Origin of the sequence: Tardiphaga sp. 619_E2_N8_4 (genome assembly GCF_051810905.1) — a bacterium.
GTDB lineage: Bacteria > Pseudomonadota > Alphaproteobacteria > Rhizobiales > Xanthobacteraceae > Tardiphaga > Tardiphaga robiniae.
Genome location: NZ_JBPWQJ010000001.1, coordinates 4322627 through 4379011, shown reverse-complemented (window position 1 = coordinate 4379011; position 56385 = coordinate 4322627). Strand labels below are relative to the sequence as shown.

The 56385-nt window shown below is 62.7% G+C and carries 54 protein-coding genes (2 of these 54 only partly in view); 33 read left to right on the top strand and 21 right to left on the bottom strand.

Annotated elements, in window-relative coordinates:
* Positions 1–86, top strand: the 3' end of a protein-coding gene (locus AB8A23_RS21070; protein WP_374725664.1) for a DUF502 domain-containing protein. It extends 688 nt beyond the left edge of the window; only the last 86 of its 774 coding nucleotides appear in the window; the start codon falls outside the window, past its left edge; it ends in the stop codon at positions 84–86.
* A 1005-nt stretch (positions 87–1091) separates the two neighbouring features.
* Here AB8A23_RS21070 and recG read toward each other — a convergent pair.
* A complete protein-coding gene (gene recG, locus AB8A23_RS21065; protein ID WP_439058331.1) occupies positions 1092–3197 on the bottom strand; it encodes an ATP-dependent DNA helicase RecG in 2106 nt (701 codons plus the stop codon).
* A 178-nt stretch (positions 3198–3375) separates the two neighbouring features.
* On the opposite strand from recG, the gene AB8A23_RS21060 reads away from it, so the two are divergent.
* Together AB8A23_RS21060 and mfd are read left to right on the top strand one after the other, a co-directional pair.
* On the top strand, positions 3376–3666 hold the full coding sequence (locus tag AB8A23_RS21060) for a succinate dehydrogenase assembly factor 2 (RefSeq protein ID WP_439060483.1): 291 nt from the start codon (positions 3376–3378) through the stop codon (positions 3664–3666).
* On the top strand, positions 3663–7181 hold the full coding sequence (mfd, locus tag AB8A23_RS21055) for a transcription-repair coupling factor (protein WP_439058332.1): 3519 nt from the start codon (positions 3663–3665) through the stop codon (positions 7179–7181). The genes AB8A23_RS21060 and mfd overlap by 4 nt, the downstream gene beginning before the upstream one ends.
* 158 nt (positions 7182–7339) lie before the next feature.
* Here the strand turns inward: mfd and AB8A23_RS21050 are convergent, their stop codons facing one another.
* From AB8A23_RS21050 to AB8A23_RS21035, 4 genes are all read right to left on the bottom strand, one after another.
* Entirely contained in the window at positions 7340–7732 is a 393-nt protein-coding gene (locus AB8A23_RS21050) for a PRC-barrel domain-containing protein (protein ID WP_093758623.1), read from the bottom strand.
* A 73-nt stretch (positions 7733–7805) separates the two neighbouring features.
* Complete coding sequence (locus tag AB8A23_RS21045) at positions 7806–9041, bottom strand: GGDEF domain-containing protein (protein ID WP_439058333.1); 1236 nt, start codon at positions 9039–9041, stop codon at positions 7806–7808.
* A gap of 105 nt (positions 9042–9146) precedes the next feature.
* Complete coding sequence (locus AB8A23_RS21040; RefSeq protein ID WP_439058334.1) at positions 9147–10655, bottom strand: AMP-binding protein; 1509 nt, start codon at positions 10653–10655, stop codon at positions 9147–9149.
* A 4-nt stretch (positions 10656–10659) separates the two neighbouring features.
* Entirely contained in the window at positions 10660–12387 is a 1728-nt protein-coding gene (locus AB8A23_RS21035; protein ID WP_439060484.1) for an extracellular solute-binding protein, read from the bottom strand.
* 366 nt (positions 12388–12753) lie between these two features.
* Here AB8A23_RS21035 and AB8A23_RS21030 point away from each other — a divergent pair, with 366 nt between their 5' ends.
* Positions 12754–13578 (top strand): invasion associated locus B family protein, encoded by an 825-nt coding sequence (locus AB8A23_RS21030; RefSeq protein WP_439058335.1) that lies wholly within the window; start codon positions 12754–12756, stop codon positions 13576–13578.
* Between the two features lie 185 nt (positions 13579–13763).
* Here the strand turns inward: AB8A23_RS21030 and hspQ are convergent, their stop codons facing one another.
* A complete protein-coding gene (hspQ, locus tag AB8A23_RS21025; protein WP_089264388.1) occupies positions 13764–14096 on the bottom strand; it encodes a heat shock protein HspQ in 333 nt (110 codons plus the stop codon).
* A gap of 121 nt (positions 14097–14217) precedes the next feature.
* Here hspQ and AB8A23_RS21020 point away from each other — a divergent pair, with 121 nt between their 5' ends.
* The gene (locus AB8A23_RS21020; protein WP_439058336.1) at positions 14218–15171 is read left to right on the top strand and encodes an AEC family transporter; all 954 of its coding nucleotides are present in this window, start codon (positions 14218–14220) and stop codon (positions 15169–15171) included.
* A 14-nt stretch (positions 15172–15185) separates the two neighbouring features.
* On the opposite strand, the gene AB8A23_RS21015 is transcribed toward AB8A23_RS21020, so the two are convergent.
* Positions 15186–16388 (bottom strand): UbiH/UbiF family hydroxylase, encoded by a 1203-nt coding sequence (locus AB8A23_RS21015; RefSeq protein ID WP_439058337.1) that lies wholly within the window; start codon positions 16386–16388, stop codon positions 15186–15188.
* A gap of 136 nt (positions 16389–16524) precedes the next feature.
* Between AB8A23_RS21015 and pcsA the strand changes: the two genes are divergently transcribed.
* The 3 genes from pcsA to AB8A23_RS21000 are packed head-to-tail and all read left to right on the top strand — an operon-like array spanning position 16525 to position 19024.
* Positions 16525–17259, top strand: coding sequence for a phosphatidylcholine synthase (gene pcsA / locus AB8A23_RS21010; RefSeq protein ID WP_439058338.1), 735 nt, complete (start codon positions 16525–16527; stop codon positions 17257–17259).
* The gene (locus tag AB8A23_RS21005) at positions 17256–17993 is read left to right on the top strand and encodes a TerC family protein (protein ID WP_089264384.1); all 738 of its coding nucleotides are present in this window, start codon (positions 17256–17258) and stop codon (positions 17991–17993) included. The genes pcsA and AB8A23_RS21005 overlap by 4 nt, the downstream gene beginning before the upstream one ends.
* A gap of 56 nt (positions 17994–18049) precedes the next feature.
* Positions 18050–19024: a quinone oxidoreductase family protein gene (locus tag AB8A23_RS21000; RefSeq protein ID WP_068731670.1), complete on the top strand. Its 975-nt coding sequence runs from the start codon at positions 18050–18052 to the stop codon at positions 19022–19024.
* Positions 19025–19131: 107 nt separating this feature from the next.
* Here the strand turns inward: AB8A23_RS21000 and rimO are convergent, their stop codons facing one another.
* On the bottom strand, positions 19132–20460 hold the full coding sequence (gene rimO, locus AB8A23_RS20995) for a 30S ribosomal protein S12 methylthiotransferase RimO (protein ID WP_439058339.1): 1329 nt from the start codon (positions 20458–20460) through the stop codon (positions 19132–19134).
* 111 nt (positions 20461–20571) lie between these two features.
* Here rimO and AB8A23_RS20990 point away from each other — a divergent pair, with 111 nt between their 5' ends.
* Positions 20572–21162, top strand: coding sequence for an ANTAR domain-containing response regulator (locus AB8A23_RS20990; protein ID WP_089264382.1), 591 nt, complete (start codon positions 20572–20574; stop codon positions 21160–21162).
* A complete protein-coding gene (locus AB8A23_RS20985; RefSeq protein ID WP_175369143.1) occupies positions 21162–22331 on the top strand; it encodes an ABC transporter substrate-binding protein in 1170 nt (389 codons plus the stop codon). The genes AB8A23_RS20990 and AB8A23_RS20985 overlap by 1 nt, the downstream gene beginning before the upstream one ends.
* 8 nt (positions 22332–22339) lie before the next feature.
* On the opposite strand, the gene AB8A23_RS20980 is transcribed toward AB8A23_RS20985, so the two are convergent.
* Positions 22340–23041, bottom strand: coding sequence for a phosphoadenylyl-sulfate reductase (locus AB8A23_RS20980; protein WP_439058340.1), 702 nt, complete (start codon positions 23039–23041; stop codon positions 22340–22342).
* 216 nt (positions 23042–23257) lie between these two features.
* Between AB8A23_RS20980 and cysD the strand changes: the two genes are divergently transcribed.
* From cysD to AB8A23_RS20910, 14 genes are all read left to right on the top strand, one after another.
* Entirely contained in the window at positions 23258–24097 is an 840-nt protein-coding gene (gene cysD, locus AB8A23_RS20975; RefSeq protein WP_068731681.1) for a sulfate adenylyltransferase subunit CysD, read from the top strand.
* Between the two features lie 10 nt (positions 24098–24107).
* Positions 24108–26030, top strand: coding sequence for an adenylyl-sulfate kinase (cysC, locus tag AB8A23_RS20970; RefSeq protein ID WP_439058341.1), 1923 nt, complete (start codon positions 24108–24110; stop codon positions 26028–26030).
* A 475-nt stretch (positions 26031–26505) separates the two neighbouring features.
* Positions 26506–28293: a NirA family protein gene (locus AB8A23_RS20965; RefSeq protein WP_439058342.1), complete on the top strand. Its 1788-nt coding sequence runs from the start codon at positions 26506–26508 to the stop codon at positions 28291–28293.
* The gene (locus AB8A23_RS20960; protein WP_439058343.1) at positions 28290–29894 is read left to right on the top strand and encodes a sulfite reductase subunit alpha; all 1605 of its coding nucleotides are present in this window, start codon (positions 28290–28292) and stop codon (positions 29892–29894) included. The genes AB8A23_RS20965 and AB8A23_RS20960 overlap by 4 nt, the downstream gene beginning before the upstream one ends.
* A gap of 438 nt (positions 29895–30332) precedes the next feature.
* A complete protein-coding gene (locus AB8A23_RS20955) occupies positions 30333–31430 on the top strand; it encodes an ABC transporter substrate-binding protein (protein ID WP_068731688.1) in 1098 nt (365 codons plus the stop codon).
* A complete protein-coding gene (locus AB8A23_RS20950) occupies positions 31408–32448 on the top strand; it encodes an ABC transporter permease (protein ID WP_439058344.1) in 1041 nt (346 codons plus the stop codon). Before AB8A23_RS20955 ends, AB8A23_RS20950 begins: the two co-directional genes overlap by 23 nt.
* Complete coding sequence (locus AB8A23_RS20945) at positions 32442–33233, top strand: ABC transporter ATP-binding protein (protein ID WP_439058345.1); 792 nt, start codon at positions 32442–32444, stop codon at positions 33231–33233. The genes AB8A23_RS20950 and AB8A23_RS20945 overlap by 7 nt, the downstream gene beginning before the upstream one ends.
* Before the next feature lie 116 nt (positions 33234–33349).
* Entirely contained in the window at positions 33350–34306 is a 957-nt protein-coding gene (locus tag AB8A23_RS20940) for an ABC transporter substrate-binding protein (protein ID WP_439058346.1), read from the top strand.
* A 25-nt stretch (positions 34307–34331) separates the two neighbouring features.
* Positions 34332–35198, top strand: a complete 867-nt coding sequence (locus AB8A23_RS20935) for an ABC transporter permease (protein WP_439058347.1) — start codon at positions 34332–34334, stop codon at positions 35196–35198.
* Positions 35191–35997 (top strand): ABC transporter ATP-binding protein, encoded by an 807-nt coding sequence (locus AB8A23_RS20930; protein WP_439058348.1) that lies wholly within the window; start codon positions 35191–35193, stop codon positions 35995–35997. The genes AB8A23_RS20935 and AB8A23_RS20930 overlap by 8 nt, the downstream gene beginning before the upstream one ends.
* Before the next feature lie 168 nt (positions 35998–36165).
* On the top strand, positions 36166–37308 hold the full coding sequence (locus AB8A23_RS20925) for an acyl-CoA dehydrogenase family protein (RefSeq protein ID WP_439058349.1): 1143 nt from the start codon (positions 36166–36168) through the stop codon (positions 37306–37308).
* 25 nt (positions 37309–37333) lie between these two features.
* On the top strand, positions 37334–38428 hold the full coding sequence (locus AB8A23_RS20920; protein ID WP_439058350.1) for an LLM class flavin-dependent oxidoreductase: 1095 nt from the start codon (positions 37334–37336) through the stop codon (positions 38426–38428).
* Complete coding sequence (locus AB8A23_RS20915; protein ID WP_439058351.1) at positions 38425–39369, top strand: ABC transporter substrate-binding protein; 945 nt, start codon at positions 38425–38427, stop codon at positions 39367–39369. The genes AB8A23_RS20920 and AB8A23_RS20915 overlap by 4 nt, the downstream gene beginning before the upstream one ends.
* 235 nt (positions 39370–39604) lie before the next feature.
* Positions 39605–40645 carry an aliphatic amidase gene (locus AB8A23_RS20910; protein ID WP_439058352.1) on the top strand — a complete coding sequence of 347 codons (1041 nt, stop codon included), beginning with the start codon at positions 39605–39607 and terminating at the stop codon, positions 40643–40645.
* A 164-nt stretch (positions 40646–40809) separates the two neighbouring features.
* Here the strand turns inward: AB8A23_RS20910 and AB8A23_RS20905 are convergent, their stop codons facing one another.
* From AB8A23_RS20905 to pxpB, 3 genes are read right to left on the bottom strand one after another with little or no spacing between them, the layout of a single operon-like run.
* Positions 40810–41580 carry a LamB/YcsF family protein gene (locus AB8A23_RS20905; RefSeq protein WP_439058353.1) on the bottom strand — a complete coding sequence of 257 codons (771 nt, stop codon included), beginning with the start codon at positions 41578–41580 and terminating at the stop codon, positions 40810–40812.
* 31 nt (positions 41581–41611) lie between these two features.
* Positions 41612–42658 carry a biotin-dependent carboxyltransferase family protein gene (locus AB8A23_RS20900; RefSeq protein WP_439058354.1) on the bottom strand — a complete coding sequence of 349 codons (1047 nt, stop codon included), beginning with the start codon at positions 42656–42658 and terminating at the stop codon, positions 41612–41614.
* Positions 42655–43386, bottom strand: a complete 732-nt coding sequence (gene pxpB, locus AB8A23_RS20895; RefSeq protein WP_439058355.1) for a 5-oxoprolinase subunit PxpB — start codon at positions 43384–43386, stop codon at positions 42655–42657. The genes AB8A23_RS20900 and pxpB overlap by 4 nt, the downstream gene beginning before the upstream one ends.
* Before the next feature lie 252 nt (positions 43387–43638).
* On the opposite strand from pxpB, the gene AB8A23_RS20890 reads away from it, so the two are divergent.
* Together AB8A23_RS20890 and AB8A23_RS20885 are read left to right on the top strand one after the other, a co-directional pair.
* The gene (locus AB8A23_RS20890) at positions 43639–44337 is read left to right on the top strand and encodes a ribonuclease activity regulator RraA (protein WP_089264363.1); all 699 of its coding nucleotides are present in this window, start codon (positions 43639–43641) and stop codon (positions 44335–44337) included.
* A 138-nt stretch (positions 44338–44475) separates the two neighbouring features.
* The gene (locus tag AB8A23_RS20885) at positions 44476–44880 is read left to right on the top strand and encodes a (R)-mandelonitrile lyase (protein WP_175369088.1); all 405 of its coding nucleotides are present in this window, start codon (positions 44476–44478) and stop codon (positions 44878–44880) included.
* A gap of 40 nt (positions 44881–44920) precedes the next feature.
* On the opposite strand, the gene AB8A23_RS20880 is transcribed toward AB8A23_RS20885, so the two are convergent.
* Entirely contained in the window at positions 44921–45385 is a 465-nt protein-coding gene (locus AB8A23_RS20880; RefSeq protein WP_089264361.1) for an Lrp/AsnC family transcriptional regulator, read from the bottom strand.
* 156 nt (positions 45386–45541) lie between these two features.
* Between AB8A23_RS20880 and AB8A23_RS20875 the strand changes: the two genes are divergently transcribed.
* The gene (locus AB8A23_RS20875; protein WP_439058356.1) at positions 45542–46555 is read left to right on the top strand and encodes a 1-aminocyclopropane-1-carboxylate deaminase; all 1014 of its coding nucleotides are present in this window, start codon (positions 45542–45544) and stop codon (positions 46553–46555) included.
* 54 nt (positions 46556–46609) lie between these two features.
* On the opposite strand, the gene AB8A23_RS20870 is transcribed toward AB8A23_RS20875, so the two are convergent.
* From AB8A23_RS20870 to AB8A23_RS20850, 5 genes are all read right to left on the bottom strand, one after another.
* On the bottom strand, positions 46610–47404 hold the full coding sequence (locus AB8A23_RS20870) for a transporter substrate-binding domain-containing protein (protein WP_439058357.1): 795 nt from the start codon (positions 47402–47404) through the stop codon (positions 46610–46612).
* A 109-nt stretch (positions 47405–47513) separates the two neighbouring features.
* A complete protein-coding gene (locus AB8A23_RS20865) occupies positions 47514–48272 on the bottom strand; it encodes a DUF2147 domain-containing protein (RefSeq protein WP_439058358.1) in 759 nt (252 codons plus the stop codon).
* A gap of 219 nt (positions 48273–48491) precedes the next feature.
* Positions 48492–48977, bottom strand: coding sequence for a hypothetical protein (locus AB8A23_RS20860; protein WP_089264357.1), 486 nt, complete (start codon positions 48975–48977; stop codon positions 48492–48494).
* Positions 48978–49067: 90 nt separating this feature from the next.
* On the bottom strand, positions 49068–50492 hold the full coding sequence (locus tag AB8A23_RS20855; protein ID WP_439058359.1) for an amidase: 1425 nt from the start codon (positions 50490–50492) through the stop codon (positions 49068–49070).
* A 70-nt stretch (positions 50493–50562) separates the two neighbouring features.
* Positions 50563–51552 carry a hydroxyacid dehydrogenase gene (locus tag AB8A23_RS20850; protein ID WP_439058360.1) on the bottom strand — a complete coding sequence of 330 codons (990 nt, stop codon included), beginning with the start codon at positions 51550–51552 and terminating at the stop codon, positions 50563–50565.
* 203 nt (positions 51553–51755) lie between these two features.
* Between AB8A23_RS20850 and AB8A23_RS20845 the strand changes: the two genes are divergently transcribed.
* From AB8A23_RS20845 to AB8A23_RS20830, 4 genes are all read left to right on the top strand, one after another.
* Positions 51756–52439, top strand: a complete 684-nt coding sequence (locus AB8A23_RS20845; protein ID WP_086937017.1) for a Spy/CpxP family protein refolding chaperone — start codon at positions 51756–51758, stop codon at positions 52437–52439.
* Between the two features lie 65 nt (positions 52440–52504).
* Positions 52505–52726, top strand: a complete 222-nt coding sequence (locus AB8A23_RS20840; RefSeq protein WP_439058361.1) for a hypothetical protein — start codon at positions 52505–52507, stop codon at positions 52724–52726.
* A gap of 83 nt (positions 52727–52809) precedes the next feature.
* Entirely contained in the window at positions 52810–53067 is a 258-nt protein-coding gene (locus AB8A23_RS20835; protein ID WP_089264353.1) for a hypothetical protein, read from the top strand.
* Between the two features lie 203 nt (positions 53068–53270).
* The gene (locus AB8A23_RS20830; RefSeq protein WP_439058362.1) at positions 53271–53579 is read left to right on the top strand and encodes a DUF930 domain-containing protein; all 309 of its coding nucleotides are present in this window, start codon (positions 53271–53273) and stop codon (positions 53577–53579) included.
* Positions 53580–53760: 181 nt separating this feature from the next.
* Here AB8A23_RS20830 and AB8A23_RS20825 read toward each other — a convergent pair whose 3' ends face one another.
* Positions 53761–54444, bottom strand: a complete 684-nt coding sequence (locus tag AB8A23_RS20825; RefSeq protein WP_439058363.1) for a LysR family transcriptional regulator — start codon at positions 54442–54444, stop codon at positions 53761–53763.
* Between the two features lie 341 nt (positions 54445–54785).
* On the opposite strand from AB8A23_RS20825, the gene AB8A23_RS20820 reads away from it, so the two are divergent.
* Positions 54786–55016 carry a hypothetical protein gene (locus AB8A23_RS20820; protein ID WP_093758589.1) on the top strand — a complete coding sequence of 77 codons (231 nt, stop codon included), beginning with the start codon at positions 54786–54788 and terminating at the stop codon, positions 55014–55016.
* An 8-nt stretch (positions 55017–55024) separates the two neighbouring features.
* On the opposite strand, the gene AB8A23_RS20815 is transcribed toward AB8A23_RS20820, so the two are convergent.
* Positions 55025–55213 (bottom strand): hypothetical protein, encoded by a 189-nt coding sequence (locus AB8A23_RS20815; RefSeq protein ID WP_089264349.1) that lies wholly within the window; start codon positions 55211–55213, stop codon positions 55025–55027.
* 201 nt (positions 55214–55414) lie between these two features.
* Between AB8A23_RS20815 and AB8A23_RS20810 the strand changes: the two genes are divergently transcribed.
* Positions 55415–55639, top strand: a complete 225-nt coding sequence (locus AB8A23_RS20810) for a hypothetical protein (RefSeq protein ID WP_068731744.1) — start codon at positions 55415–55417, stop codon at positions 55637–55639.
* Between the two features lie 70 nt (positions 55640–55709).
* Here AB8A23_RS20810 and AB8A23_RS20805 read toward each other — a convergent pair whose 3' ends face one another.
* On the bottom strand, positions 55710–56385 hold the 3' portion of the coding sequence (locus tag AB8A23_RS20805; protein WP_439058364.1) for an outer membrane protein. It continues 128 nt past the right edge of the window; the window shows 676 of its 804 coding nt (coding positions 129–804); its start codon lies off the right edge, out of view — the gene reads right to left on this strand; the stop codon is at positions 55710–55712.

Here is a 56385-nt window from a genome sequence, read left to right as displayed (position 1 = left end):
AGAAGATCGCGGCATTGGCGCAGATGGCAACGGCAGCGGGTATCGCGAATGCTCCGCCAGCGAAGCAGCCAGCACAGGTGGATTGAGGCGCCACGGCTTTGTTGATGGGATGAGCGTCTTCGCGAAACCTATCAATCGATGCCTCGTAACGCTCTCGGTCGTCATGGCCGGACTTGTTCCGGCCGTCCACGCCTTGCTGTGGACGTCGCCAAGGCGTGGATACCCGGCATGCGCCGGGCATGACGGCGTCTGGTTTGAGCGTGCGCGCGTCACGTTATTTCAGATTCAACTGTCAAACAGCCACTGCTCTTCAGACATGCGTCATCACCCCCATTATTTGCGGCGCGGGGGCGCCGTCGTGGTTTGCATTCCCGCCCTCTGTTGAGAGGGCGTGCGGAACGCCGGGTGCCCGTTGCACCCTTGGGCCTGATGCGATGCGGTCTTCCGCAATTGAGAGTGCATCAGGACTTTCGGAGGCGCCGAGCAAGTGCCCGACGTTCCGCCTGCGGTGTTTTTTCGGTTGCCTGCACATCTGCCATGGCGAACGGTCCCATCACCAAAATTAATGTCCCAGGGCGGAGGGACAGGGTAGCCGCAAAGCACTTGGCCGAACGCGTTTCGATTTGGTCGTCCGTCACACTGTCCAGGGCTCTGTCCATCTCAAGGTCGGCCGTGTCCTTGCCAGTGGCAGTGCTGGCGCAGATCCGTCCTGCCCGAAGACAGACGTCCCCCATGAACCGCGTGACGCCGCATCTCCGGCGTCCACCGCATCCCACCCCGCGAACGTGACGATCGCGATCGCCCCTCTCGATGGGGCAGGACGAAGGGGAATATAAACCTGATGGGGATGTTGTCAACGGGAGATAGGAAAAAATGTTTCGGTGCTGTCTTGCCGCCCCACACTGTCATTCCCCGGCAAACCAATTGGTTTGCCTGAGGGCGGCTGCGCGCCTTCGCGCAGGCGAACCCGGAATCCCAGCATGGGAGTCTCTAGTCAGCGCCAAACACTCTGAGATTCCGGGTTCGCACTACGCGGCTGCGCCGCTTCGTGCGCCCCGGAATGACGATGGACACTTTGGGATTTCCGGCGGCTATCCGGCACCGATCAGCGGGATCGCCTCGTCGCGTTCATAGAGATACAGCAAGCACCGCAGCGCCTCGCCGCGCTCGCCTGTCAGTTTCGGATTGTCCTGCAAAATCCGCAGCGCTTCGTCGCGCGCCTGCGTGATCAGCTGTGCATGAACCTCCGACCGCGCGATGCGGAAGCCGGGCATGCCGCTCTGACGCGTTCCTAATACGTCGCCTTCGCCGCGCAGCTTGAGGTCTTCCTCGGCAATGCGAAAACCGTCAGTGGAGTCCTTGATCACCTTGAGGCGCTTGGTGGCGATCTCGCCGAGCGGTTCGCGATAGAGCAGGAGGCATGTGGACGCCTCCGAGCCGCGGCCGATGCGGCCGCGGAGCTGATGGAGTTGCGCGAGGCCGAAACGCTCGGCATTCTCGATCACCATGATGGTGGCGGCGGGTACGTCGACGCCGACTTCGACCACCGTGGTGGCGACAAGGATCTGTGTCTCGCCGGCAGCGAAGCGCGCCATCGCCGCGTCCTTCTCCGCCCCCTTCATCCGGCCATGCACGATGCCAACCTTGTCGCCGAACCGCTGCTGCAGGCTCTCGAAGCGCTCTTCCGCATTGGTGAGTTTCGGCCCGTCCATCTCGGACTCTTCGACCAGCGGCACGATCCAGTAGATCAGCTTGCCGTTGTCCACCGCGCGGCCGATGCCGTCGATGACGTCCTGCAGCCGGCTCGCCGACATGGTGCGGGTCTCGATCGGCTGGCGGCCCGCAGGCTTTTCGCGAAGTTCTGAGATGTCCATGTCGCCAAAGTAAGTCAGCACCAGCGTGCGCGGGATCGGCGTCGCCGACAGCACCAACACATCGACCGCGCTGCCCTTGTTGGTCAGCGTGAGGCGCTCGCGGACACCGAAACGGTGCTGCTCGTCGACGACAGCCAATGCGAGCGCTTTGAATGCGACGTCGTCCTGGATCAGTGCGTGGGTGCCGACGATGAAGTCGATCTCGCCCGCGGCAAGCTGCGCGAGGATATCCTTGCGCTCCCGGCCTTTCTCGCGGCCGGTGAGGATGGCAACGCGCAGGCCCGCGCGTTCGGCCAGCGGCGTGATGGTCTTGATGTGCTGGCGCGCGAGAATTTCCGTCGGCGCCATCAAGGCTGTCTGCTTGCCGACCTCGGCGGCGGCCGCAGCGGCCAGCAGCGCCACGACGGTTTTGCCCGAGCCGACGTCACCCTGCAGCAACCGGAGCATGCGCAGCGGCTTGGTGAGATCATCGGCAATGGCCGCGGTCGCCTGCTGCTGCGATTGCGTCAGCGCATAGGGCAGGGCGTCGATGATCTTGCGGCGGATGTGACCATCGCCGGCATTGCGATCGCCGGCGGGACGACGGAGTTGCGCACGCACCAGCGCCAGCGCCAGTTGGCCGGCGAGCAGTTCATCGAAAGCGAGGCGCGACCAGAACGGCCCTTCCGGAAGGACGTCGGTGATCTCGACCGGCACATGGACGCGCTGCAACGCCTCCGCCAGCGATGGGAACTTGCAGCGCCGGATCACTTCGGGGCTGATCCATTCAGGCAGTGCCGGCAGTTTGGTCAGCGCCTGCGCGATGGCCTTGCGCAGCGAGGTGATCGCAAGGCCCTGCGTCAGCGGATAGACCGCGTCGATGCCCGTGAGCTTGGCGAAGCCTTCCTCGTCGACCACGCGGTCGGGATGGGTGATCTGCAGCATGCCGTCGAACAGCTGCGTCGTGCCGGACACATAACGTTTCTCGCCAACCGGCAGCAGCTTTTCGATCTGTCCGGGATAGGTGCGGAAATAGGTCAGGATCACGGTGCCCGTGTCGTCGTGGGCATAGACCAGATGCGGCGCGCGGGAGCGGCCGGGCGGCGGTTCGCGATGGCGATCGACGGTGACTTCGAGGGTCACCATGGCGCCGATCTCGGCCTCGTTGATCTTCGGCCTGTCGCGGCGGTCGATCACGCTGACCGGCAGATGCAGCAAGAGATCGACGATGCGCGGCGTCTCGACGCGGTCCAGCAGGAAGCGCAGCAGCTTGTCCTGCTTCGGCCCGATGCCGGACATGCTGGTGACCGGGACGAACAGGGGATTGAGCACTTCAGGGCGCATCAGGACGACTCAGGTGGCCAGCACGGCGAGAGAGCTACGGTATTTGCGAGAGTTGGATGCATTTCAAGGCGAAAGCAATGCGTTATGAGGTGCTGACAGGGGCGGAAGCGGAGGCTATATGAGCCTGCCCGGCACGTCCGGGCTTTCTGCGTTTGCGGGCTTTGGGCGGGATGGACAGATGACGGGAACGACACGATCGAGCAACGGCCTGGATGACCGCCGCAAGCGGCTGCTGTTCCGCTGCTGGCACCGCGGCACGCGCGAGATGGATCTCATTCTGGGCCGCTTTGCGGATGCCGAGATCGGCATTCTGGCGGACCTCGAACTCAAGCAGCTTGAAGACCTGATCGGCCTCGAAGACCCCGAGCTTTATCCGGCCTTTGTCGGTGATACCCAATTGGACGAAGAGTACCGCACGCCGCTGTTCGAGCGCATCAAGTTGTTCCGGAATCTGGACAAGCCTCTATGAAATCCCCCGTTGCCTCGCCGGCCGCGCAGCTTGCGCCCGGCCGTGCGCTGACCTTTGCCAATGTCGCCGAGGGTGCCGAAGGCCTGATCGTTGCCGATCTGGCACGCGCGGTTGCGGCCAAGCCGAAGCCGCCGGCGGTGAGCCTCACCGTGATCTGCCGTGACGGGCCGCGGATGCAGCAGCTCGCGCGCTCGCTGGAATTCTTCGCGCCAGATCTACCGGTGCTGCAATTCCCGGCCTGGGACTGCCAGCCCTACGACCGCGTCTCGCCTCATGGCGGCATTCTCGCGCATCGCATGACCACGCTGGCGCGGCTGTCGCGCCTCACCGGCAGCGACAAGCCGATGATCGTGCTGACGACGGTCAACGCCGTCGTCCAGCGCGTGCCGGCCCGCGAGATCGTCGCGGCGCAGGCGCTGTCGGTCGCGCCCGGCCATGTGGTGCCGATGGACTCCATTGTCGCCTGGCTCGAACACAACGGCTACACCCGCTCTGGTACGGTGCGCGAGCCCGGCGAATATGCCGTGCGCGGCGGCATCCTCGATCTGTTTCCGGCGGGCCTGGACCAGCCCGTGCGGTTCGACTTCTTCGGCGACAGTCTGGAATCGATCCGGGCCTTCGATGCCGAGACGCAACGCACGCTGATGGATATGCGCGCGCTGGATCTGGTGCCGGTGTCGGAATTCCAGCTCATCACCGAAACCATCCGCCGCTTCCGCATGGGCTATGTCGCGCAATTCGGCGCGCCGGAGCGCGACGACCAACTCTATGAAGCGGTCAGCGAAGGCCGCCGTCATCCCGGCATGGAGCACTGGCTGCCGCTGTTCCAGGACCGGATGGACACGCTGTTCGATTATCTGCCGGGCACGCCGGTCGCCATCGAGCCGCAGGGCGAAGATGCAGCGACCGAACGCTTCAAGCAGATCGGCGATTATTACGAGGCGCGCCGCGAGGTGATGGGCACGCCGGGCAGCGGCGCGATCTACAAGCCGCTGCCGCCGGACCGGCTCTATCTGACCGACAGCGAGTGGCACAAACGGCTGGATGATCTCGCAATGGCGCGGTTGTCGCCGTTCGCCGTGCCGGACGGCACGCCGGGCGTGGTCGACGCGGGCGCACGGGCAGGCCGCAATTTCGCGCCGGAGCGCGCCGACGCCAATGTGAATGTGTTCGAGCGCGTGGTAGCTCATATCCAGGCGCTGCAGGCGGAGCGCAAGAAGGTCGTTGTCGCGCTGTGGAGCGAAGGCTCGCGCGACCGCATGGCGAGCATGTTGAAGGATCACAAGCTGCTGAACCAGCAGATGGTGAATTCCTGGCGCGCGGTGCAGGCGACGCCGCGCAACGAAACCATGCTGGCCGTGGTCGGCATGGAATCCGGTTTCGAGACCGACCAGATCGCCGTCATCAGCGAACAGGACATCCTCGGCGACCGTCTGGTGCGGCCGCGCAAGGCGAGCCGCAAGCTCGACAACTTCATCTCGGAAGTCACGAGTCTCGCTGCCGGCGACATCGTCGTCCATGTGGAACACGGCATCGGCCGTTTCGTCGGGCTGCAGACGTTGCAGGTCGGCGGCGCGCCGCATGATTGTCTCGAATTGCGCTATGCCAACGAGACCAAGCTGTTTCTCCCCGTCGAGAATATCGAACTGCTGTCGCGCTACGGCTCCGACGCGGCCAATGTCGAACTCGACAAGCTCGGCGGTTCCGGCTGGCAGGCACGCAAGGCCAAGCTCAAGAACCGCATTCAGGAAATTGCCGGCGAGCTCATCAAGATCGCGGCTGAGCGGCATCTGCGCGAGACCGAGCGGATCGTCGTCCCGCGCGAGCAGTATGACGAGTTCTGCGCGCGCTTTCCCTATGAGGAAACCGAGGACCAGCAGACCGCGATCAACGCCGCGCTACACGATCTCGAACATGGCAAGCCCATGGATCGCCTGATCTGCGGCGATGTCGGCTTCGGCAAAACGGAAGTGGCCATGCGCGCCACCTTCGCCGTCGCCATGGAAGGCAAGCAGGTCGCCATCGTGGTGCCGACCACGCTGCTGGCGCGCCAGCACGCCAAGAACTTCACGGAGCGCTTCAAGGGCTTTCCGGTGAATGTCGCGCAGGCCTCAAGGCTGGTCGCGCCGAAAGAACTGACGGCGACCAAGAAGGGCCTTGCGGATGGCTCCATCGACATCGTCGTCGGCACCCATGCGCTGCTCGGCAAGTCGATCAAGTTCAAGGACCTCGGCCTCGTCGTGGTTGACGAGGAGCAGCACTTCGGCGTGACGCATAAGGAACGGCTGAAGCAGCTCCGCGCCAATGTCCATGTGCTGACGCTGTCGGCCACGCCGATCCCGCGCACGCTGCAGCTCGCTCTCACTGGCGTGCGCGATCTATCGATCATCGCCTCGGCGCCGGTCGATCGTCTCGCCGTGCGGACCTTCGTGGCGCCGCATGATCCCTTGATGATCCGCGAAGCGCTGCTGCGCGAGCGTTATCGCGGCGGTCAGGCGTTCTATGTCGTGCCGCGGATCGACGACCTCGCCGAGGTGAAGGACTTCCTCGACAAGCATGTGCCTGAGATGAAGGTCGCTGTGGCCCATGGCCAGATGGCGCCGACGGTTATCGAGGACATCATGTCGGCGTTCTATGACGGCAAATACGACATCCTGCTGTCCACCACGATCGTGGAGTCAGGGCTGGATATTCCCAACGCCAACACGCTGATCATCCACCGCGCCGACATGTTCGGCCTGGCGCAGCTCTATCAGCTGCGTGGCCGTGTCGGCCGCTCCAAGCTGCGCGCTTATGCGCTGTTCACGCTGCCGTCGACGCACAAGATCACCGGCCAGGCGGAACGCCGTTTGAAAGTGCTGCAGTCGCTGGAGAACCTCGGCGCCGGCTTCCAGCTCGCCTCGCACGATCTGGATATCCGCGGCGCCGGCAATCTGCTCGGCGAAGAACAGTCCGGCCACATCAAGGAAGTCGGTTTCGAGCTGTATCAGTCGATGCTGGAAGAGGCGATCCTGGCGCTCAAGTCGGGTATTTCCGAGCCGGTTGCCGACAGGTGGTCGCCGACCATCACGCTCGGCATGCCGGTGATGATCCCCGACGACTTCGTCGCCGATCTTGCGGTGCGGCTGTCGCTGTATCGCCGGCTTGCCGATCTCGAAACCGATGACGAGATCGCTGCCTTCGCCGCCGAACTGCGCGACCGTTTCGGCGTGCTGCCGGATGAGGTGCGCTATCTGTTCAAGATCGCGGCCATCAAGGCCTATTGCCGCCGCGCCAATGTCGAGAAGGTCGATGCCGGTCCGAAGGGCGTTGTCATCTCGTTCCGCGACAACTCGTTCGCGCAGCCGGACAGGCTGGTATTCTTCATCAAGCAGTATGGCCAGGCCGCGAAGGTGCGCCCGGATATGAAGGTGGTGTTCCTGCAGGATTGGGGAACGCCGGAAGAACGTCTCGAAGGCGCAACAGAGATCCTGCGCGCGCTGGCGGGGCTCGCGGAGAGCAAGAAGGCGGCTTAGGCGCTTTCGCTCCGTCCTCATCCTGAGGAGCAGCGCCGAACACGCATCCTTCGAGACGCCGCCAAAGTGCGGCTCCTCAGGATGAGGACAGAGCATGCCGCAAAACAAGACAGCCGCCGGCATTGCTGCCGACGGCCGTTCGTTGAACTACGCGATGCTTACTTCGGGTACTTGAATTCCGGAGCGGCCTTCAAGGCCTCCTTGGTGGTGTTCATCGACGCCACCCACTTGTTGTCCTTGTTCAGGCTCACCTTCACCGACGCGGGCGAGACTGCGACGTAGTGTTCGCCCATGCCGAGGAAGCCACCGACTGACAGGATCAGCGCGTCGACCTGGTTGTTCTTGATTGCGAGATCGCTGATCTCGCCGATCGTCTCATCCTTCTGGTTGGTGATGTTCAGGCCCTTGAGCTTGGACGAGAACATCTCCTCCTTGGAGACGGTCGAGAACTTTGCCTCGGCGGGCGCAGCCCCCGTCGTGACTGTCGACTGCGCGAGAACCGGCGTGGCGAGAAGGGCGAGGGAAGCGGTGATCAGTGCAAGCTTTTTCATTATCGTTGTCTCCATTGCAGATGCACCTACAATGCGACGTTCGATACTTCGTTCCTGATTTTATTTCTGGAACTTATGACGCTGCGCGTTGCGCGTCCTCGCCATGCAAGCGCGCCAGCAGCGACTTCGCGGTATCCGTTGGCTCCATCGTGATCACGGTGACATGGGGATCGTTGCGCGCATCGCGCTTGGGTCCGTGCATGGTGTGCTTCATCACGCTGGAGAGCCGCCTGGCGATCATATGGGCGTTGCGCTGGTCGGTTTCGGCGAAGGCGACCACGATCGAGCCGTCACTCTGCAGCGTGCCGAAGTCCATCCGCCGCATCAGCCGGCTGATGATCCGCGCAGCGTCGCGCTGCGCACGCAGCGGGATATTGTCGAATGAGAACCGGGCCATCGACAATCCGCCGCCGCGGGTTTGCGTGTGATAGACGGCGGTCGCGATGTCGCGTTCGAAGGCTGCTGTCGTCAGCAGGCCGGTGGCGGGATCGAGCAGCCCGTCGGATTCGATCGATTTCAAGGTGCGGCCGAGACGCGCCTCGAAGGCGTGTTGGCGCAGCAGCGGCAGCGCCGTGGCCGCGACGGTGTCGGCGTCTCCGACGACCATTTCGAGATTGGCGAGATCGTAGCTTGGCGTCAGGCCGGGCACGGTGACGACAACGGGCAGATTGCGGAAGCGTGCGTCCTCGGTGAGGACAGTGAGAAACGCGTCAACGACGCGTGTGCTGAAGCCTTCGCCGATGACGATACCATCGAGGTCGCGCGCATTGAGGTGCTTGGCGGCAGCCTCGATGCTGAGCGCGCCGACCACGCCGACGCGTTCGCCGAGCGCAACCGACAGCGCGGCATAACCACCGCCGCGGCCGATCAGCATCACCGTCGCATCGTCCAGCGGGTCCGACTGCAGGGACATGCGATGCAGGTTTTCGGCGGTCAGGCGTCGCATGACCGTGGCGTGCAGCGTGCGCACACGCAGCGCGTTGCGCAGTCGCGCGCTGAGTCGATCGAAATTGCCGTCGGTCTGCGTGAGCGGGATCGCATGGCCGGGCAAGTCCGTGGCGGGATCGATCGCGATCAGCGGCACATAAGGTTGCTTGGCGCCAAGGCGCTTCGCCAGCGCCTGGAAGGTCGGCATGTCGTCAGCGGAAGCCGACACCACGACGGCGGCCGGCTGTACCCGCGCCACCGCATCCAGTGCCTCGGCCCATGTCGCATCGACAACCGGGAAGATGTTGCTCTCCGCCAGGGCTGTCGCAAACGCGGCCGGCTGCTGGTTGGAGACGGCGACGATCGTGGCCTGGTCGGACATGCTTGAGCTGAACCTCTACGCGAAACTGATCGCGGCAGGCTAGCCCGACGTCCTTAATGCAGAGTCAATGAGATCGCTCGCATTTTCAGGATCGCTTTCGCTCGCTCAGTCGGCTGCGGCACGGTCGCGGAAGGCTTCGACCATCAGCGGATTGAGGCCGAGTTCCGTCAGAGCGTCGCGGGCGCGGCCGTTATTGCTGGCGCGGCCGGCGAGGCGGTAGCCGCTGAGCCGATCGGGGAGCGCGGTAAGCATCGCGTTCTCGCCGAGCCGCTTGGCCCATTCGTTGAGGTCCTGCGCCAGAAAGCGATAGCCGCCGACGGCCATGATGCCCGAGGGCGGAGCGGTGATATTGATCGCGCCCGTCGCGCGGTCGAGCCGGGCCATATAGCCGGTATCGACATAATCGAGCGGCTGGGCGGGGATCAGCGCGTTGCTGGCGTCGGCCTGGGCCGTATAGGCCAGCACCGGTACCATCGGGCCGCGGAGGCCCAGCGTGCCCCTGGGCGTCAGCATGATGTCGCCGGCAATGGAGGAGCCTTGCTGGGCGCGCGGCGCGCCGTGCGGGCCCGGCATGATGGCGACGGGCAAGCCGTCGTCGCCGCGGACGGCGCCGAACAGGCCAGCTTCGCCGAACAGATAGACGTCGGTGAACGAGGCCTGCGAGCCGGGCCACGCCGGCGAAGCCGCGACCTGTTCAGGCGCGCGCCAGAGGCCGAGCACGTAGCGCAGCACGGGCGAACGATCCAGCAATCCGCCTTCGGCGAGACGCTGCGCCAGCGGCGCGGGCGCCACCAGCACGTCGCAGGCATTGGCAGCGATGCTACGTTCCAGCACCGCATTGTCGAACGGATGATGCAAAGCGAGCACGCCACCGGACAGCAGCCAGGTCACCAGCGACGAGGCGATACTGGCGAAAGACGACGGCACCATCGCCGACATGATCGTGGCGCCCTGTGGCATGCCGCTTTCCAGGAAGACGGCGAGGCCACCGGAGATCAGGTTGAGATGCGTGCGCGGCACTGCGCGGAAGCCATCGGAGGTGACATCGAAGGAGACGATAGCCGCGCGGCGGGCGTCCTGCGTCACCGGCGTGGGCTCGGCGAATTCGCCGGTCAATACGGCGTCGAGCGGGGTCATGCCTTCCGGCAGATCGCTGCCGAAGCCGCCGACATAGCGGATCGAGAAGGCCTCGGCCGCAGCGTTCATGATCAGGTCGGCATGGCTGACGCCATCGATCTTGCTCGACGTCACCAGCGCCCGCGCGCTGCAGCGATTCAGGGCCATGGTCAGGTCGGCCTGGCGCCAGAGCTGCGGCAGCAGCGCGACGACGAGGCCGGCGCGGTGCGCAGCCAGCACGGTCAGCACGAATTCGACGGTGTTCGGCAGCTGGACGGCGATGACCGAATTGGCGGGGAGGCCGGCCTCCATGAAATGCGCCGTCAGCGCCGAGATCGCGCGATCGGCATCCGCAAAGGTCAGCCGCTGCGGTTCCGTTGCGGTGACGCGCAGCTTGTCGGCGGGATCGACCAGCGCCAGCGCCTGCGGCTGCCGGCTGAGGATGCGGCGAAACAGACCGTCGAGGGTGGGCGAGGCGTTCGGTGTGGGTGTGGTCACGGTGTCACTTCCGGTTCGGCGGCGAAGCTGGCAGCGTTCTGGCCCACCAGGTCTCCGGCAAATAGCCTGAGAGTGCGATGGTCGAAGGTCGTTCTATCCGATTCCATCGCGCAATCCATTGCTCGCCGACATAGTAGAGCGGGATAGCGTAGAAACCGGCGATCAGCGCACGGTCCATGGCGCGGACGGCATCGACGAAGGGACCGTGGTCGCGGGCCTCCAGCATGGTGTAGATCATGGCATCGACGGCGGGGTTCTTCGCGCCCATATAGTTGCGGGTGCCGGGATTGTCGGCGGCTTCCGAGCCCCAGTAGAACGACTGCTCGTTGCCCGGCGACAGCGACTGGTCCCAGCGATTCTGGATCATGTCGAATTCGAAATTGATGCGGCGCTGGTCGAACTGCACGGCATCGATGGAGCGGATATTGGCAATGATGCCGGCGCGCTTGAGATCGCGTGCATAGGCCAGCGCGATGCGTTCCTGATCGCGGGTGGTGACGAGGATCTCGAAGGCGAGGGGCGTTTTGTCCGACTGCCGCCGCAGCACGTTGTTATCGAGCACGTAGCCGGCATCCTTCAGCAGTGCCAGCGCAGTTCGCAGCGCGGGACGGTCACGGCCCGAACCATCGCTGACCGGCAGGCGGTAGCTGCCATCCAGAATGTTGGCCGCGATGCTTGCGCCATAGGGCTGCAGCAGCGTTCGTTCGCGATCATCCGCTGAGCGCATGTAGGCCGAGAGGTCTGAGCCCGCGAAGAAGCCTGCCGAACGGGCATAGAGGCCGAAGAAGTAGGTGCGGTTGATCCACTCGAAATCGAACAGCAGCGTCAGCGCCTGACGTACGCGAATATCTGCGAACATCGGTCGCCGCGTGTTGAACACCAGAAATTCCGACGGCTTCGGCAGGCCGGTCTTGATGCTGTCGCGGATCACTTCGCCGGACGTGGCGGCGGGGAATGTGTAGCCGTCGTGCCAGCGCAGCGGTTCGTTCTCGACGCGGAAGTCGTAGAGGCCGCGCTTGAAGGCTTCGAAATGGGTGTTGGCCTCGCGATAGTAGTCGAGGCGGATCTCGTCGAAATTCCACAGCCCGCGATTGATCGGCAGATCGCGGCCCCAATAAGCGGGATTGCGGGTGAGGGTCACCGCCGCGCCGGGTTTCACGGCCGTCACCGTATATGGCCCGGAGCCCAGCGGCGGCGCCATCGAGGTTTCCTCGAACGTGTCGGGATTGACGGCGTGTTTCGGCAGCACCGGCATCAGGCCGAGGATCAGCGGCAATTCGCGATCCGCCTGGCCGCCGAAGTCGAAGCGCACCGTGCGCTCATCCAGCGCCTCGGCCTTGGCGACTTTCGAATAATACTGCCGGTGATTGGGCCGGCCCTTGTCGCGCAGTAACTGCCAGGAGAACAGCACGTCTGCAGCCAGAACGGGCTTGCCATCGGAGAATTTGGCCTGGGGATTGATCCGGAAGGTGACGAAGCTTCTAGCGTCATCAGTCTCGACGCTCTCGGCGAGCAGGCCGTAAAGCGTGAAGGCCTCATCCTGGCCGCGGGCCATCAGGCTTTCGATCACATAGCCGCGCATCTGCGGCACCGCGATGCCCCGGACGATGAAGGGATTGAGGCTGTCGAAGGTGCCGAGAACGCCCTGGACCATGCGGCCGCCTTTCGGCGCGTCGGGATTGGCATAGGGCATCTGCCTGAAATCGGGTGGCAGGGCCGGGGCGCCGTGCATGGCGATCGCGTGGCTGGGATCGGCCTGTGCGGAATCCACCACTGGGCCAGCCAGAGCCGTCCAGCAGGCCAGCGCCGCGATCACCTTGGACAGGGTCGAGAGACCCTGTGCATGTGTGCGATTTGATTCGGTTGATTTCACAGAGGAACTTTACCATGGCTGCCCGCCCCGAACCTGTGCCGTGCATCAAATAGGGCTGGCGCCATTGATCTTTTCGTCGGCCGCTGTATTGAAAGCGGACAATTGACGAGGACGGCGCGGCCTGTCACGTAACGGCCTTAATTGGCACCGAGACACCCGCCAACGGGTGACTGTCAGCGCCGCCTCCGGGATATGAGCGCCTCCGTTCAGAAAGGGTTTTCCGAAATGAATTTCCGTCTCTTGGCTGCGTCGGTTCTGCCGCGCGGGCGGGGCTTCGCGCTTCTGGCGGCGACGGCCTTGACCGCCACGATGATCGCTCCGGTTGCGTATGCGCAGGTTCCTGCGCCTGCTGCGCCGCCGGCCGCGGCGCCGAAGGCTGCTGCGCCTGCGCCCAAGGCCGCGCCGAAAGCTGCACCGAAGGCTGCTGCTCCGGCTGCTCCCGCCGCCCAGGCGCCGGCCGCAGGCGCGCCGCCGGCCGATCAGCAGGTTCAGCTGATCTACGCGCCCTGGACCAAGTTCTGCCTCAAGGGCCAGGACGCCAACGCGAAGCAGGTCTGCTTCACCGGCAAGGACGGCCGCATCGAGTCGGGCCAGCCCGTCATCGCCGCCGTCATCATCGAGCCGGAAGGCGAACCGAAGAAGATCCTGCGCGTGACGCTGCCGCTCGGCATGCAGCTCGTGCACGGCACCCGCGTGATCGTGGACAGCAATGCCCCGGCGCAGAGCCCCTATGTGATCTGCTTCGCCAATGGCTGTATGTCGGATTACGAAGTCACTCCGGAGCTCCTGGCCAATCTGAAGAAGGGCCAGAACCTGATCGTGCAGGCGATCAACTCCAACGGCGCACCGCTGACGCTGCCGCTGCCGCTGGCCGAATTCGCCAAGGCCTATGACGGTCCGCCGACCGATCCGAAGGTGTTCGAAGAAACCCAGAAGAAGCTGCAGGAAGAGCTGCAGAAGCGCGCAGCGGAAGCCCGCGCCAAGCTCGAAGCCCAGCAGCCGGCAGCTGGTGCAGCACCGGCGGCCCCGGCCAATCCGGCCGCGAAGTAAGCTGGTTCAACAGACAAACGAAAAGGCGCTCAGAAATGAGCGCCTTTTTTGTTGGGTTGAGGTGTTGACCCATCCACGTCATTGCGAGCGCAGCGAAGCAATTCAGCAAGCCAAAAGCTGGATTGCTTCGTCGCAAGTGCTCCTCGCAATAACGGACGAGGGAGAGGCGTGAAACGTTAAGCGGGCTAATTCAGCGACGGATTGCGTGGCCGGTAGCTGCCGGACTTGTCCTTGATGAAGATCTCGGCGACCTGGGAGTGCCGGATCGGCTCGCCGGATTCATCGGGAAGCAGGTTCTGCTCGGAGACATAAGCGACGTATTCCGACTCAGAATTCTCGGCCAGCAGGTGGTAAAATGGCTGGTCCTTGTTCGGACGAACGTCTTCGGGGATCGACAGCCACCATTCTTCGGTGTTGTTGAATTCCGGATCGATGTCGAACACCACCCCCCGGAACGAAAAGATCCGGTGGCGGACGATCTGTCCAATCTGGAATTTGGCGGTCCGCGCTTTAATCATTCTGGTCGAATAGACCAGGATTGTGGCCGATGCTAGAGGCAAACGACGGAATTAAGACAGCCGGAAGCCGCTCCCCGCTATCCCGCCCGCCGGGCCAAGAACCAAGAAAAACACGCATCAAATGATGGACGTCCTCAATCTCGCACTGCCGTATTTCGGGCTGATCTTCATCGGCTTCGCCTGCGGCAAGGTGAAGAACCTGCCCGAATCCGGCCTCGCCTGGATGAATTTCTTCCTCCTCTATGTGTCGCTGCCGGCGCTGTTCTTCCGCATCATGGCGAAGACGCCGTTCGAGGAACTCAACAATCTGCCCTTTGTGATCGGGACCACGCTGGCGACTGCGACGGCGTTCTTCCTGTCGGTCGGCACCGGTAAATTCCTGGGCCGGCTGACCATGCGCGAGGCCGGGATGGCGGGGCTCGCCGGCGGCTACGGCAATATCGGCTATATGGGACCGGGGCTCGCGCTGGCGGTGCTCGGCCCCAAGGCGGCGGTGCCGACCGCACTGGTGTTCTGTTTCGACAGCATCTTCCTGTTCTCGATCGCGCCGCTGATGATGGCGCTGACCTCAGGCGACAAGCGTCCACTGCTGCCGACCATCGGCATTGTCATCAAGCACATCGTGCTGCATCCGCTGATCGTCGCAGCCTATCTCGGCGCTTTCGTTGCGGCGTTTCACATCCAGCTGCCGGTCGCCATCGACGGCATGCTGCTGTTCTTGCAGAATTCGGCCGCGCCCGTTGCGCTATTCGCGCTCGGTGTGACGGTTGCCTTGCGGCCGCTGGGGCGCGTGCCGTGGGAGGTACCTGGCCTGATCTTCATCAAGCTGCTCATCCATCCGCTAATCGTGTTCGGCCTGATGTTGCTGCTCGGGCCGTTCCCGCCGGTATGGGCCGCGACGGCCGTGCTGCTCGCTTCCTTGCCGCCGGCGCTGAACGTGTTCGTGATCGCGCGGCAGTACGATAGCTGGATCGAACCGGCTTCTGTCGCGGTGCTGCTCGGCACTTTCGTGTCCGTTCTGACACTGACCTCGGTGATGTATTTCCTGAAGACCGGCCAGATTGCGTTTCCTTAGGACGCGCGAGATCTCTAGGAAGCACTCTTGCGCCACGACGGCGACAGGCCCTCGCGCATCGCAAGCCGGCGCAACGGGCCTATGGACCCCATCGCTTGCATGCCGGCCGCGCGGATCACCTGCATCGGTAGGAGATCGCTCAGCAGCGAGCGGTTGGCCATATCGATAGCGAAGGTACGCGAGGAGATATCGCTGCGGCGTATCTGCTCGAAACGCGCCAACACCGGCGCTGCCCCGATATCCGCGCCATTCATGCCGGCATCGCGAACGACGTCAGCGATATCGCCGGCGTCGCGCAGGCCAAGATTGAGACCCTGCGCACCGATCGGCGGCACCACATGCGCGGCTTCGCCGACCAGTACGATGCGGTTCTTTGCTAGCTGTGCGGGCTGCTCGATTGCCAGCGGGAACGTGTGTCGACCCGGCTCAACCTGAACCCGGCCGAGGATCGAATGCGATTGTTTCTCGGCGGCGTCCGACAATGCCTCGTCGCTCAATGCCATCAGGCGCTCGGCATCCCGGGGCTTGTTGACCCAGACGACGCTGGAGCGATTGCCGGGCAGGGGCACGAACACGCAGGGACCGGCGGGGGTGTGAAACTCCGTCGACATGTTCTTGTGCGGCCGGCTATGCGCGATGTTGAAGGTCAGCGCGGTCTGGTCAAGCGCGCGTCGCTTGACTGAAATGCCCGCTGCCTCGCGGCACAGGGACTGGCGGCCATCGGCGCCGACGATCAGCCGTGCCACCAGGACCTGGCCTTGCCGCGTGCGGACCTGAACCTGCATCTCGTCCGGCGAGACCGTATCGGCTTCATCATCGATGCGAATGAGATTGGTCAATTCCGCAGCGCGCGCTTCGAGCGCGATCATCAATTCGCGGTTCTCGATATTGTAGCCGAAGGTCTCGAGGCCGATCTCGCTGCAGACGAATTTGACTTCGGGCGCACGGATCAGCCGGCCCGTGTCGTCCACCAGCCGCATGGTCGTCAGCGCGGCCGCCTTGTCGGCGCAGCGGCGCCAGACGTCGAGGCTTTCCAGAAACGCGACGGAGCCGCCCAGCAGCGCGGTGGTGCGGTTGTCGCCATAGGGGACGCGGCGGGCGACGAGGGCGGTACGGGCGCCGGTCTCGGCCAGCGCGAGGGCTGCAGCAAGGCCGGCAGGACCGCCGCCGACAACGGCGACATCATAGATGGAGGTGGAAACAGGGGTCTCGGTCATGGCCGGACCATCGGCCTTTGGCCCGGTATTTTCAAGCCGTTACGTGCCGCGGAATCGTTCCCGCGTGATCGGGCGGCCGAGTGCCGCATCGGTGCCTGTGCAAATCGGGCGGATTCCTGCTAGCAATTCCCGGCATATGACCGCTTCGAGTCCGGACCAACTCCCGTCGTCGTCACGATCCGCGCGCGCGGCGGCGTTCTCGGTTCACATCTTTACTGCGCTCGGTGCCGGCGTGGCACTCATTGCCATGATGAGCGCCGTGCGCGGCGAATGGGCTGTGATGTTCGGCTGGCTCGGTTTGGCGCTGATCATTGACGGGCTCGATGGCCCGATCGCCCGACACTTCGACGTCGGCCGCGTGTTGCCGGATTGGTCGGGCGATGCGCTCGATTTCGTGGTCGACTTCCTCACTTACGTGTTCGTGCCGGCCTATGCGATCGCTGCCTCCGGTCTGTTGGTGCCGTGGACGGCGGTGTTGCTCGGTGCCGGGATCGTCATCACCAGCGCACTATATTTTGCCGACAAGCGCATGAAGACCGACGACAACCACTTTCGCGGTTTTCCGGCGCTGTGGAACGGGGCGGCGTTCTATCTGTTCCTGCTGCAACCATCACCCGTCATGGCGAGCCTTGCGATGCTGGCGCTGATCGTCCTGACCTTTGTGCCGGTGCATGTGCTGCATCCCGTTCGCGTGACGCGTCTGCGCCGGTTGAACCTGTCACTGATGGCGATCTGGGCTGTGCTGGCCGTCATCACGCTGATACAGAACTTCGCTGTTGCTTTGCCTATTACGGTCGCTCTCTGCGCGATCGCTTTTTACATTGTCTGCGGTGACGCCGTCATCCGCCTCATGAGGCCCTCCAAATCATGATCGAACTGTTTTCCAGCCCCGAAGCCTGGGCCGCGCTCTTGACGCTGACCGCGCTCGAAATCGTACTTGGTATCGACAATGTGATTTTCCTGTCGGTTCTGGTGTCGCGGCTGCCGGAGCCGCAGGCCACCCGCGCACGCCAGATCGGTCTCGCGCTGGCGCTGGTGTTCCGCATCATCCTGTTGAGCGTCCTCGTCTGGCTGATCGGCCTGACCGAACCCGTCATCACGGTGAGAGGCCTCGCATTCTCCTGGCGCGATCTGATCCTGATCGGTGGCGGTCTATTCCTGATCGCCAAGGCAACGCACGAGATTCATGCCGAGGTCGAGGCGCGCGAGGGACCCGGCAACGAGAAGCCGGCACCGAACGCCTTTGCCTGGGTGATCCTGCAGGTTATCGTCGTTGATCTCGTGTTCTCGCTCGACTCCATCATCACGGCGATCGGCATGGCGCAGGATATCGAGATCATGGTTGCCGCCGTCATCATCGCCTGTGCGGTGATGTATGTATCGTCCGGACCCGTGGCGCGCTTCGTAGCGCAATATCCGACCACCAAGATGCTGGCGCTGGCCTTCCTGGTGTTGATCGGCGTCTCGCTGATGGCGGATGGATTCAAATTCCATATTCCGCGCGGTTACATCTATTTCGCCATCCTGTTCTCGGCGGCGGTGGAGTTGTTCAACGTGCTGGCGAAGCGCAATCGCCGCAAGCGGGCCCAGCCGGGCACAGGTTGACATCAGGCGGGTGTTGGTTATCGCTTGAGACCAAAGTCATTCAGGGAGATTGAACGATGACCAAAGCCGTCCGCGTCCATGAGATCGGTGGACCCGAAGTCCTCACTTATGAAGACGTGCAGGTCCCGGCACCGGCTGCGGGTGAGGTGCGCATCCGCCAGCATGCCATTGGTGTCAATTTTATCGATACGTACTTCCGCAGCGGCCTCTACAAGGCACCGCAGCTGCCGTTCATCGCCGGTAATGAAGCCTCCGGCGAAGTCATCGAGGTCGGTCCGGGCGTCACCGGCTTTCATCCCGGCGACCGCGTCGCCTATTATTCGGCCCTCGGCAGCTATGCCACCGAGCGCGTGTTTGCCGCCGACCGGCTGGTGAAACTGCCCGATCGCATTACCCACGAGCAGGGCGCCGTGCTGATGCTGAAGGGCCTCACGGTCTGGTATCTGCTGCACAAGACCTTCAAGGTCGAGCCGCATCATCGCGTACTGATCCACGCCGCAGCTGGCGGCATCGGTCTGCTCGCCTGCCAGTGGGCCAAAGCCATGGGCGCGCATGTGATCGGCACCGTCGGCTCGAAAGAGAAGGGCGAGTTGGCGCTGGCCAATGGCTGCGATCACGTCATTTATTACAACGAAGAGAACTTCGTCGATCGCGTGAAGCAGATCAGCCGTAACGAACTCTGCGACGTGGTCTATGACGGCGTTGGCAAGACCACCTATCCGGGGTCGCTTTCATGCCTGAAGCCACGCGGCATGTGGGTGTCGTTCGGCAACGCGTCGGGTCCTGTGCCGCCATTCGCCATCGCCGAACTCAACAATCACGGCTCGCTGTTCGCGACGCGTCCGAAGCTGAATGACTATGTTGCCAAGCGCTCGGAATTGCTGGAGGGCGCCGATACGCTGTTCTCGGCTGTGATCGACGGCAAGCTGCATGTGCCGATCAATCACGCTTATGCGCTGAAGGATGCGGCCAAGGCGCATGTGGACCTGGAAGCACGCAAGACCACAGGCGCGGTGATTTTGAAGGTGTAAACGATCGTCGTCATTGCGAGCGCAGCGAAGCAATCCAGTGCGACGAGAAAGTGCTGGATTGCTTCGTCGCAAGTGCTCCTCGCAATGACGGCTGAGACAGTATCGCTTTAGAATCCCGCCACGGTCCCGTGCAGATCGTAATTGTCCGCGCGTTCGATCTTCGCCGTGACGATCTCGCCGACCTTCAGCGGCCGGCGTGCGGTGATATAGACCGAACCGTCGATATCGGGAGCGTCCGCCTTCGAGCGGCCCTTCGACACGGTCGGGCCGACCTCGTCGATGATGATCTGCTGGCGCGTTCCGACTTTACGCTTCAAGCGGCGCGCCGAGATTTTCTGCTGACGCTCCATCAACGCATTCCAGCGCTGCTGCTTGATTTCTTCAGGCACCGCATTGGCGATGGCGTTGGAGGTCGCGCCGGCCACGGACTCGTATTTGAATGCGCCGACGCGGTCGATCTGCGCTTCCTCCAGCCAGTCGAGCAGATACTGGAAATCGCTTTCGGTCTCGCCGGGGAAGCCGACGATGAAGGTCGAGCGCAACGTCAGGTCCGGACATTCCTCGCGCCACTTCTTAATCCGTGCCAGCGTCTTGTCCTGCGCCGCCGGGCGCTTCATCGCCTTGAGCACGTCCGGAGCGGCATGCTGGAACGGGATATCGAGATAGGGCAGCACATTCTTGTTGGCATTCATCAAGCCGATGACTTCGTCGACATGCGGATACGGGTAAACATATTGCAGCCGCACCCAGGCGCCGAGTTCGCCGAGCTCCTTGGCGAGATCGTAGAACTTGGCGCGGACCTCACGGTCCTTCCATGGACTGGTAGCGTATTTGATGTCGACGCCGTAAGCCGAGGTGTCCTGTGACACGACCAGCAATTCCTTGACGCCGGCTTTCACCAGCTTCTCGGCTTCGAGCAGGACTTCGTTGGCCGGGCGTGAGACGAGATCGCCGCGCAGCTTCGGAATGATGCAGAAGGTGCAGCGGTTGTTGCAGCCTTCGGAAATTTTCAGATAGGCGTAGTGCCGCGGCGTCAGCTTGATGCCCTGCGGGGGTACCAGATCGATGTGCGGATTGTGCACCGGCGGCAGCGCACGATGCACGGCGTCGAGCACGCTTTCATATTGCTGCGGCCCGGTGATCGACAGCAGGTTGGGATAGGCGGCTTCGATCTGCTCGGGCTCGGCGCCCATGCAGCCGGTGACAATGACCTTGCCATTCTGCGCCATGGCTTCGCCGATGGCGCCCAGCGACTCCGCCTTGGCGCTGTCGAGAAAGCCGCAGGTGTTGACGATGACGATGTCGGCGCCGTCGTGCTTGCGGGCGAGTTCGTAACCTTCGGCCCGCAGGCGCGTGATGATGCGCTCGGAATCCACCAGGGCCTTCGGGCATCCCAGTGACACAAAGGAGATTTTCGGCGCGGCGGCCTGTTGCATGTTCGATCTGCCTGATTGAGAGGCAGCAGGTAGTCCCATTTGCCCATAATTACAAGGCTTTAAGCCGTGCGCGGGCGTGCTATGGGTATGCTGCATCCATGTGAGTGCCCGATGCCTGCCGACCAGTCGCCCAAAATCGTTATCGTCGACGAAAGCCCGATCCGGGCCGCGATCCTTGAGGAGGGGCTGCGGGAGGCTGGCTATGTGGACGTCCAGCATATCCGGGAGATGCATAACCTGCTGGCCCGGATCTACGCCCTGGACCCTGACGTCATCGTCATCGACCTCGAAAACCCCAGCCGCGACGTGCTGGAACAAATGTTCCAGGTGTCCCGCGCGGTGCGCCGGCCGGTCGCCATGTTCGTCGATCAGAGCGACGCCGAGTCGGCGCGGGCGTCGGTCGAGGCGGGGGTATCGTCATACATCGTGGACGGGCTGAAGAAGGAGCGGATCAAGCCGATCCTCGATCTCTGCATCTCCCGTTTCAACGCCTTCTCCAAACTGCAGGACGAGCTCGAGCGCACCAAGTCGGCGCTGGAGGAGCGCAAGATCATCGACCGCGCCAAGGGCATCGTGATGAAGCTCAAGGGCCTCAATGAAGAAGAGGCTTACGTATTGCTGCGATCCACGGCGATGCGTGAAAAGAAGAAAATCGGCGAGATCGCGCAGTCGATCATCACCGCAGCGGAGTTGCTGAAATGATCGACCACCCGCTTCGCATCGGCTTCATCCCGCTGGCCGACGCTGCCGCCCTGATTGTCGCGGTCGACAAGGGGTTCACGAAGGCCGAGGGGCTGAACGTCGAATTGGTCCGGGAAGTGTCGTGGTCGAATGTCCGCGACAAGCTGAATATCGGCTTGTTCGAAGCGGCGCATCTGCTGGCGCCCGTTGCCATCGCGTCCAGCCTCGGGCTCGGGCATGTGAAAGTGCCGATCGTGGCGTCGTTCAATCTCGGCATCAACGGCAATGCCATTACCGTCTCGCCGGCGCTGCATGCAGCGCTGATGTCGGAACTCGACGGTGACCCGACCGATCCCATGGCCACCGCGCAGGCGCTGCGCCGCGTGGTCGTCGCCCGTGCCCGTGCCGGCGCCGATCCCCTGACCTTCGGCATGACGTTTCCGTTCTCGACGCACAATTACCAGCTCCGTTTCTGGATGGCGGCTGGCGGCGTCGATCCTGACGAGGACGTCCGCCTCGTGGTGTTGCCGCCGCCTTACATGGTCGACAGCCTCGCCAACGGTCACGTCGATGCGTTCTGTGTCGGCGCGCCCTGGAATTCTGTCGCGGTCGATCTCGGCGTCGGCCATATCCTGCATTTCGTCTCCGACATCCTGCTGCGCGCTGCCGAAAAGGTGCTGGCGATGAGGCAGAGCTGGGCGGAGAAGAACCCGGACACCGTGGCGGCGCTCACGCGGGCGCATGTGAGCGCGGCTGCCTTCATCGAGGCCCCGGAGAACCGCAATGAGATTGCCGCGATTCTCGCCAAGCCCCAATATATCGGCGTCTCGCCGGAGGTCCTGCTGCGGACGCTGGATGGCCGGCTGAAGATTTCACCGGATGGCACCATGCGCGAGAGCGGGCGCTATCTGCTGGTCGGCCGCGAAGGAGCCGGGCGTCCCGATCCGGTTCAGGCCGCCTGGCTCTATGCCCAGATGGTGCGCTGGGGACAGGCCGCGATCAGCCCCGAGGCGCTGAAGATCGCACAGGGTGTGTTCCGCCCCGACCTCTACGATGCCGCGCTCGGTATCACCGGGAGCGCTCTGACTGATGTGCCCGACGCGGTTGGCGCCTTCGCTGGACCGCCATTCGATCCGAGCAACATCGCTGCCCATCTCGCTGCGTTCGAGATCGCGCATATGAAGTCGTAGCGGCGGCGTCAGTTCGCCGATGTGTGGATGCCGCATTCCGTTTTGGCGCGGCCGCGCCAGCGGCCGGCGCGGGGGTCCTCGCCAGGCGCGGTGCGGGACGTGCAGGGCATGCAGCCGACCGACGCAAAGCCTGAGGCTATGAGCGGATGCGGCGGCAGCTTCGCCGACGCATAGATCAGCCCGATCTCGTCCGGCGTGACGTTGGCGAATGGATTGAATTTCAATTTTGAACCATCATCCTCGACGACGGGAATGACGGCGCGCGATGCGCCCTGAAATCGTTTGCGGCCGTTGATCCAGGCGCTGAACGGCGTCAGCGCCTGCGCCAGCGGCTCGACCTTCCGGATCCGGCAGCAGGTGTCGGGATCGGACGACCACAAATCCCCATCGCTGTCGTGAGCGGCAAGCGCATCTACTGCGGGGCGGATCGTTCGCACGTCGCGCAGGCCCAGCGTCAGGATCAATTGGTCGCGATAGGCGAGTGTCTCCTCGAACATCCAGCCGGTGTCGAGAAACAGCACGGGGATGGCGGGATCGACATCGGCCATCACCTTCAGCAACGCCGCAGACTCCGTGCCAAACGACGATACCAGCGCGAGTCTATCGCGGCCGACGACATCAAGTGCCGCAGCAATCACCTCGGCGGGCGAGGCGGATTGCAGCGCTTGATCGTATTGGACAGCACTTACGACGGCTCCGGGCGACAACATCTCGAACTCCTCAACACATCCAGCTTGACTGGAATAAGATTCTATATATCAGTTGTTTGTCGCCACTTAATAGAAAAATATTCTTTCTATTTGAGAAGCGCAGTTTAGATTTTTTGACCCCATAAATCGAGTTCCAGAGATGCACTTTCTCCGAGCGTATCCGCTTCGTGAGCAACGGCGAATCTCACGGCGGTTTTGAGGACCTGGAGAAGGCGTATGACGTCGACCAATCTCGAACGCGTCCGATCGGACGTGGTATCGATGGACCACCTCGATCAACTGGAAGCGCAGAGCATCTACATCCTGCGCGAGGGCTTCGCCCGGCTGAAGAAGCTGGCCTTGCTGTGGTCGCTCGGCAAGGACTCCAACGTCATGATCTGGCTGGCGCGCAAGGCGTTCTTCGGCCACGTGCCGTTCCCCGCGCTGCATGTCGATACCGGCAAGAAGTTTCCGGAGATGTACGCCTTTCGCGATCATTATTCGAAGGAGTGGGGACTCGACCTCACCGTCGAATATTGCCCGTCGATCGATAGTGTCGATCCGACACTGCCGCCAGCGGCGCGCTCCGCAGCGCGCAAGACCGAAGGCCTCAAACTCGCGTTGGCGAAGCACGGCTTCGACGGATTGATCGCTGGTATTCGGCGGGACGAAGAGGCGACCCGCGCCAAGGAGCGGGTGTTCTCGCCGCGCGGTGTCGAGGGCGGATGGGACGTGCGCGACCAGCCACCGGAATTCTGGGACCAGTTCAACGCCTCGCCGCCGCCCGGTGCGCATCTGCGCATTCATCCGATCCTGCATTGGACCGAAGCCGACATCTGGGCCTACACGGCGCGCGAAAACATCCCGATCATCCCGCTCTATCTGGCCAAAGACGGCAAGCGCTACCGCTCGCTGGGCGATGCCGACATCACCAATCCCGTCGCATCCACCGCCAGCACGATTGCCGAAATCCTGGTCGAGCTCGACGGCACCACGATTCCCGAGCGCGCCGGCCGCGCACTCGATCATGAGACCGAAGACGCCTTCGAGCGACTGCGCGTCGCCGGCTATCTGTAGAGGTGATGCCATGACCAAACCCGTCAATCCGACTTCGCTCGGAATGCCCAACGGCACCACGCGCCCGCAACTGCGCATTGTCATCGTCGGCCATGTGGATCATGGCAAGTCGACGCTGGTCGGTCGCCTGCTGCACGAGACCGGCGGCCTGCCGGATGGCAAGCTGGAGATGCTGAAAGCGGTGAGCGCCCGGCGCGGCATGCCGTTCGAATGGTCATTCCTGCTCGATGCGCTGCAGACCGAGCGTGACCAGGGCATCACCATCGATACCACGCAGATTCGCTTCCGCACCAAATTGCGTGACGTCATTCTGATCGATGCGCCCGGCCACGCCGAGTTTCTGCGTAACATGATCACCGGTGCATCGCAGGCCGATGGCGCCGTGCTGATCGTCGATGCGCTGGAAGGCGTTCGCGATCAGACCCGGCGCCATGCCTATCTGCTGCATCTCCTGGGCGTGAAGCAGGTTGCCGTTGTCGTCAACAAGATGGACCGCGTCGATTTCAGCGCCGAGCGCTTTCAGGCGATCAGCGACGAAATTTCGGCGCATCTCATCGAACTCGGCGTCACGCCTGCTGCGGTGATTCCGATTTCGGCGCGGGATGGCGATGGCGTCGCCACCCATACCGACCGTATCGGCTGGTATCGCGGGCCGACCGTCGTGGGGGCGCTCGATGCGCTGAAGCCGGCACTCGCGCTTGATGAATTGCCGCTGCGGCTGCCGGTACAGGCGATCTACAAATTCGACGACCGGCGCATCGTGGCCGGGCGTATCGAGGCCGGGCATCTGGCTGTCGGCGACGACGTGGTGATCATGCCCGCCGGCAAACGAGCAAAGATCAAGAGCGTGGAGCGCTGGTCGGCGACGCCGCTGGAAGGCGAGCACGGGGCAGGGCGATCCGTCGGTATCACGCTCGACCGCGAACTGTTCGTCGAGCGCGGCGACGTGATCGCGCATGTGGGCGCGGTGCCATCGGATACACGACGACTGCGGGCGCGGATCTTCTGGCTGCACGATCAGCCGCTGACAGCGGGATCGTCGATCCTGGTGCGGCTCGGCGTGCGCGAAGTGCGCGGCCGTGTGGTCGCGATCGAAAAGGCGATTGATCCCGGCGAACTGGCCAGTGTCGAGACCAAACAGATCGCCCGCAATCACGTCGGTGAAATCGAGATCGCACTGTCGCAACCGGTCGCCGCCGATCGCTATGTCGACAATCCGCGCACCGGACGTCTCGTGATCGAGGTCGGTGGCCGGATCGCCGGTGGCGGTCTCGTGCTCTCCTTTGATGCTGCCCAACGCGCGGCGTCGTCGGACATCGTGCCGGTGCAGTCGGCACTGCGGCCTGAGGAACGTTCAGCGCGCTATCGCCATCAAGGCGCAGTTGTGTGGTTCACGGGATTGCCGGGATCCGGCAAGTCGACGCTGGCGCGGGCGCTGGAGCACCGGCTGTTCGCCAAAGGCGGCTCGCCGATCCTGCTCGACGGCGACACGCTGCGCGCCGGACTCAACCGCGACCTCGGCTTCTCCGCCGCCGATCGCAGCGAGAATGTCCGGCGACTGGCGGAGATGGCCGGCCATCTCGCCCGCAACGGTCATATCGCCATCGTCGCGGCTGTGTCGCCCTCGCGCGGCGACCGCGCCGAGGCCCGCAGCGCGGTCGATACCGCATTTCGCGAGATCTATGTCGCGACTCCGGCAGAGATCTGCGAGCAGCGCGATCCCAAGGGGCATTACGCCAAGGCCCGCGCCGGCGACCTGCCGGGCTTCACCGGTATCGCCAACGACTATCAGGCGCCGGAGACGGTCGAGCTGCGGATCGACACGTCGACGGTCGATGTGGGGCGCGCGATAGATGGCATCGAGGACATGCTGCGGCAGACGCAAGTGCTGGACGACGGAGCCGCTGATCTGGCGGTGTTCGAGGCGGTCTAACGGCTTAGGCCCGCGCTCACTCTTGCATCTCATGATGAGGTCAAGGAAAGCTGGTTCGCCAGCTTTCCTCTTGGCGAGGCGGCAATCCGAATGGCCACGAGCCCAGGCTGGATCGCTTCGTCGCGCGGGGCCTTCGCAACGATAACTGCCATTGACGTTCCCACCGTCTAATTATTGAGCGTGCGGTGCACAAACGCTGGCACCGAACGGCCGGGTTCGGCCCGATCTCGACCTCAATCCCCTGATTTCTTGACGTTTTTCCTCCGAGGACGATCTGGCACGAGACTTGAATGTCTCTAGTCAACCGGCGTTCGCTGATGCCCGCCGGCCAGTTCAGATGGATTTCCGCAGCAACGAGGCTGATCGGATCGCTTCCAGAATTCAAGCCGGCGCGACGCGCTGACCTGAGCCTGTGCGGTCCGCAATCCTTATCCCCGTTGAAGCCACGCTGTGGCCCGCAGGAGCTTCGTCCCGCATGAAAATTGAAACGCTCTCCATCGACTTTACTGACGAACAGAAGCGCTACCTTGAAGGCTTTTCGACCGGGCTGCAGATCAGCCGCGTCGGCAAGGGCCTCGGCGGCGGCGCGTCAGCCAAGGCCAATGCGGAGCCGACCGGACCAGATGCGCCGCATATCAGGGCGCAGGATCGCACGATTGCGTCAGGCAAGAAGCTGGTCGAGCAGGAGAAATGGAAGCGCGAGGAACATCCCTTCGACGCCTATCCGCGGCTACGCGATCAGGCCGCCATCGATGCGCGGCCATCGCCGGCCGACAATTTCCGCTGGCGCTATTACGGCATCTTCTATGTCGGTCCAACGCAGGACTCCTATATGTGCCGGCTTCGGATCCCGAACGGCATCATGAAGCACTGGCAGCTTGCGGGTCTTGCCGATCTCAGTGATGAGTTGTGCGGTCCGTTCTCGCATGTGACCACGCGCGCCAATCTGCAGGTGCGCGAGATTCCGCCGAAAAATGCGGTGAAACTGATCGAGGGTATCCAGGATCTCGGTCTGTGCTCACGCGGCTCCGGGGCCGACAACATCCGCAACGTCACGGGCACGCCGACCGCGGGCATCGATCCGCAGGAACTGCTGGACACGCGCCCCTATGCGCGCGAGTGGCACTATCACATCCTCAATGACCGCACGCTCACCGGCCTGCCGCGCAAGTTCAACGTTGCCTTCGACGGCGCCGGCAAGATCGCCGTGCTTGAGGACACCAACGACATCGCCTTCCAGGCAGTCGAAGTGAAGGATGGTTTCGGCGCCGCGCCCGGCGTCTGGTTCAAGCTCGGCATCGGCGGCATCACCGGCCACAAGGATTTCGCCACCGATACCGGCATCATCGTGCGACCGGAGGACGCCACCAAGGTCTCCGACGCCATCGTGCGCGTCTTCATCGATCTCGGCGACCGCACCAACCGGCTTAAAGCGCGGTTGAAGTATGTGATCGACGGCATGGGCATGGAGAAGTTCCTGACCCTCGTTGAAGAGAAGCTCGGCCAGCCATTCACGCGCATTTCTGCAGAGGCGCTGATGCCGCGGCCGGAATTCGACCGCACGGCGCATATCGGAGTGCACAGACAGAAGCAGGACGGGTTGAACTGGATCGGCGTCGTGTTGCCGCTGGGCAAGGTGACGACCGATCAGATGCGGGGGCTTTCGAAGATTGCGGCCGATCTCGGCGACGGCGATATCCGCCTCACGGTGTGGCAGAACCTGCTCATTCCTGGTGTGAAAGACGCGAATGTCGCGCTGGCGACTGCGGCCATCGAAGCCCTTGGCCTTGCCATCAAGACCACCGAGATCCGCGCCGGCCTGATCGCCTGTACCGGTCGCGCCGGTTGCAAGTTCGGCAATGCGGATACCAAACGCACGGCAACGAACATCGCCGAATGGTGCGATACGCGCGTCGAGGTCGATACGCCGATCAACATCCATCTCACCGGCTGCCATCATTCCTGCGCGCAGCATTACATCAGCGACATCGGCATGATCGGCGCGCGCGTGGCGCTGGACGATAGCGACGACACCGTGGATGGCTTCCATATCTTCACCGGCGGCGGCTTCGGCCCGCAGGCCGATGTCGGGCAGGAGGTCTATCAGAACGTGAAGTCTGAGGACGCGCCTGTCGTCGTCGAGCGGCTGCTGAAAGCCTATCTCGCCCACCGCGCGTCGCCGGACGAGACGTTCCTCACTTTCTCGCGCCGTCACGACGCGGCTTCGTTGCGTAAGCTCGCTGATGAACAGGTGTCCGCATGAACCAGATGACGCCGCCGCCCAAACTCGAGATCATTCCTGCGTCTGCGCCGTTCTCGGAAGCGCAACGCTCCTGGCTGAACGGCTTCTTCGCCGGCCTGCTGTCCGATGCGCCGGCGACGCCGCTCTCTGCCGAGCAGGGCGCCGCGATCATGGAGGAAGACGACGGCGCGCCGTGGCATGACCAGACCATGCCGATCGCCGATCGCATGAAGCTCGCCGAAGGCAAGCCGGTTCGTCGCAAGATGATGGCGGCGATGGCGCAGCAGGACTGCGGCCAGTGCGGCTATAACTGCAACGACTATTCCGACGCGATTGCCTCGAAAGCCGAGGCGCGGCTGAACCTGTGCGTGCCGGGCGGCAAGGAAACCGCGCGGATGCTGAAGTCGCTCTATGAAGAGCTCGACAAGGCACCGGCCGGTGCTGCGCCCGCGGCAGCAGCGACGACTGCTGCGGAGCCGGCCGAAGTTGCTGTGCCGGATCCGTCGACGCTCGGCCGCTCGCGCGACAATCCCGCACCCGCCGTGTTTCTTGGCCGCCGCCTGCTCAATGGCAAAGGCTCCGAGAAAGAGACCTGGCATATCGATTTCGATCTATCGGGCTGTGGCCTCGATTACGTCGTCGGCGACAGTTTCGGCATCTTTGCGTCGAACGATCTCGGTCACGTCGACCAGATCATCGCTCTGCTCGGAGCGTCGCATACGACGGAGGTGCGTGGCAAGACGCTGCGTGAAGTGCTGCAATACGACGTCTCGCTGGCCCCGGCACCGGACTCGCTGTTCGAGCTGATGTCCTATCTCACCGGCGGAGCGCAGCGCGCCAAGGCACGCGCACTGGCCCAGGGCGAGGACCCCGATGGTGATGCCGCGACGCTCGACGTGATGGCTGCGCTGCAGAAATTCTCCGGCGTGCGTCCGCATCCGGAAGCTTTCATCGAAGCGCTGGAACCGCTGCAGCCGCGGCTCTACTCAATCTCGTCGTCGCACAATGCGACGCCGGGCCGGCTGTCGCTCACCGTCGATATCGTTCGTTACATGGTCGGCAAGCGTAAGCGCCATGGTCTGGCCTCGAGCTTCCTCGCCGATCGCATTCAGCCCGGCGACGAGCTCAAGGTCTATGTCCAGAAGGCGCACGGTTTCGCGCTGCCGGAAAATCCGGAGACCCCGATCATCATGGTGGGGCCGGGCACCGGAATCGCGCCGTTCAGGGCGTTCCTGCACGATCGCAAGGCCACGAAGGCGCCGGGCAAGAACTGGCTGTTCTTCGGTCACCAGCGCAGCGCTTCGGATTTCTTCTATGCTGACGAACTCAATGGCATGAAGACCGAAGGCTTCCTCACACGGTTGTCGCTGGCCTGGTCGCGCGACGCGGGCGAGAAGTTCTACGTGCAGGATCGCATGCGCGAGGTCGGCCGCGACGTCTGGACCTGGCTCGCCGAAGGCGCCCATGTCTATGTCTGCGGCGATGCCAAGCGCATGGCCAAGGATGTGGAGCGGGCACTGGTCGATATCGCCGCCCAGCATGGCGCGCGTTCGACCGACGAGGCAGTAATGTTTGTCAGCGATCTGAAGAAGAAGGGGCGGTTTCAGCTCGACGTATATTGATATCTCAAGCCCTCATCCTGAGGAGCCCGCCGTTAGCGGGCGTCTCGAAGGATGGCCGCAGACTCGGAGCGCCGGCATCTCATGGTTCGAGACGGCGCTTCGCGCCTCCTCACCATGAGGGGAGCGCGCGTTTGCGAGAGAACTGTTTTGCTTCAACTGCGTCATCAGTAGAACGCTTCCTCAGCGATAAATTGCGTTCTCTCCCGGCGCTGCTCTCATTGGAGATAATCTCTCCATCCTGCGCGACATTCAAAATTCCATTTTATTGACCGAAGCCGCCGCGCTGCGCATCCTCGTACCATTGAAATCACAGGGGCGGGAGTCGGCGGACTCTCACGGCTGAGCTTCCACTCAACACATTGACCATCGCATCAGCGCGAGCCGCAACACCATGAGTTGCGGCCATGGGCAGCGCTGTGCCGATCGCAAGGAGACCAGATGTCGAACGATGATCACAACCGCAAGCCGCTGATGGATCGCCGGTCGCTGTTGCGCGGCGGCGCAGCAGCTGCATTGGCCGCGCCACTCGGCGTATGGGGCGCGCAGGCGTTCCCGTTCCGGCAGGCGTCACCCATCGATTTTTCCGAATTTCCAATCTGTAGGACCGCATCGGAGGCGCCCGCGCTCACCGGTGCACCGCGTAAATTGAAGCTCTCCTGGAATGCCGGCGCGGTCTGCCTTGCGCCGCTGCCGGTCGCCATCGATCATGGCTTCTTCCAGAAGCAGAACCTTGACGTTGAGCTGGTCAATTACAGCGGTTCGACGGATCAATTGCTCGAAGCCATTGCCACTGGAAAATCCGATGCGGGCCTGGGTATGGCGCTGCGCTGGCTGAAGCCGCTGGAGCAGGGCTTCGACGTCAAGATCGTCGCCGGCACCCATGGCGGCTGCCTGCGCGCGCTGGCGCCGGCGAAGTCGGAAGTGAAGAGCGTTGCGGATTTCAAGGGCAAGACCATCGCTGTCGGCGATATGGCCGGCCCCGACAAGAACTTCTTCTCGATCCAGCTCGCGAAAGCCGGACTTAATCCGGACAAGGACGTCGAGTGGCGGCAATATCCCGGCAACCTGGTGCGGCTCGCCGTGGAGAAGGGCGAAGCACAGATCGGGCTCGCCTCCGATCCGCTGGCCTATCTCTGGCTCAAGGACGGCGAGCTGAAGGAAGTCGGCTCCAATCTCGATGGCCCCTACAAGGATATCAGTTGCTGCATCGTCGGCGTGCGTGGCAGCCTGCTGCGTGATGATCCTCTGGTCGCACGCGGCCTGACGCAGGCGCTGCTCGATGCTGCGATGTTCGCATCGCAGAATCCGGAGAAGGCTGCGAAGTCGTTCCAGCCCTATGCGCCGAAGAACGCGACCATCGAGGATCTGCTGGGCATGGTGAAGTATCACACCCATCATCATCACCCCGTGGGCGATGCGCTGAAGCGCGAGCTGAAATCCTACGCCGACGATCTCAAGACGGTTTCCGTGTTCAAGCCGTCGACCGACACCACCAAATTCGCGGAGCGCATCTATGCCGACGTATTCCGCGTCTGAGATCGCACCGCTTGGCGGTGACCGCGAGACCGCTCTCATTGCTGGCGATGGCGGACTTCAGTTCGTCAGCAAGCTTCGTTTCAGCATCACGGGGATCGGGGCAGGGCTTGCGTGGCTGGCTTTCGGCCTGTCGTGCCTGCGATGGCCAGATATCGGCGACTGGCCACGCACCGAGGCTGTAGCCTATACGGCATTCGCGATTGCTGGCGGCATCGCGATTGCGACCACGGCGCAGGCAGCGCTCGGCAAATTCGGCGATGGCGTGCAGCGGCGCGCGCCCTGGCTGTTTGCCTTGGGAGCGTTCCTGACGCTGTGGGAGCTTGCAACGGCGAAATTCGGCTGGCTGCCGCTACCATTCTTTCCGCCGCCGCAGTCGATCGTCGAGGTCTATACCGACGACCTGCCGAAACTGCTGGACAGCGCCTTCGCCTCGGTGAAGCTGCAGCTTGGCGGCTACTTCATCGGCGCGGTCGTAGGCTTCCTCACCGGGGTCTCCATCGGCTGGTCACGGCTCGCGGGCTACTGGGTGCATCCAATCCTGCGCTTCATTGGACCGTTGCCGGCGACGGCCTGGCTGCCGATTGCGTTCTTCACGTTCCCGTCGGCCTGGAGCGCCAGCACGTTTCTGATCGCGCTTGCCACAGCCTTTCCGGTGACGGTGCTGACCTGGTCGGGCGTGGCCAGCGTCAGCACCGCCTATTACGATGTCGCGCGAACGCTTGGCGCAAAACCGTCTTTCCTGGTGACCAAGGTCGCAATCCCCGCAGCATTGCCGCATGTGTTCGTCGGCCTGTTCATGGGGCTCGGCGCATCCTTCGCCGTGCTCGTGGTCGCCGAGATGATCGGCGTGAAGGCGGGCCTCGGCTTCTATCTGCAATGGGCGCAGGGCTGGGCGTCCTACAACAACATGTATGCGGCACTGATCGTGATGTCGCTGCTCTGCTCGGGTGCGATCACGCTGTTGTTCAAGGTGCGCGACCGGCTGCTGGTTTGGCAGAAGGGTGTCGTCAAATGGTAGCGCTGGCAAAACCGTTTCAGCCCGCAGTGACCGGCGCGTCGCTTGACATCAAGGGCGTCAGCCACGCCTTCGATATCGATGGCAGCGTGTTGCCGGTGCTCGACGACGTCAGCATATCCGTCGCGCCCGGCGAGTTTGTCGCGCTACTCGGCCCGTCCGGCTGCGGCAAGTCCACGCTGCTGCGATTGGTGGCGGGTCTCGAGCCGCCGCGTGCCGGCACGCTGGAAGAGGATGGCGTCGCCATCAGCGGCCCGTATCCATCCCGCGTTGTCGTGTTTCAGGACCCGACGCTGTTTCCTTGGCGAACGGTGTGGGACAATATCGCGCTCGGGCTGGAAGCGCAGGGCGTACTCAAGACGCAGCGTGACCGCGTCGATGCAGCCATCGATCTCGTCGGTCTCGGCGCATTCAAGAAGGCCTATCCGCATCAGCTCTCGGGCGGCATGGCACAGCGTGTCGCGCTGGCGCGCGCGCTGGTCAATGATCCGCGCATCCTCGTACTGGATGAGCCGCTCGGCAAACTGGATTCGCTGACACGCATCACCATGCAGGCCGAACTGGTGTCGCTGTGGCAGCGCAACGGCTTCACAGCGCTGCTGGTGACCCATGACGTGGAGGAGGCATTGTTTCTCGCCAATCGCGTCATCGTGTTTAGTGATCGCCCCGCGCGGGTAACGGCGGATATCACGGTCGACCGGCCCTATCCGCGCCATCGCGGCGATCCGCATCTGGCCGAGCTGCGACGGCAGATCCTGGAACTGCTCGGGCTGGACGCGACGTGGTGAGCTCGTCCCGAATATGGTCCGTTGCGGGCGAGGGCACGCTCCACCGATAGCTGTATACGAGGCATGGTTATTGCATTCCTTTTGGGCTGGCACACGGTTCAGCCCAAGGGAACGACATGTACAGCACCAACCGACGTGATTTCATCCGCCTGACGGCCATTGCCGCGGCGCTGTCCACGACCAGCATCAAGGCGTTTGCCGCCGACCGCGTGGTCAAGATCGGAACGCTGAAGCTCATTCACGGCGTCACGCCGTATTTCTACGACAAATTTGCGCCTGATGGCGTCAAGTTCGAGGTGATCCCGTTCGAAACCCCGACCGACGGCAAGAACGCCGTCGTGACGGGCACTGTCGATTTTGGCATCTTCGGTTTTGCCGCGGCGACGCTCGGCGGCGCCAATGGCGAGCCGATCGTGGTGATCGCGTCTGCCTGCAATCGTGGCATGGCGGTCGTCGCCAAGAAGGATTCCGGGATCAATACGATCAAGGACCTGAAGGGCAAGAAAGTCGCCATCCTGCCGGGCTCGACCCAGGAAGTCGTGATCCTCGATCGTCTCTCCGCCGAAGGCATGACGGTGAAGGACGTCGAGTCCGTCCGTCTGTCGTTCAGTGACATGGCGCCGGCGCTCGCCCGCGGCGACATCGACGCCTATGTGGGCGCCGAGCCCGGGCCTGGCATCAGCCTCGCCAATGGCGTCGGTCAGATCGTCGAATATCCCTATACGACGCCGACCGGTTCGCTGAACATGGTGCTGGCCACGCGCCGCGAACTGATCGAGAAAGATCCGGAACTGATCAAGGCGCTGCTCAAGACCCACCGCCTGGCCAGCGAATATGCCATGAAAGACCGCGAGGCCTTTATCGCCATCGCCATGCAGAAGCTCGGCCAGCAGAAGCCGTCGATCGAGAAGGCCGCGCCGAATGTAGAGCTAACCTGGAATATCGACGACCAGTTCATGAAGCAGGCGGAATATTACGGCGGCCAGATGCTGTCCAAGAAGCAGATCCGGCAGTTGCCGGACTATAAAACCTTCATCGATGCGAGCTTCGTGAAGGCGCTAGCGGCCACGTGAGCGCGTTGTGAGTCTGCAAAGCACGATGGACGATACGTCCAACAGCGTACAGCTTGCGCCGGCAGCGGAGACCCCGCCGGTGCCTGCGGCCGGGAAGCGCGGACAGGGCGTGCAGCGGGCGCGCGCAGTTGCGCTCGCGCTGATCGTGCCGGTTTGCCTGATGGTGGTCTGGGACGTCATGGTGCGCTGGACCGGCACGCGACTGGTGCCGTCGCCCTATGGCGTCGCCGTGATGATGTGGGATTTCGCTTTCGGCGGAATCTATGACGACGCTTACAGCGCCAGCCTGCCGATCCATTTCTGGAAGAGCGTGCAGCGCGTCTATGGCGGCTTTCTCTGTGCGGCGGCGGTCGGCATTCCGCTCGGCCTGATGATCGGGCGGATGCCGCTGCTGCGCAAGCTGCTCGATCCCACGCTGTCGCTGCTGCGGCCGATCCCGGTCACGGCATGGCTGCCGCTGTCGATGATCTTCTTCGGGCTAGGTCCGCGCGCGGCGATCTTCCTGGTGTTCCTCGGCGCGTTCTTCCCGATCCTGCTCAACACCGTGTTCGGGGTGCGATCCGTCGATATCAGGCTGTTCGAGGCTGCGGAAATGCTCGGCTGCAGCGGCGCGCAGCAGTTCCGCTCCGTCGTCTTACCGGCAGCGTTGCCGAGCATCTTCAACGGCCTTCGTCTCGGTGCCGGTTTCGCTTGGATACTGATCGTGGTCGGCGAGATGACCGGCGTGCCCGAAGGGCTCGGCGCTGTCATCATGGATGGCCGCACACTGTCGCGCACCGATCTCGTGATCACCGGCATGATCATCATCGGCATCACCGGCTTCGTGTCGGATCGCATCCTGCTGATGCTCAGCAACTACTTCCTCCGGTGGAGCCCGCAGCATCATGCTTGATCGACCAACCACAATTGCGCCTGATATCCTCGAGGTCAGCGACGTCGGGAAAGTCTATCAGGCCTCCAACGGTCCGGTCGAGGCGTTGCGCGGTGTCAATCTCACCATCCGCAAAGGCGAGTTCGTTTGCCTGCTCGGCGCGTCCGGTTGCGGCAAATCCACATTGCTGCGCATCGTCGCCGGTTTCGAGAAAGCTTCTCAGGGCTCGGTGACCATGTACGGCTTTTCGGTCGACAAGCCGGGCCCGGATCGCGGCATGGTGTTCCAGGACTATGCATTGTTTCCATGGCTCACGGTGCGCGACAATATCGGCTTCGGTCCCAAACATCGCCGTGTCGCGAGCAAGGTCGTGGACGAACTCACCGACAAGTTCATGGCCATGGTCGGATTGACCGCCTTCGCCGATCGCTATCCGCACCAGCTCTCCGGCGGCATGAAACAGCGCGTTGCTATCGCGCGGGTGCTGAGCAACGACACCGACGTGCTGCTGATGGATGAGCCGTTCGGCGCGCTGGATGCGTTGACCCGCAGCAAGCTGCAAGAGGAACTCGTCGAGATCTGGCGCACCACCGGCCTCACGGTGATTTTCGTGACCCATTCGGTCGAGGAATCCGTGATGCTGGCGGATCGCGTCATCGTGATGTCGGCGGGGCCGGGCCGGATCGATTGCGAGATCGAGGTCGACCTTCCGCGCCCGCGTGACGTCGCATCGCCGGAGTTCAACGCGTTGCGGCGCGAGGTGACGCAGAAGCTCACGAGCCATATCGCCGGCAGTCGGGCCAAGGCGGCAGATTCCTGAATCGGGCTTCAAAATCGCGCGAATAAAATTCTCGCCTGAGGTCATCGGGGAGAATTTTCACCTGTGGGTCTGAGGCCCATCAGTCCCGCTGTCGTTATTTCCGGGTACCGCTTGTAACGCCTGCCGAACGGCATTCTCTAGGGTTAGAGAAGCCGAAAGCACTACGATATGGACGCGGTTCCCAGCATTATCGACAGAGTTAATTTGCTCGTTCCGGGCTTTGCGGAACGTGCGCCATCGCATGATCGTGCGGCAAGTTTTCCATTCGAGAATTTTCAGGAACTGTCCGAGGCGAGCCTTCTGGCGCTGCCGGTGCCAAAGGCCCTGGGCGGCGCGGGCGCCGGGGTGCGCGAGGCCGCGCGCGTCGTAAACGCGGTTGGCAAGGCCGATGCCGCGACCGCGCTTGTATTGGCGATGCACTATATCCACCATCTGGTCATCACGCGGAATGGCAACTGGCCTGCGCATCTGGCGCAGCGGGTGTCGCGGGACGCCGTGAATGGTCTGGGGCTGATCAACGCGTTGCGCGTCGAGCCCGACCAGGGATCGCCATCGCGGGGCGGTCTGCCTCAAACCACCGCGAAGCGCACGGCCGAAGGCTGGCGCATGACCGGCCGCAAGATCTATTCGACCGGTGCGCCGATCCTCAAATGGTACACTGTATGGGCGAAGACAGACGAGCCGGATGTGCGCGTTGGCATCTTCCTTGTGCCGGCTGGGCTGCCAGGCACAGAGATCGTCGAGACCTGGGATCATCTCGGTCTGCGCGCCAGCGGCAGCCATGACGTCGTGTTCGACGACGTGCTCATTCCGCTCGACCATGAAGTGGATCTGCGCCGTCCCAGTGATTGGGGTGCGCCGGATGTGTCGCAGGCGACCATCCAGGCTGTGCTGGTGGGCGCCGTCTATGACGGCGTTGCACGCGCTGCTCGCGACTGGCTGATCGACTTTCTCAAGACCCGCACGCCATCGAGCCTCGGCGCGCCGCTGGCGACGCTGCCGCGAGCGCAGGAGATTGCCGGCGGTATCGAGGTGAAGCTCGCGGTTAATGCGCGCCTGCTCGACACTTTCGCACGGGACATCGATGACGGTGTTACGCTGACGCCGGTCGAGGCGAATATCCTCAAACTGACCGTCACCAACAATGCCGTCGCCGTCGTCGAGGATGCGCTGTCGCTGACCAGCAATCACGGACTGACCCGCGCCAATCCGCTGGAGCGGCATTATCGCGACGTGCTGTGTGGCCGCGTGCACACGCCGCAGGACGACAGCACCAAGATTTCCGCCGGACGCATCGCGCTCGGCATCTGAACAACAGCAGGAAGTGGAGAGACCCATGTCCGTCGAATTCATCGGCTTCATCACCAACAACGACGCATCCGAGACCCGCGTGCGCTCCGGCCCGGTGCTCGATCCCAGCTATATCGAGACCGTCGCGAAGGCGCATGAGCTCGCCGGCTTCGACCGCGCGCTGCTCGCCTTCCATTCGACCTCGCCGGACGGCCTGCAGGTCGCCCAGCATGCGCTCGGCGTCACCAAGAAGCTGAAGGTGATGATCGCGCAGCGTCCGGGCTTCACCGCACCGACGGTACTGGCGCGTCAACTTGCCACCATCGAGAATTTCCACCATGGCCGCGTCTCGCTGCATGTCATCACCGGCGGCAATGCCAAGGAGCTACGGCAGGACGGCAATGCGCTCGACGACAAGGACGAGCGCTACGCGCGCACCAGCGAATGGCTCGATATCATCAAGCAGGAATGGACGAGCGAGAAACCATTCGACTATGCCGGCAAATACTATCAGGTTGAGGGTGGTTTCTCGCAGGTGAAGCCGACCGTGCCGATCCACGTGTTCGTCGGCGGCGCGTCGGATGCGGCCATCGACGTGTCGGGCAAGCATGCCGACACCTTCGCGCTGTGGGGTGAATCCTATGCGCAGGTGCGCGACGTCACCGGCCGCGTGCGTGCCGCTGCGGCGAAGTATGGCCGCCCGGCACCGCGCTTCAGCCTGTCGGTGCGCCCGATCATTGCCGACACCGAGGAGAAAGCCTGGGCCAAGGCCGATGACATTCTCGCCCGCGCCACCGCGCTGCAGGACAAGACCGGCTATCGCAAGCCGGCCGATGGCCACGCTACCGCGGGCGCGAAGCGCCTGCTGGCGCTGGCCGAGCAGGGTACCCGCATCGACAAGCGGCTGTGGACCGAGATGGCGGCGCTCACCGGCGCCAACAGCAACACCACTGCGCTGGTCGGCACGCCCGAGCAGGTCGCCGAGGTGTTCGCCGACTATTACGATCTCGGCGTCAGCCATTTCCTGATCCGCGGCTTCGATCCCCTGATCGACGCCATCGATTACGGCCGCGAACTGATCCCGCGCACCCGCGAACTGATTGCGGCGCGTGACGCCGCCAAAGGAGTTGTCGCAGCATGAAACGGCTTGTCCTCGCCGCCGGCCTGATCCTCGCGGCTTTCACAGCCTCGGCACGTGCCGAGACCACGCTGATCGTTGGCGACCAGAAGGGCAATGCGCGCGCCGTGATGGAAGCATCCGGCGTGCTCAAGGATGTGCCCTACAAGATCGAGTGGAAGGAATTTGCCGCGGCAGCGCCGCTGCTGGAGGCGCTCGGCGCCGGTGCACTCGATAGCGGGCTGGTCGGCGATGCGCCCTTCACCTTTGCCGCAGCGGCCAATGTGCCGGTCAAGGCAATCGGTGCGATCCGGCAGACCGGCGATGGTCTCGCCGTGCTGGTGCCGAAGGACTCGACGATCAAGAGCTTCGACGATCTGAAGGGCAAGAAGATCGCCACCGGCCGCGGCTCGATCGGGCATCAGCTCATTCTCGCCGCGCTGGAGAAGAAGGGCTGGACGGCGAGCGATGTGCAGATCGTGTTCCTCGCTCCGTCGGACGCCAAGGTCGCTTATACCCGCGGCTCAGTCGATGCGTGGTCGACCTGGGAGCCTTATGTGAGCCAGGAAGAGGTGCTGTTCCAGTCGCGCGTCCTGCTGAATGCCGAGGGCCTGACATCGGGGCTGAGCTTTGTCGTGGCGACGCCGAATGCGATCCGCGACAAGCATGCCGAGCTCGAGGACTATCTCCGCCGCCTCACCGCAGCCCGCGCCTGGGCGCTGAAGAACGCGGATGCTTACGCGCAGACCTGGGGCAAGCTGATGAACGTGGCGCCGTCGGTGCCGCTGAACTGGCTGACACGCGCAAAAATCCGCATCGCACCGATCGACGATCGCGTCGCCGCGGATGAGCAGAAGACCATCGATCTCTATCTGCGCAGCGGACTGATCAAGCAGAAGCTCGATGCCAATGCGATTGTGGATCGGTCGTTCAACGATGCCATCGGGAAGGGTGCGGGGTTGTAGCATCCCTCTGCACTCTCGACCGTCGTCCCCGCGAAGGCGGGGACCCATAGCCTCCGAGTCCGTAGCTTAAGCTGGCATTCTCCGCAGTGTTCCGATCGCGGCAGTGGTGTCTATGGGTCCCCGCCTTCGCGGGGACGACAGGCGGAGATTGCCGCACCACCCACATCCGTAAATCCACGTATTCCCGGTCTCCCTCCGTCGGCCCACCATCGCCCGGCAACGGAGACCAGCGCAGATGCATCACGGCGATATTTCATCCAGCAAGGACGCGGTCGGCGTCGCCGTCGTGAATTACAAGATGCCGCGGCTTCACACGAAGGCCGAGGTGTTGGCCAATGCGCAGAAGATCGCCGACATGATCGTCGGCATGAAGGTCGGTCTGCCCGGCATGGATCTGGTGGTGTTCCCGGAATATTCGACCCAGGGCATCATGTACGACTCCAAGGAAATGTACGAGACCGCCTCGATCGTACCCGGCGAGGAAACCGAGATTTTCGCGGAGGCCTGCCGCAAGGCCAAGGTCTGGGGCGTGTTCTCGCTGACCGGCGAGCGGCACGAGCAGCATCCGCACAAGGCGCCATACAACACGCTGATCCTGATGAACGACAAGGGCGAGATCGTTCAGAAATATCGCAAGATCATGCCATGGGTGCCCATCGAAGGCTGGTATCCCGGCAATTGCACTTATGTCTCCGAGGGGCCGAAGGGCCTGAAGATTTCGCTGATCATCTGCGATGACGGCAACTATCCCGAAATCTGGCGCGACTGCGCCATGAAGGGCGCCGAACTGATCGTGCGCTGCCAGGGCTACATGTATCCCGCCAAGGATCAGCAGGTGCTGATGGCCAAGGCGATGGCCTGGGCCAACAACACCTATGTCGCCGTTGCCAACGCCTCAGGCTTCGACGGCGTTTATTCGTATTTCGGCCACTCCGCCATCATCGGTTTCGATGGCCGCACCCTCGGCGAATGCGGCGAAGAGGATTACGGCATTCAATATGCGGCACTGTCGAAATCATTGATCCGCGACGCGCGCCGCACCGGGCAGTCGGAGAACCATCTCTTCAAGCTGCTGCATCGCGGCTACACCGGCACGATCAACTCCGGCGAAAGCAACAAGGGCGTCGCGGCGTGTCCGTTCGATTTCTATGCAAACTGGGTCAACAATCCCGACAAGGCGCGCGAGAATGTCGAGGCCTTCACGCGGCCGACGGTCGGTGTCGAGGAATGCCCGATCGAGGGACTGCCACATGAGGGGATGTTGAACGATCGGTGATGAATTCACTGTCATTCCGGGGCGCGTGCGCATCTTTGCGCATGCGAACCCGGAATCTCAAGATGAGTCCCCACTGTTCGGCCCCGTAATTTTAGAGGTGATGAACATTTCGGGATTCCGGGTTCGCGTGCGAAGACGCACGCGCCCCGGAATGACAGTTAGTTTCAAAGCGCCGTCTTGAACGGCGCCACATCGATCCCCGCCGCCTTCAGCCCATCTCGTACATGGCGTCCAAGTTCGACGGCTCCCGGCGTGTCGCCGTGAATGCACACGGTGTCCATCTTCATCTTGATCACCTTGCCAGTGATCGAGATGACTTCCCCGGTCTGTGCCATCTTCACCACACGATCAGCAACCATCACCGGATCATGTAACACCGCGCCGGGCTTCTTGCGCGAGACGAGATTGCCGTTGTCCTCATAGGCGCGGTCGGCGAACACTTCATGTGCCAACGGGAGTCCGGCGGCTTCGCCTGCGGTCACGAGCTTGGAATTCGCCAGCACCACGAAGGTCAGATTGCTGTCGACGGCTTTGATGCCGGCGGCGATGGCGCGGGCGGTCATGTCGTCCTCGCAGGCGACGTTGGAGATCGCGCCATGGGCTTTCACATGGGTGACCTTGTAGCCTTCCATGGCGGCGATCGCCTGCAAGGCGCCGATCTGGTACGCGATCAGGTTCTCGATCTCCAGCGCGGTGAGACCGACGATAGGTCGGCGGCCGAAACCGTGCAGGTCGCGATAGCCCGGATGGGCGCCGATCTTGACGTTGCGCGCCTTCGCGAGCTGTACCGTCTTGCGCATCACGTCGGCGTCGCCCGCGTGATAACCGCAGGCGATGTTCACCGAGGACGCGAGGTCGATCATGGCGGCGTCGTTGCCCATCTCCCACATGCCGAAGCTTTCGCCGAGGTCGCAGTTCAGATCGATGGTCGCCATGGTCGTGCTCTTTCGTAAATAGGGTTCGAAATCAGTCTTGCGCGTCTGCCGGCTGCGGCGCCTGCCACGTCTCGACGTCGATCGCGCTGACTGCGGTGCCAGCGACATTGGCCGATAGCAGCGCCTTGATGTCCAGCATCAGGATGTTGGAATCATGGACACGGCCGGGCAGGCTCTGCAGCAGTTCGGCGAAGGCGCGGTATTCCGCCTGCGCCTCGGCCATGGTGATGGCCTTGAAGCGGAAAGCGCGGCCCGGCTGGGTCTGGCCGAACCGGCCGAGATCCGTCGAGATCACGGTCGCGATTTTCGGATAGCCGCCTGATGTGCCACGGTCGGGCATCAGCACGATGGGCTGGCCGTTGCCGGGTACCTGGATCGAGCCGTTCACGGTGCCGTCGGAAACGATGTTGTGGCCGTGCAGATGTTTGATGACGGGGCCTTCGAGGCGATAGCCCATGCGGTCGCTGGTCGCGGAGATCTTCCAGTCGCTGCTGAGGAACAGCTCTTTGGCGTCACCGAATTCATCGTCCTGCGGTCCAAGCACCACGCGGATCGGACCTTCGGCCGGCGCAGGCAAATCGATGCGCTTCTCGTTGGCGCTGCTTGCAGCCGCCACCAGCAATTCGTCACCGGCCTGCAGCGGGCGCGGATAGGGACTGCCGAGACCGGCGCGGGCGTTCACGGCCAGGCTGCCGAACATCGGCTCGCCGCGTACGCCGCCTTCGATGGCGAGATAGCCGAAGGTGCCGGCGCGGGCGACGCCGAGATTGAGGCTCTCGCCATCGGCCAGCGTGACGGATGTATTGACGTTGAAGGGGGTGCCCGCGATATCGGCCGGCCGTGTCGCGCCGGTCAGCGACACACGCACGGCGCCGCCTTTGGCGGTGAAGACTGAATTGAGCGGGCCGAGTTCAATGGTGGCGGCGAACAGCGTGTTGCCGAGTAGGGCATTGGCGGCGGCCATCGCCAGTCGATCGACGGCGCCCGATGGCACCAGGCCATAGCGCTGTGCGCCGAACCGGCCGACATCCTGCACTGAGGAGCCGGGGCTCACGGAAGTAACGATGAGCTTGCTCATGACGCGATCAGCTCCGCGACGAATGCGCCGGCATCGGCCGCGCGGTCCTGTTCGGCAAAGGTCTTCTCGTCGACGGCGGCGAAGGTGATGGCGTCGCCGGGTTCAAGCAGGAAGATGGGATCGCGGCCGAGCTGATAGGTGCGCACGGCGGTCCGTCCGAGCAGATGCCAACCGCTGGGGCCGGCAAGGCATTGCACGCCGGTCTGGATGCCACCGATGGAGATCGTTCCGGGCGGCGTCAGCAGCCGGGGATTCTGTCGGCGTGACATCTGCATCGAGCTCGGCAGCCCGCTGAGATAGGACCAGCCCGGCGTGAAACCGATCATCGCCACCTTGTAGTCTCCGCCCACATGGCGTGCGACCACTTCGTCCGGCGTGATGTTGAGCGCCTTCGCGACGTCTTCGAGATCGATGCCGTTTTCGCCGCCATAGGCGACCGGGATGCGCCAGCGCCGGGCCGCCTTGGCCTCGGGTAGCGGCTGCAACGCCAGTTCGGTCAGTTTCTCGCCCAGCGCATCGAAGCCGATCTGCAAGGGATCGTAATGCACCAGCAGCGAACGATAGGTCGGCACGGTTTCGGTGACGGCAGCAAGGCCGGCCGACGCGACGAGTTTGTCGAGCGCCAGCACCCGGCGGTTGGCTTCCTCGTCGATGGTGCGGCTGAATTCGACGGTGATGGCAGCATCGCCACTGGGGAGGATGCGGGGCGGGGAGAGAGCTGCGACCATGGCCTCACAACGTCAGTATTGGACGACCATGCATAGCGCGTTTTACCAGCGAGTGGAATTCGCAATCTGAAAATAGCCGTGCATCTTCAATAAATTAATACGCATGTTGGCGATAAGCCGTACTGATCGCAGAGGTTTCATCACATTGCATGGCGCTTTGAAGCACCAGCCCTTGACGCGCTGGCATTCCACCGCAAGATGCGCCGCCGTAAGTCCAATGTCCTGCACCCTCTGACCTGAAGAGCCCTGCGTATGTCCCTGACACCCGAAGCCATTGCCACCCTGTCGAAGGTCACCACCGCGACCATCACCACCGTTCTCCTGAAGAAGGGCCTGCGCAATGTCTGGCTGCGCGGCGCCAAGCCGCTGCGCCCCGGTCAGCCCCGTCTCGTCGGTCCGGCCTTTACGCTGCGTTTTGTGCCGGCGCGCGAGGATCTCGCGACCCCGGAATCGTGGTCGTCGCCGATCTCGACCCGCACCGCCATCGAAGCGATGCCGGAAGGCTGCATCGCCGTGGTCGACGCCATGGGCATCACCGACGCCGGCATCTTCGGCGACATCCTCTGCGCCCGCATGCAGAAGCGCGGCGTCGCTGCGCTGATCACCGACGGCGTGGTGCGTGACATCGAGGGCGTGCTCGGCACCAATCTGCCGGTCTGGTGCGACGGCTATGCTGCTCCGCCGTCGGTTGCCGGCCTGACCTTTGTCGGCTGGGGTGAACCGATCGGCTGCGGCGGCGTTGCCATCTTCCCGGACGACGTCATCGTCGCCGACCAGGACGGCGCTGTCGTGATCCCGAAGGCCTTCCTCGATCTCATCCTCGCCGAAGGCGCCGAGCAGGAGCGCATGGAAGCCTGGATCGTCAACGAGGTGAATAACGGCGCCACGCTGCCCGGCCTGTATCCGATGAATGCCGAGACCAAGGCGCGCTACGCCGCGTCGAAGAAGTAATCAACCAACTCAATACCCTCATCCTGAGGAGCGGCCGCTTGGCCGCGTCTCGAAGGGCGAGGGAGTGTTCATCCCTCATGGTTCGAGACGGCGCTGCGCGCCTCCTCACCATGAGGGCCAGAGATTGGAGACCGTGCCATGAAGCTTTTCCCCGCAGGTTCGCGCCCGACCAAAAGGGCGCCAGAGGAATACTTCACAGGCACGGTCTGGCAGGATCCGGTCATTGTCGCGGAAGCGCCGGCGCGGCTGGTGACATTCCGCGTCAGCTTCGAGCCTGGCGCGCGCACCGCCTGGCACACGCATCCGTTCGGGCAGACGCTCTATGTCATCGCGGGCGTCGGGCGCTTCCAGACCGAAGGTCAGCCAGTCGTCGAGATCAAGCCGGGCGACACCGTCTGGATTCCACCGGGCGAAAAACACTGGCACGGCGCGGCGCCGACCACCGGCATGACCCATATCGCCATGCAGGAAGCGCTCGACGGCAAGACCGCGGACTGGATGGAAAAGGTCAGCGACGAACAATATGCGAAGCCGGTCGGCTAGGACGGCCAGGCATCGCCGGGTACGGGGGCGAGCGCTGGGTTCAAAAGTCTAGCGGCGCGTTGTCCACCACCTCCTTCATGACGAAGAAGGTGCGGGTCTGACGGACGCCGGGCAGCGCGATGAGCTGCGTACCGTGGATACGATTGAAATCGGCCATGTCGCCGACGCGGATTTTCAGGAAATAGTCGAAGTCGCCGGCGACCAGGTGGCAATCGAGAACGAATTTCAGTTTGGCCACCGCCTTTTCAAACACTGCAAAGCTTTCCGGCGTCGAGCGATCGAGCACGACACCGACCATGACAAGCGCGCCGCGGTTGACCTTCTCGGGCGCAATGATGGCACGTGTGTTCCTGATATAGCCTTCGTCAAACAGCTGCTGCGTGCGGCGATGACAGGTGGCGGGACTGACATTCACCTTAGCCGCCAGATCAGCATTGCTCAGACGCCCGTCTTTCTGCAGCAAATGCAGCATGCGAAGTCCGATTTTATCCAGATTTTCTGCCATGAAAGAATCTTCCGAATTTTTGGAAATTAATGCGTCTTACTTCCAGTTTGGATGGGTATGGTACGATATATAGCAGAGCACAGCCATATCTTTGAAAGCACCTTCCGCACCGAAAATGCTAGCTGTAGCGCCAGTTTTCACGACAACAGGTGTCACATGCTCGAAGGCTTCGAACGCTATCCGCTCACCTTTGGACCCACCTATATCGAGAAGCTGGAGAAGCTCTCGGCCCATCTCGGCGGCAAGGTCGAACTCTACGCCAAGCGCGAGGACTGCAATTCCGGTCTGGCCTATGGCGGCAACAAGCTGCGCAAGCTCGAATACATCATCCCCGATGCCATCGCGTCGAACGCCGATACGCTGGTATCGATCGGCGGCGTACAGTCCAATCACACGCGCATGGTCGCCGCCGTTGCAGCCAAGATCGGTATGAAGTGCCGGCTGGTGCAGGAGAGCTGGGTGCCGCATGAGGACGCCGTCTACGACCGTGTCGGCAATATCATGCTCAGCCGGATCATGGGCGCGGATGTGCAGCTCGTCGACGAAGGCTTTGACATCGGCATCCGCCATAGCTGGGAAGAGGCGATCGAAGACGTGAAGGCCAAAGGCGGCAAACCCTACGCCATTCCGGCCGGTGCCTCCGTGCACAAATTCGGCGGTCTCGGCTATGTCGGCTTTGCCGAAGAAGTCCGGGCGCAGGAGAAGGAGCTCGGCTTTGCGTTCGATTACATTGTCGTCTGCACCGTGACCGGCTCGACCCATGCCGGCATGCTGGTGGGCTTTGCGAAGGACGACCGCCAGCGCAGGGTCATTGGTATCGACGCATCTTTCACGCCGGTCCAGACCAAGGCGCAGGTACTTGAGATCGCGCAGAACACCGCCAAGCTGGTCAAATTAGGCAAAGACCTCGTCGAGGATGATGTGGTGCTGATCGAGGACTACGCCTATCCCGTCTATGGCGTGCCCTCGGAAGAAACCAAGGACGCCATCCGTCTCTGCGCGCGCCTCGAGGGCATGATCACAGACCCAGTCTATGAAGGGAAATCGATGCAGGGGATGATCGACCTCGTGCAGAAGGGTTACTTCCCTGAAGGATCCAAGGTGCTCTATGCACATCTCGGCGGCGCGCCGGCGCTGAATGGATACGGCTACGCGTTCCGTAATGGATAGAGGCTGTCACATCGCGTGCGCCGGCTTTGCAGCCGGCGCGCCGATTGCCTCCGGTCACTCGAACCAGCGGTTGACGGTCGCACGGAAACTGCCGTCTTCCTGCATGATGTGCAGCCACTGATCGACGAAGGCCTTCAGCGCCACATCGCGCTGGAGCCAATAGGCCTTCTCGGCAAAATCGAACGGCGTGTCCGGGTGCACAGCGCAGAGCACGCCGCGATGCAGCTTCTGCTGATAGCGGGTCTCTGACGCATCGGTCATCATCAAGTCGGCACGGCCCTGTGCGATCTCGTCGAAGATGCGGGTATTGTCGTTGAAGACGGTGATCTCGGCTGATTTGATATGTGCCCGTGCAAAGCGCTCATTGGTGCCGCCCGGATTCACGATCACCTTGATACCTGGCCGATCGATCTCCGCGAGCGTGCCGAATTTCGCAGTATCGGTGCAGCGCGCGATCGGCGTCTTGCCCTCGCGCATGATGGGGATCGAGAACACACCCTTCTTCTGCCGGTCGAGAGTGATCGACACGCCGCCCATCACCATGTCGAACTGGTCTGCCGCAAAGTCCGCTGACAGTTTTGGCCAGCTGGTCTTCACATAGTCGACCTTGACGCCGAGCGCCTTTCCGAGCGCCTCCGCCATCTCGACGTCGAAGCCCTTGAACGATGTCGTGGTCGGATCGAACGCGCTGAACGGCATGTAGTCGCCGGTCAATCCAACGCGGAGCGTCCCCCGGGCAATGATATCATCGAGGCGGGACGGTGAGGGCACAGGGGCCGGCGTCTGGGCCTGCAAGGGCGCCGCAAGCAGCAGGCAGGCTGCCAGCCAGGCGGCGGTGATCCGGATCATGACGTCTCCCCCGTTTGTATCGCGAAGCGCACCGTTGAGGGGCGCACCGCGTTACGATCAGCTTACAGGGGACGTTGGAGCTTTCAATCGATGAACGCGTCTGCTGGGATCAGTTCACCCGCGTCCAGGTCTGTCCGCCGCAGAACATGCCGCCGAAGGCACAGCCCTGAACACGCAGCGTGTCACTGCCCTTCAGAGCGATGGTCGATTCGTAGGTGCTGCCGCTGTTCGGATCGAAGATCTTTCCCGCCCATTTGTTGTTGCCGGGCTTCATGTTGATCAGTACCTTCTCCCCATTGGCCTCGGTCTTGGCATTCATCGAATAGCCGCACAGATTGGCGCCGCATTGTTCGATGCGAACCTTGCCCTCCTTCTTCTCGGTCATCCAGATGCCGAGCGGCGTTGCCGCCGCGGCAGGCGTAACCGGTGTGGGCGCATCCTGCTTGTTGACTGGATCTGTGGGCGGTGCGTTGGCGATGACCGTAGAGGGCGCAGATTTCTCGGCAGGCGCGGGAGCCGGGGCAGGCTGCGGGGCCACCGCGACGGATGGCGTGACAGGTGTCACCGGAGTTGCCGCCTCTTTTGGGGCGACAACGGGCTTCTGCGTCTCCACAGGCTTGGCCGTCTGTTCGGATCGCGGATTGTTGGGGGCCTGCTCGCGCGTCTCGCGGTCACGCTCGCGCTTGCTGCGCTTGGTGCCATATTCGTAGACGCCGGGAATGGAAACCGAGATGCAGTCCGTCGAATTGCAGTCGCTTGGCGCTTCGATGGTAATGGTGCGACCGCCGATGTCGAACGAGTAGCTGTCGCCGGCCTGAGCGGCGGTGCTGGCCAGCAGGATAGCGGCGAGGGCGAAGAGCGGCTTCATGTGTCCTCCAAAGCGGTTGAAATCCCGCCCCTGAACCGAGCCGCGGATGCGCCGGAACACTGTGATCCGCGTCACTTAGGGGGAATTGCAATTGCTTTGGTGTGTGGCGCCGACTGAAGAAGTGGTTCAATCATGCGCCGGACATATGCCGTTTCAGGCAGCCTGACAGGCCCAAACGCCGCCGCTGGACGGCGGCGGCGTCTTGAAGCCTGGCTTTCGTCAGTAGTCGCTGTAACGCGAGGCGCTGCTGCCCACGGTCATCTGGCTCTTCAGCGTCTCGAAACGATCGCGGGCGGCGCGCTCGCGCCCGTCGATGAAATCGATGATTTCGTCACGCGGCATCGGGCCTGACGAAATCGGCCGCGAACTGCCGATAGTTTCATCGACGAAATACTGGCCGTCGTCGTCGCGGCGTGCGGTCCAGCGAAAGCGGATGGCATCGAGCGGACCCGGACCGAGACGGGAGTAGCCATCGACCTCGAGGGCCTCGGGAGCCGTGGAGGGTGACTCGTGTTCGACGAGCGGCGCTTCGGGCTCGGCGGCGACCATGACGGATACAGTCTCGGTGACCACGGTTTCAGTGACGACGGTAATCGAAGCGGGCTCGGTGTCGCTGTGTTCGGCCACTTGCGATTCCGCTTCCTTGCGGTCGAGAATGCTCGCAATGGCCGCGAGGGCGTGATCGGTCGGATCGTTCTGGGTCATTGAAATGCGCCTCCCCGCAATTACGCAACGTCCACATAGGCCGATATGTAATCGGCTGTGGTTTCATTTTGGTAATCGCTGTGGCTGTTTTTAGGCAGAGATCGGCGGGCGCCTGTCTTTCCAGGGCTGGATCTGCTCGAGTTGCCCGGCCAGACGGAACAGCATGGCCTCGTCGCCGAAATGCGCCGTGAACATCATACCGATCGGCAGGCCTTTGCTGCTCCAGGCCAGGGGCACCGACATGGACGGCTGGCCGGTCATATTGGCCATACTGGTGCCTGGCATGTAGCGGCGCAGCAAAGGCGCCACATGGCCGAGATCGTCCGACATCGTATCGATCTCGCCGATCCTGATCGGCGGTGTGCAGAGCGTCGGCGACAGGAAGATATCGCAGCCGGTAAAGAATTCGGTGACGCTGCGGGAGATCTGGAATGCGTTCTGCAGTCCTGTTACGTAGTCGACTGCGCTTGCCTTGCGGGCATTGTGTGCGCTGCCCAGTGTGAGTTTCTCGAAATCATGCGAGGTCATCGGGCGGCCGAACTTCTTCTCCGCGAGCTGCACGGTAACCGCCGTATTGGCCGACACGATCGCCGCAATCACCTGCGCAGGGTCCAGCGGCAACACCGGCGCGCGTTCTTCGACATGATGACCCTGTGCTTCGAGCAACCTGGCGACATTGCGGACGGCAGCGGCGACTTCGAGATCGATTGCATCGCCATAGGGCGACTTGTCGGTGAAGAAGATGCGCAGCCTGCCGGGACCACGACTGACTTCATCGAGGAAGGGACGTTCCGGTGCGGGCGCCATATAGGGGCTGGTCAGTTCGGGCCCGTGAACAGCATCGAGCATCGCGGCGCTGTCGCGTACGCTGATGCTGACGACGTGGCCGCAGGAAAAGCCGCCCCAGCCTTCGGCCTTGTCAGGACCCGTCGGATTGCGAGCGCGGGTCGGCTTCAGACCGAACACGCCGCAGGCCGAGGCTGGAATACGGATCGAACCTCCGCCGTCGCTGGCATGGGCGACCGGCAGGATCCGCGCGGCCACGGCAGCGGCTGCGCCCCCGGACGAGCCGCCCGATGCATGATCGGTATTCCACGGATTGCGCGTCGGTCCGTGCAGCCGGCATTCCGTCGTCGGCATCAGCCCGAATTCGGGGCTCGCGCTCTTGCCGAATATCGTCAGGCCGGCATTGAGGAAGCGTTGGGCGAGGGTGCCGGTATGATCGGCGACGAAGTCCTTGTAGAGACTGGCCCCGAAGGTCGTGCGCGTGCCATCGAGGAGTTCGAGATCCTTCAGCAGGAATGGCACGCCGGTGAACGGCCCGTCGGGCAACCCCTCGTCGATCTGGCGCTGCGCATAGTCCTCATGGCGCACCACGACAGCGTTGATCCGGGGATTGACGCGCTCGGTGCGCGCCACCGCCTCATCGAGCAGTTCGCGCGGGGTGATCTGCTTGCTGCGCACCAGCCCGGCAAGGCCGAGCGCATCGTGATCGCCATATTCCTTGAATGCCATCGCGGGGTACTCTGGTGAGGACTGCGGCAGTGCTAGCGCGGATCAATCCTCCGCGCCAGCAATCGCCGGTTCAGCCGAACACGTCCGCGTTGACGGCATTTTGCTTGATCGGCTCGCCGTCGAGCACGCTCAGCATGTTGCGCGCGGTCTGCGCGCCCATGCGGTCGAGTGCCTCGCGGGTCACGCCGGCGACATGCGGCGCGATGATCACGTTCGGCAGTTCGAACAGCGCGTGACCGAGCGGCGGCGGTTCCGCCTCGAACACGTCGAGGCCAGCGCCGGCGAGCTTGCCCGAGACCAGCGCGTCATGCAGCGCGGCTTCGATAATGATGCCACCACGCGCGGTATTGATGAGATAGGCCGACGGCTTCATGCGGGCGATCCGCGCAGCGTTGAACAGGCCGGTCGTCTCCGGAGTCTTCGGGCAATGCAGGCTGACAAAGTCGGCGCGCGGCAGGGCCGCGTCGAGATTGCTGACAGGCTCGCAGCCGGCAGCCTTGATTGTATCGGCTGAGACATAGGGGTCATAGACCAGCACGTTCATTTCCATCGCCTGGCAGCGCTTGGCGGTGCGGGTGCCGATGCGGCCGAAGCCAACCACCAGCACGGTTTTGCCGAACAGGTCGAATGGCAGCGCTCCAAAGCGCGATGCCCATTTGCCTTCCTTGACCATGGCGTGCAGTTCGACTGCGCGCTTGGCGAGCGTCAGCATCATGAACAGCGCCTGTTCCGCAACCGAGGGCGAGTTGGCGGTGCCAGCAATCATCAGCGGCACCTTGCGCTTGGACAGCGCCGGCACATCAACCGCGTCGTAGCCGACGCCGATGCGCGCCACCACCTTCATGTCCTTGCAGGCTTCGAGTTCGGACTCGCCGAACCGCGTGGCGCCGAGCGCGGTGCCGTGCACCGGTGCGTGTTGCTCAATCAGCTTGATGTAGTCGGCAGCGGAAATCAGATTGCTGAACTTGACCACTTCGACGTCATCGCGTGCATTGAACAGGTCCATTCCCTGGGTCGACATCGACTCGGTGATCAGAAGTTTCTTCTTGTTGGTCGCCATTTCCACCCCTTGAAGCATTCTACGTTGTTGCGCACCCGCCAGTGGCCACGCGGGCGTTATCTAACAGGCTTGGCTCGATGAGGTCTACCATTGGCGGAGACGTGGCGTGTGGACTTGGCCGTGTTGAAGCCACTATGGTTGCTGATGATCACAAGTGATTTGCTGCGCCGCGAAATTGCGGTGAGGAGACGATGATGACCAGAATGAATTTGCCCAAGCGCACGCATCGACCACTGCGCCATGTGCTGTGCGTCGCCGCCGTTCTGCTGCTCGGAAATTCCGCAGCGGTCCATGCGCAGGGGCTGGTGCAGGGCGTGCAGCAGGGTGCAAGAGACGGCAATCGTGCGGCTGGGCCGATCGGCGGCGTTCTCGGCGGAGCGATCGGCGGCGTCGTGGGCGTTGTCGGCGGCGTCCTAGGTGTGCCTTCGAACAGCAATGTTCGCGGTCCCGTGGGCGGGCAGTCGAGTGCCAAACAAACCAAGGCGGCCAAGAAGGGCAAGAAGGGCGCTCAACCCGCGGCGGAGCCGGAACTGACCGCCGAGCAGATCGTCGCGAGTAGCGACGCCAACACTAGCCGCATCAAGACGTCGCTCAACCTGACGCCGGAGCAGGAAAAGAACTGGGCCGGTTTTAGCAACGCCATGCATACGCTCGGTAATAACGGCGCGGAGCGTCTGAAACTGCGTATCGCCCGCGCCAAGCGCGATCCGCCGGATGACATCATCGAGCAGATGCGCAACGAGGCTCAGTTCCTCAACGACCGGGCCGTCGATCAGCGCGCCGTTGCCGATGCCGCGGAGCCGCTATTCGCAACGCTGGATGACAAGCAGAAGGCGCTGTTCATCCAGGAGATGGTTGGCCTCAGCCGCGAGCGCGGTCTCGACTAATCGCCGCAGAGAGGAACCTCTTGGCCACGGGGACGTTTTTCCTTCATCAGATGAAGGAGACGATCATGGCTGAGAAATTCGATCCCGCACCCCCCGACAAATATGCTGTTGGCGTGAAGGAGGCAGCGCGTGCTGATCGCAAAACGTCTGAGGAACTCAAGACCGGCCTGAAGGACAGTTTCCCGGCTTCGGATCCTGTGAGTGCGACGCAGCCGGACCGGTCGAAACACGATAATGACGACGGCTCCTCGCTCTGGAACAAGATCACGGGCCTCTTCAAATCCTGACGGCGCGCGTGTTGCTGTAATAATTAGTTAACCATGTGCGCTGCACAATCACATCGGGCTTTGACTGATGATGGAGGCTGGCGTTGGCGACCGTGTTCTCTGACAGTGATCTTGAAGCAGCCGATATCCCTGCGGCTTCACGGCGGGGCGATATCTTCACCATCCACGCGACGCGCAACGACCAGAGCATGGTGACGCACCGGATCATTCCGGACGTCGCCGTCGCGCAGGCCCGGACGCTCAACGATGCGGGTTGGCGGGTCAGTATCTCCGGTCTCGGCGGCCGCCGGTTCTCGCCCTCGGAATTTCATCAGTTGCTGACATTCAAACGGATCGGCTGACGATCCCGAATTTGAAACCCCGCCGGTAACACGAGCGGGGTTTTTTGCATGTGCGAACATGGTAGGTTCGCGCCACAAAATCCTCGCAAGTCAAATAAGGTAATTGGCCTAAGGCAATGAGAAAACTAGTGTTCGCAGTTATTGCCTTTATCGGCATCGCTGCCCAATCTTCCGTACATGCAGCGTCGTCCCGGACCGATCAGATGCTCAAACTGTCGCCGGAAACCCGTTTGGAGCAGCGTTGCGATGCGCGTGCGATGGGCTCCGTGGGCCGCGAGCACAAGGGATACAAGCCGGACGAGTTCGTTGCCTACGCGTTTGCCGATCCGGTCATTCGAGGCAACCAGATCAAAGCGCCGGGCGGTGCCATCCGCAGCGGGGGCAAGTGGTACAGGCTGTCCTACGTCTGCGAGACCACTCCTGACGGGCTCGAGGTCAAATCCTTCGCCTATCAGCTCGGCACCGAGGTGCCGCGTAGCGAATGGGACGAACACTATCTCGTGCCACGCTGACTGCCGATGGAGATTGCGGCCGGCCTCACGGTCATGGGTGAACTACAGGGTTCACCATGGCCGGCGGTTTGAAAAAGCGCGACGAAATCTCGTTGAGCAATTCCGTGCTCTGCATTGTTTCCAGGTTCGAGCGCGCACACAGCAACGCTTTGACGGGCGGCAGGTGTGGCAGATAATATTCCTACGCCCAGACAAGTGTAGGCGGAATCATCCGCTTCGGGATCGCGGTGATGCCGATGCCGCTTTCCACAGCCGCCAACTTGGCGTGATAATCGGGACTGTTGAATACGATCTTGTAGGACAGGCCGTGGCGCGTCAGCGTCCGGATCATCAGATCGTCGCCCGGCCAGGTCAGAATCGGGATCGGTGCGCCCGGACTGAGGACGAAGTCCTTTGCGCGCACCCACACGAACTCCTCATCGGCTTCGTTGACGATCAGGTGCGATATCTCGCTGCTCATTTCCGGATTTTCGAGAATGTACGCGATATCGATATAGCCGTCGATCAGGCCTTTGGTGATGCCCACCGAGTTGTCAGTGTGAATGACCAGATCGGCCAGACTTTGGGAGGTCTGATGGCTGAAGAAATCCTGGACGAACAGTGTGCTCAATCCAAACCGGATCGGCTGCGGAAGATTGGCCACGCCGCCAATCCGCAACATCTGGTCGTTGGCTTCCAGAATCCGTCTGGCCTGATGCAGCACCAGCTTGCCGAGCTGGGTAGCCGTCGTGCCGTTGACCGTTTTGGTGAAGAGGTTGCCTCCCACCATGGTCTGAATGCGCTTGATCTGGGAACTGACAGCGGGCTGGCTCAGGCCCAGCCGTTCGGCAGCCTTGGTCAGGCTGCCGGTTTCCGCGATCGCCACCACCGTGCGAACGATCTCGATGGGGATATTGAGCGGCTAATATCGCTTGTGCATTGCGACATTCCAGGGTCGTCGAGCAGATCGATCCATCAACATCTATAGTTGTGTGATGATGAACCGCAATCGAAGAATTTAGATATACTCTAAACTGCGTGAAAAGACGTATCGCGTGGAACTCGCAATCTGGATAATCCTGCCGGAACAAGGTAGCTCAATACGGCGGCGATTCCTTAAGGGCGCAGAGCTTCTTTTAAGCAATTACAGGTTGTCTGTTTCGGCGCTCGGCATGCGTGAAAACGCGATAGTCTGGGCAGGCTGTCATCGGTTTTCGGAGACTGCAGATGTCCGGCACCCGCAGAGTTCATCTGAACGATAACATTCGCACCGAACATCTGAAATGTTCGGGCTGCAGGACCCAAGTTTATCTGATCAAGATCGAGACGGACGACGAGGGCGGTGAAATTCGCACCTTTGGCTGTCCACATTGTGCCACGTCGAAATCGCTGCGTTTGGCGCCGCGCCGGCAACACCTCAAGCCCGCTGAACTCGTTGCGGACCAGGTCGTCTGCTGATCGAACGACTACAGTCGATCGACGCGCAAAAAGAATGCCCAGATGATGGACAGGACGGCGGCGATGACAAGCCATGACGGGTTCATGCAGAATATGTCGCCATAGCGGCACACCTGCATCGCCCATCCGCTGTTGTTGATACTCGCTGCGTAAAAGACACCGGCAGCGACCGTCAGAATGCTCGCGATCATGAACATGGGACGCTCCAATAATATTGGCGCCACACTGTTCTGCATTCTTGAAGCAGCCGTGAATCGAATCGACGAAAGTCGGGGGCTTTGCGCATTTTTGATACGCGCACTCCAGCCCGATACCGTCGCGGATCCGCTTGAGGCTTTGTTAACCGCGAGTCGCCCAGAGTTCCCGATGGGGACATTGCGACGTTGGGGAGGCCCGATTTGGCCAAATACGAAACGACGAAGTACGCGCAGATGCGCCGTTGCCGGATGGCGCATCTCCATGGCGAGTTGATCGACGAGCGATTCAGCGACGATGCCGACAGCGTTTTCGTCAACGGCTATGTTCACGCCGTTCGTCCGGATCTGACCTGCTGGCCACTGCGCTGGACGATCACTGTGGAGCCGTATCCGGTCGAAAGCCGCGTCTTAGCGATGACCGGCTGACCGGCGCACGCATCTCCAAACAAAAGGCCCTCGCTAGCGAGGGCCTTTTGTTTGGAGATCTCTGCAGCGATCAGTAGCGCGCGACCGACGGGCCGCCGAAATGATAGTTCAGTCCGCCGCGTACCGTATTGGTCTTCAGGTCGATATCGTGGGCAATGATACCGGTTGCAGCGCCTGGTCCGGTGAAGGTCGGAGCCGAGACCGATTGCTTGCCGAAATCGGTATGGAGATATTCGACCTTCGCCGACCAGTTTTTGGTGAACGCGTGTTCGATGCCGGCGCCGATGGTCCAACCTGCCACAGTCTTTGACAGTGACGCGGTTTCGTTCTGGCCAGTCGTGTCGGTTAGCGAGGAGGCGAAATTCAACTCGGTGAGCGCGAGGCCGCCGGTTGCGTAGAAAAGCGTACGATCGACCGTGTAACCAACGCGCGGGCGCAGCGTAACCAGCCAATCACTCGTTACGGAATTTGTGGCGGTGAACGAACCGCCGGCCGGGAAGGGCGCGGTGAAACCGCGCGACTGCTTCAGGCCGAAATAGTTCGCGTCGGCCTCGACGCCAAACAACCAGCGGTCCACCTGATGATTGTAGCCGACCTGACCGCCGCCAGTGAAGCCATCGGGATTGAGCCGCGGCGAGGCAGCCGCAATCGCCTGCTGGTTTGCGATCGGCGCGGTGCCATTGACGAAAGCATTGGAGACGTTGCTCTGGCCCCAGGAACCGCCGGCGTTGCCGCCGACATACCAG

Bases quoted from the DNA above. Each gene is read 5' to 3' on its own strand.
- recG (WP_439058331.1), bottom strand. From the start codon at position 3,197: ATGCGCCCTGAAGTGCTCAATCCCCTGTTCGTCCCGGTCACCAGCATG.
- AB8A23_RS21060 (WP_439060483.1), top strand. From the start codon at position 3,376: ATGACGGGAACGACACGATCGAGCAACGGCCTGGATGACCGCCGCAAG.
- mfd (WP_439058332.1), top strand. From the start codon at position 3,663: ATGAAATCCCCCGTTGCCTCGCCGGCCGCGCAGCTTGCGCCCGGCCGT.
- AB8A23_RS21050 (WP_093758623.1), bottom strand. From the start codon at position 7,732: ATGAAAAAGCTTGCACTGATCACCGCTTCCCTCGCCCTTCTCGCCACG.
- AB8A23_RS21045 (WP_439058333.1), bottom strand. From the start codon at position 9,041: ATGTCCGACCAGGCCACGATCGTCGCCGTCTCCAACCAGCAGCCGGCC.
- AB8A23_RS21035 (WP_439060484.1), bottom strand. From the start codon at position 12,387: ATGCACGGCGCCCCGGCCCTGCCACCCGATTTCAGGCAGATGCCCTAT.
- AB8A23_RS21030 (WP_439058335.1), top strand. From the start codon at position 12,754: ATGAATTTCCGTCTCTTGGCTGCGTCGGTTCTGCCGCGCGGGCGGGGC.
- hspQ (WP_089264388.1), bottom strand. From the start codon at position 14,096: ATGATTAAAGCGCGGACCGCCAAATTCCAGATTGGACAGATCGTCCGC.
- AB8A23_RS21020 (WP_439058336.1), top strand. From the start codon at position 14,218: ATGATGGACGTCCTCAATCTCGCACTGCCGTATTTCGGGCTGATCTTC.
- AB8A23_RS21015 (WP_439058337.1), bottom strand. From the start codon at position 16,388: ATGACCGAGACCCCTGTTTCCACCTCCATCTATGATGTCGCCGTTGTC.
- pcsA (WP_439058338.1), top strand. From the start codon at position 16,525: ATGACCGCTTCGAGTCCGGACCAACTCCCGTCGTCGTCACGATCCGCG.
- AB8A23_RS21005 (WP_089264384.1), top strand. From the start codon at position 17,256: ATGATCGAACTGTTTTCCAGCCCCGAAGCCTGGGCCGCGCTCTTGACG.
- AB8A23_RS21000 (WP_068731670.1), top strand. From the start codon at position 18,050: ATGACCAAAGCCGTCCGCGTCCATGAGATCGGTGGACCCGAAGTCCTC.
- rimO (WP_439058339.1), bottom strand. From the start codon at position 20,460: ATGCAACAGGCCGCCGCGCCGAAAATCTCCTTTGTGTCACTGGGATGC.
- AB8A23_RS20990 (WP_089264382.1), top strand. From the start codon at position 20,572: ATGCCTGCCGACCAGTCGCCCAAAATCGTTATCGTCGACGAAAGCCCG.
- AB8A23_RS20980 (WP_439058340.1), bottom strand. From the start codon at position 23,041: ATGTTGTCGCCCGGAGCCGTCGTAAGTGCTGTCCAATACGATCAAGCG.
- cysD (WP_068731681.1), top strand. From the start codon at position 23,258: ATGACGTCGACCAATCTCGAACGCGTCCGATCGGACGTGGTATCGATG.
- cysC (WP_439058341.1), top strand. From the start codon at position 24,108: ATGACCAAACCCGTCAATCCGACTTCGCTCGGAATGCCCAACGGCACC.
- AB8A23_RS20965 (WP_439058342.1), top strand. From the start codon at position 26,506: ATGAAAATTGAAACGCTCTCCATCGACTTTACTGACGAACAGAAGCGC.
- AB8A23_RS20960 (WP_439058343.1), top strand. From the start codon at position 28,290: ATGAACCAGATGACGCCGCCGCCCAAACTCGAGATCATTCCTGCGTCT.
- AB8A23_RS20955 (WP_068731688.1), top strand. From the start codon at position 30,333: ATGTCGAACGATGATCACAACCGCAAGCCGCTGATGGATCGCCGGTCG.
- AB8A23_RS20950 (WP_439058344.1), top strand. From the start codon at position 31,408: ATGCCGACGTATTCCGCGTCTGAGATCGCACCGCTTGGCGGTGACCGC.
- AB8A23_RS20945 (WP_439058345.1), top strand. From the start codon at position 32,442: ATGGTAGCGCTGGCAAAACCGTTTCAGCCCGCAGTGACCGGCGCGTCG.
- AB8A23_RS20940 (WP_439058346.1), top strand. From the start codon at position 33,350: ATGTACAGCACCAACCGACGTGATTTCATCCGCCTGACGGCCATTGCC.
- AB8A23_RS20935 (WP_439058347.1), top strand. From the start codon at position 34,332: ATGGACGATACGTCCAACAGCGTACAGCTTGCGCCGGCAGCGGAGACC.
- AB8A23_RS20930 (WP_439058348.1), top strand. From the start codon at position 35,191: ATGCTTGATCGACCAACCACAATTGCGCCTGATATCCTCGAGGTCAGC.
- AB8A23_RS20925 (WP_439058349.1), top strand. From the start codon at position 36,166: ATGGACGCGGTTCCCAGCATTATCGACAGAGTTAATTTGCTCGTTCCG.
- AB8A23_RS20920 (WP_439058350.1), top strand. From the start codon at position 37,334: ATGTCCGTCGAATTCATCGGCTTCATCACCAACAACGACGCATCCGAG.
- AB8A23_RS20915 (WP_439058351.1), top strand. From the start codon at position 38,425: ATGAAACGGCTTGTCCTCGCCGCCGGCCTGATCCTCGCGGCTTTCACA.
- AB8A23_RS20910 (WP_439058352.1), top strand. From the start codon at position 39,605: ATGCATCACGGCGATATTTCATCCAGCAAGGACGCGGTCGGCGTCGCC.
- AB8A23_RS20905 (WP_439058353.1), bottom strand. From the start codon at position 41,580: ATGGCGACCATCGATCTGAACTGCGACCTCGGCGAAAGCTTCGGCATG.
- AB8A23_RS20900 (WP_439058354.1), bottom strand. From the start codon at position 42,658: ATGAGCAAGCTCATCGTTACTTCCGTGAGCCCCGGCTCCTCAGTGCAG.
- pxpB (WP_439058355.1), bottom strand. From the start codon at position 43,386: ATGGTCGCAGCTCTCTCCCCGCCCCGCATCCTCCCCAGTGGCGATGCT.
- AB8A23_RS20890 (WP_089264363.1), top strand. From the start codon at position 43,639: ATGTCCCTGACACCCGAAGCCATTGCCACCCTGTCGAAGGTCACCACC.
- AB8A23_RS20885 (WP_175369088.1), top strand. From the start codon at position 44,476: ATGAAGCTTTTCCCCGCAGGTTCGCGCCCGACCAAAAGGGCGCCAGAG.
- AB8A23_RS20880 (WP_089264361.1), bottom strand. From the start codon at position 45,385: ATGGCAGAAAATCTGGATAAAATCGGACTTCGCATGCTGCATTTGCTG.
- AB8A23_RS20875 (WP_439058356.1), top strand. From the start codon at position 45,542: ATGCTCGAAGGCTTCGAACGCTATCCGCTCACCTTTGGACCCACCTAT.
- AB8A23_RS20870 (WP_439058357.1), bottom strand. From the start codon at position 47,404: ATGATCCGGATCACCGCCGCCTGGCTGGCAGCCTGCCTGCTGCTTGCG.
- AB8A23_RS20865 (WP_439058358.1), bottom strand. From the start codon at position 48,272: ATGAAGCCGCTCTTCGCCCTCGCCGCTATCCTGCTGGCCAGCACCGCC.
- AB8A23_RS20860 (WP_089264357.1), bottom strand. From the start codon at position 48,977: ATGACCCAGAACGATCCGACCGATCACGCCCTCGCGGCCATTGCGAGC.
- AB8A23_RS20855 (WP_439058359.1), bottom strand. From the start codon at position 50,492: ATGGCATTCAAGGAATATGGCGATCACGATGCGCTCGGCCTTGCCGGG.
- AB8A23_RS20850 (WP_439058360.1), bottom strand. From the start codon at position 51,552: ATGGCGACCAACAAGAAGAAACTTCTGATCACCGAGTCGATGTCGACC.
- AB8A23_RS20845 (WP_086937017.1), top strand. From the start codon at position 51,756: ATGAATTTGCCCAAGCGCACGCATCGACCACTGCGCCATGTGCTGTGC.
- AB8A23_RS20840 (WP_439058361.1), top strand. From the start codon at position 52,505: ATGGCTGAGAAATTCGATCCCGCACCCCCCGACAAATATGCTGTTGGC.
- AB8A23_RS20830 (WP_439058362.1), top strand. From the start codon at position 53,271: ATGCTCAAACTGTCGCCGGAAACCCGTTTGGAGCAGCGTTGCGATGCG.
- AB8A23_RS20820 (WP_093758589.1), top strand. From the start codon at position 54,786: ATGTCCGGCACCCGCAGAGTTCATCTGAACGATAACATTCGCACCGAA.
- AB8A23_RS20815 (WP_089264349.1), bottom strand. From the start codon at position 55,213: ATGTTCATGATCGCGAGCATTCTGACGGTCGCTGCCGGTGTCTTTTAC.